Consider the following 57,671-nt stretch of genomic DNA (forward strand, 5'->3'; position numbering starts at 1 on the left):
AGAGCCACCATGGTATTCGCTGCCGAACCACCACCGCTTTGTTTACAAAGATTACCATTTAATTTTTCAATAATCTCCCCTTGACGAATTTCATCAACCAAAGTCATTACCCCTTTATCAATGTTCAATTCTTGGAGTAAGGAGGGGGTAACAGCAAACTCCATGTCAACTAAAGCATTGCCGACACCGTAAACGTGATATTTTCTACTCATGAACCTTCCTGGTTGTGATTCTGTTAACGGTTTTTTGTGCATCAAAGCGAATATATTTTAACCTTTAGTGTCACCTGTTCTAAAGTCTGATAATTATTTGACAAAAGTTGTGGCAGAAGTCCCCATCTCTTCTGCTTGCCATGAGTTGGGGTAGTTCACGCTAAAATATAACAAGGATTACTCAATTTAAACTTCAATGATTTCCCATAGGACGAGAAACAGTTTTCGATGGTTCCGCTTCTTGCCTTACCTTGGGTTAGGGGCATTGGTATTTTCTCTTAACTCTCTGACAGCTTGGAATTATTGGATTAAGGGTTACTTGGTTTTATTAGAAGCCCAAATTGGACTGGTTATTGTTTATTGGATGTTAGCTCATGTTAAGAACAAAAATTAGGATGTGCTACGAGCAACCTTTTGCCAAATTATTTTAGATCTTTTTTTCTTCAATTAACTTAGCTAGGAGAAATCATGAAAAATAGATTAGTAGCCGCCTTACTTGCTTTATTTGTGGGATGTTTTGGGATTCATAAATTTTATTTAGGTGAGAATTTAGCGGGAATATTCTACTTAATTTTTTCTTGGACATTTATCCCCAGTATTATTGCTTTTTTTGAATTTTTAGGATTGGTTTTGATGTCAGATCAAGCTTTTAATGCTAAATTTAATTACCAGTATATTACCTCTAGTCAGACTCGTTTTGAAGAATCTTCCAGAGATAAGGCGGCAACATTAATTGAGCTTAAAAGGCTTTATGATCAAGGAATCATTACGGCGGAAGAATTTGAAGAAAAAAGAAGAAAAATATTAGATTCTATTTAAACTGATAAAAATTAATTGAGACTCTATTGTTTAAACCATGTCAAAACTTCCTACTCATCAAAATAATAATCCTACTTGGTTTTGGTTAGCTTTGGTTCCTGTCTTGGGGGGAGTAGCCATTGCTTATGCTGGACAGAAAATCAAACATAATAATTGGATTTGGGTGGGACTTGGTTGTGTTATATCCAGTTTTTTATTATCTTCTTCTGAGATAATTTTAATAATTTGGTTATCCCAAATAGGATTAGCTTTTTATCTAAAGCAAAATTTTTTCTCCCTTGAGAACCCGACTAAAGAATCCTTTCCTGGTAAAAATATCAAATATTCATCAGGAAGAAACCAAGAAAAAATTGATATTAATACCTGTTCTAAAGATGATTTAGTTTATGGTTTAGGACTGCCGATTGTCTATGCCAATGATATTGAATCAGTTCGTCATCAAGGTTACATTTTTACCTCTGTTGAAGAATTATCAGAGATCGCAGGTTTACCGCAGAATTATGTCAAAAAAATCGCTTCTTTAATCACCTTTACCTATGACTTGAATCAAGAATTAGAGGTATCTTGGAGACGCTTAAATGCCTATTCTCAACATCAATTAATTGAATGTGGACTTGAGCAAAAGGCAGCCCACAAAATCGTGGAAGAACGAGACAAAAATGGATCTTATCAATCGGTTATTGATGTACAACGTCGGACAGGAATTCCTCTAAGTCATTATCAACATCTGATTTAGTCTTTGAGGGGGTTTTGCTTAAAAACTCCCCCTCAAACTACACTAGATCAAGAGACAATGGGTGTTAAGTTCTGTTTAGGACTTAACCCCTTCACCGTGGGAAGGTGTTACAATTCCTTCAACTTGAACCGTTTGCCCTTGGGAATCGACCGCCGTAATCGCCCAACGTAGGGGTTCACCCCGTTTTTGCAGTTCCGCTTCAATGGCTTGTTGCAATTTTAGGGGCGTTTCTTGCAGGTCAATTTCTGCGGTAATAAAGTGGGTAGTCATTGTTAAAGATTCCTGATAATTAGAAAAAAGGGTAGCTATTCTGAATTTTTGGGGTCAAAACATCTTCTATTAGTGTATCAGTTGCCTTGAAAGCTATCTGCCAGGGACAAACTAGACCAGTTTAAACAGTCTATTCAGACTTTATTAGAAAAATGGACAAGTCAAACTTGCTCATGATCTTTTGTTGTTTAAAGATCTTATACAAGAAGTTATACAAAACTAACGTGAAAATATACATGATGGCAAACATCGTCCCGTTATCCTTGGATTAGGTAACTACAACTTTTAGAGATAAGACAATGACTGCACATACCTGTTGGACTCAAAAGTCCTATCCTAAATCCCTAATCCAAACCGAGTCTGAGTTAAAATATCTCCATCCCTCTGTCCATAACAAGCTCAAACGAGCCATAGATATCGTCGGTGCTTTATTGGGCCTAGGAATCACCAGCATTATTGCGATTCCCATTGCCCTCTCCATGGCGATCTCAGATCCTGGCCCTTTACTTTATAGTCAGATTCGTTGCGGGTTACATGGTCGTCCCTTTCGGATTTGGAAATTTCGCTCTATGGTAGTCGGTGCCGATAAGCTCAAACATTTAGTCAAAAATGAAGCGAACGGACATATTTTTAAAAATACTAATGATCCCCGCATTACCCGTTTAGGGGCCTTTCTTCGTCGTACCAGCTTAGATGAGTTTCCCCAATTTTGGAATGTGTTGATGGGAGACATGAGTTTAGTGGGAACCCGTCCACCCACAGTTGACGAAGTAGAAAACTATGAAACTCACCACTGGGAACGCCTCAACGTTAGACCCGGAATTACAGGAGAATGGCAAGTTAATGGCCGTTCCGCCATTAAAGACTTTGATGCCATCGTTGAGATGGATGTGAATTATCAACGGAAATGGTCTTTGGGCTATGACTTGGGGTTAATCCTCAAAACCTTGCAAGTGGTTTTCGACAAAAGTGGTGCTTGCTAAGTCAACAGGGTTTTAGCTTGGAGTTTATCCTGCTCAGGTTATCTCCGTCACGTTTTGTATGACTTAATTTTTCATAAAAGTTATACGTAATTTGTAGACAAAGCTAACAGGAACTTATATATCCGAATCGGATCACAAATAGAGTAGGCAAAAAACTTACATTCACTCAATTCCTATGAAGACAGTTAAAATTCTCGATGTCGCTATCCATAACCTATCGACTCAAGAGCTTCTCGCTAACCTCAACAGTCAAGGGGGGGTCGTTGTAACACCTAATGTTGATCATTTAATGAAATTACGCAAAGATCCTGAGCTTCGTCAAGTTTATCAGCAGTCTGATTATCGGATTTGTGATAGTAAAATTATTCAATTTGCTTCTCGATTTTTAGGCACGCCAATTCGGGAAAAAATTTCTGGTTCAGATTTGTTTCCCGCTTTCTATGAATACAATAAAGACAACGAAGAGATCAAAATATTTTTGTTGGGAGCTAAGCCAGGAATTGCTCAGCAAGCGCAAGAGAAGATTAATGAAAAAGTAGGAAGAAATATTATTGTTGACTGTTATTCCCCTGAATTTGGCTTTGAACAAGATGAGGAAGAATGTCAGAAAATTATTGCCCGGATTCAAGGTTCAGGAGCCACTGTCCTAGCGGTGGGCTTAGGTGCGCCTAAACAGGAAAAATGGATCAACCGCTATAAAAAACAATTGTCAAATATTAAGACATTTTTGGCTATTGGGGCTACTATTGACTTCGAGGCTGGATATAAACCCCGTTCTCCTAAATGGATGAGCGAAGCGGGACTAGAATGGTTATATCGTCTACTCTCTGAACCTCAGCGTCTTTGGAAGCGTTATTTAATTGAAAGTATGCCATTTTTTGGCTTGGTTTTTCAGCAAAAAATCAAGATGATGACGACTACTCGAATGGAGTCACAATCAAAAATCAAAACCGAAAAAAAACCCTCTTTTTAATGTTTGCAGAGTTCAAGTTAACCCTTTATCAATCTGCTGATAGAGATGAGCTAAGGTTGAAGAGTTATCCAAAATAACATCAGCCATCTTCACCTTTTCTTCTAGGGATACTTGACTGTTAATACGGGCGATCGCTTGATCTTGAGTGAGATGATTTCTTTCTATCAATCTTCTTAGTTGTTGCTCAAGTGAACAATAAACAACCCAAATTTCTGTTACTAAGTAAGTCAATTTTGATTCAAATAATAAGGGAATATCTAAAACAATAATGGGCGCATCGGATTGCTCAATTTCGTCTTTAAATCGTTTTCTTACATAGGGATGAATTTGATTTTCTAACCATTGCTTTTCTCCCAAGTCATTAAAAATAATTTCTCCTAACTTTTGACGATTTAATTCCCCATTTTCTAAACAAATTATCTCCCCATATCGCTCAATAATTGCTTTAAGTATTGGAGAATTGAGTTTAACCGCTTCTCTGGCATAAATATCAGCATCAAAAACCGGTAAATGATGACTATCAACTAAATAGCGGGATACGGTTGTTTTTCCTGTCGCAATACCACCCGTTAACCCAATCAGCCTTTTTGAGTTTTTTTCCATATCAGCGAAGTCAAAAAAAATCTGATGACCATTTTAAGCAAAATTGAAGAGACTTGATAAAACTTAGCTACCCTAGAAGAAGTAAGTTAGTGATAAAACAATCCAATGAAGATGTTAATATGTCCCAAATGCGAGGGAGAACTTCAGACAATTATCTATGAAAATATAGAAGTTGATCGCTGTTGTCAATGTGCAGGGATTTGGTTTGACTCATCAGAAGCTGAAGAATTAAAGCGTCGTAAGGGTTCCGAAAGTATTGATATTGGTAAACTTAACTGGGAAAATCATCAAGAAGCGTTAGACGCTCAAATTCCTTGTCCTCGCTGTGAAATTTCTATGATCAAAATGCTTGATCTCGATAAACACCCGATTTGGTATGAAACCTGCGCTCAATGTCGAGGAATATGGTTTGATTCTGGAGAATTTAAGAAATTTAAAGACAATTTCTCGAAGCAAGGGCTACTATCTAAAGCCATAAAAATCTTTCGCCTGAAAAAATAGATCAAAGGCGATACTTAATAATACATTTATCAAGCATCGCCTTAGTTTACCAATAATTAAGTTTTACTCTTGTCACTAAATCCTCTAACTCCCTGACAACACAAACCTTACCACAAACCAGGTACGGGTTCAGGAGTGGGAGCAGGGGTGATTACAGCCGTGCTAGGCCGTAAAGGAGGTAAACTCACGTCAGGACGATCCCAGTCGAGGGCTGTCCGTTCAACTAAGGCAACTTCCCGTAGATCTAGACGAGAAACCCACTGTGGCATAGCATAGGCTTGATAAACTTCTAGGTCTTGCTTCTTATCGCTAATAATGACCCATTTGCCATCTACTTCCTTCATGATGACATCAGCACCAGCCACTAAAGTTGGCCATTGACCAGGCATCCGAGTGCTTACCTTGTAAACATCCCGTTCACCTGTGGTGAAACCAACATCATAGGTCATGGTGATGTGAGAGGGAGAAATGATTTGCACTTGGGCAACATCTCCCGTAACACCACGAATCCGACCAATGGCATAGTCTTCAAATTTGAATTTTAACCAATCTGCCCGATAAACTTCGATGGGATCTTCTACTACGTGGCCCCGTAACTGAGCAACGAGTACCTCACCGTTGGCGGGTTCTGCTTGAGCGGGGGCAATGGCGGACAAGGACAAGCCGAGGGCTAATCCAGCTAATATGTGTGAGTGCTTAATAAACACGATAACCTCACTCCAACCTATTTGGGTAAATTATCCTTTGACACCTTTAAGGATAGTTTAGTTCCCAAGCAGACCCTGGGAAATTTAACCATAGCTTTATAAGTGTTAAGCTGATTGAGAAAAGCAGTTAAATTTACGGATTGAGTTGGTTTTTTAGGCTTTCAAAACCTTTGGTAATGGATTGGCTTAGGTTGTTGAACCATTGAGGGCGTTGTGAAGGGGGAGGGGTTTCCTGTTCAACCCTTGTGGATAAAGGGGTTGACGTTTCCTCTGCAAGTTCAGAAACTTCATTAGAGTTAGAATCTAGGGTGGTTTCTGTCTCTGGTTCAGGGGAAGAAACCGTCTCAGATGCCTCTGTTTCTAAGGTTTCTACTGCTTTAGGGGTCGTCTCTTCTGTTACTGGGGAGGAGGTTTCCTCTAAGACTTCTTCTGTTACAGGTAACGGTGTGGGGTCTGCTTGCGATGGTAAAGAGGCTTCAGCCGCTTCTTGGGGGGTTTCTTCAACCCTAGAACTAACCTCTTCTTCAGGTTGTTCTAGGGTTGATGAGTCTTCCGTTAACTTTTCCTCTATTGTCGGTTCAAGAAGCAGGGTATTACGATAGTTGGGATCGACTAAAGCGCGGGCTACCTCAAGGGAGAGTTCCCCACGAACCAGTTTAGAGAGGGTATCTTGGCCATTGGGTTCATAGCTAATCAGCCGCACGGTATTATTAAAGGCGTTATTGATTTCCTGTCCTTGTTCATCCAAGAATTCTAACTGTATCCAGTTTTTTCCAGTTTTAAACCCCTTGAGATAAATCGGTTGCCAGGTATCCAGGAGAAAACTTTCCCCATTAATAGTGGCTTTAATTCGCCAGTCTACAATGTCATCATCAGGATTATTTTGGGCGACAAAATGCAGGGGGGCATTGGTTAAATAAAAATCTAACATGATCGGTTCTGCCCCATAATTCCCTTGAGGGCGACTATAGGTGAGTAAGGGAAGGGCAGATTTCGGGGCGTTATCTTCTGTCTCCGTGAAAATATGAAAGGTGGTTTGTGCATAAGCCCCTTCATTTTTAAAACTTTCGTGCCAAGGACGAGAGGCAAACACTCGTATTGTATGGGTTCCTGGGGTTAATTCTTTTAAAATAATTGGTTCATCAACGTTATAAACCGCTTGGTAGGGTTCATTATCAATAAAGAGGTGAAGATGGGGCCCCATCCCTAATTCTGCATTTTTAAATAAGGGATAGTCTTTGACTTGTAATTGCACAGAAACTGTCGTTTCTGAGAACATTTGACTGGGTTTTGGGCTAATAATGCTAACCTGGGGATTATATTGGGCGAGGACTTGACCGAGTTCTTGCATAACGGCTGGAGGGGCAACTTCTGAGAGTTGTCCGGTTTTAACAGGGGTCGGGGCCGGTTCTGTCATGGGGGAAGCCCCTTCTAGGCGATCGCTACAACTCATTAACCCCCAACTGAGGCAACATAACAGCAAAGAACCGGAAAGGAATTTTATCAATGGCGAACGCAGCTTAAACCCAAACACTTGTTGTTCTCCTTATCTTCTAGCCTTCAATCTTTGACTATATCAGTTATGGGTTGACATCCTCACACTCCCTAAGACAATAACTTTATTGCCTCCTCCGGGGGTAGAGGTCGATTAAAAAAGTAGCCTTGACCTAAGTCACAGTCAAGCGATCGCAAATAGTCCAGTTGTGCTTGGGTTTCGATGCCTTCAGCGACCACATCCATGTTTAAATTGTGAGCGAGGGTAATAATTGATTGAATAATTTCTAATTTTTCTTCGGGTTTCCCAATACAGTTAACAAAAGATCGGTCAATTTTCAGGGTATCAACGGGGAAGCGATGAAGATAACTCAAAGAAGAATAACCCGTACCAAAATCATCAAGACAAATATCAATACTGCGTTTTTTTAATTCTGTCAGCAAATGGGTGGCAATGGTTGTATTTTCCATTAACAAACTTTCTGTAATTTCTACTTTTAAATTTTTGGGAGTGAGTCTAGTTTTTGCGATGGTTTCATCAATTTGTTGAATAATTTCTGCATTTTTTAATTGTTGACTGGATAAATTCACCCCTACCTTTAGGACGGTTGCTTGAGGAAATTGTGTTTGCCAGTCTTGAATTTGACAACAAACTTGATCAAGAACTATTTGACCAATGGGAATAATTAAGCCTGTTTCTTCGGCCACAGGAATAAACTCAACTGGAGAAATAAAACCTTTGTCGGGGTGTTGCCAACGAATTAAAGCTTCAAAACCTACCAATTTAGGGGGATTTAATGTCATAATAGGTTGATAATAGACCTGAAATTCTTGTCTCTCAATTGCCTGTCGTAAATCCGTTTCTAAGTCTAGTAATTTGAGAGCTTGGAGGTGCATCTCTTGATTAAAAATCTCATAACGTCCTCGTCCCTGTTGTTTAGCGCGGGCCATGGCAATATCAGCATCTCGCACAATTTCTTCCGCTGATTCATAGGTGGGAAGACTCAGGGCGAGGCCAATACTCGGACTGGTAAAGACGGTTCTTTCTTGTAGTTGAAACTCAGATGTTAGGGCTTCTTTAACCTGTTGTGTGATGCGGAGGGCTTCATTAACATCATCAATGGGATCTAGCAAAATAGCGAATTCATCACCCCCTAAACGGGCTACTGTATCAGCAGAGCTTACTAAGGTTTCGAGTTTACGACTAATGGCGATTAAAAGGCGATCGCCAACGGCATGACCATCACTTTCATTAATAACTTTAAAGCGATCAAGATCTAATAATAAAACGGCAAATAAATAATTGTTTTCTTCTTGACCACGTTTCCGGGCCCGTTCTACCCGTTCTAAAAATAAGGAACGATTGGGCAATTTTGTCAATTTATCATGAAGGGCATCATACAATAATTGTTCCTGGGCTTGTTCTAAATCTAAGGTACGTTCTTTAACTCTTTGTTCAAGTTCTAAATTTAACTGTTGGAGTTGATAACGGGCTGTTCTGAGGGCTAAATGCGTAGAAACTCTAGCTAAAACTTCTTCAAATTGAAAGGGTTTGGTAATATAGTCTACGCCGCCGACTTGAAAGGCTTTAATTTTATCGGCAACATCTTGTAAAGCACTTAAAAAAATCACAGGAATCTGACAAGTTTCCGATCTTTTTTTCAGTTGTTGACATACCTCGTAACCATCCAAGTCGGGCATTTTAATATCTAATAAAATTAAGTCTGGGGGCATGGTTTGAGCGGCCATGATAGCCATTCCACCACTCATCACTGCCCGCACTTTATAACCTTGTTTCTCTAACATTGTTGATAAAATACGGAGATTTGCTTGTTTATCATCAACGATCAAAATATTAGCGGGAGAGGGTGAGTCTTGGGGGTTGCTCATGAATTAAAGCTGATGCTTGCTAAGCGGTAAACTGCCGGGAAACTTGCTACAACGGTGATTGGTTAGTTGTTGGTGATTGATGAGTTACTGATCTCCATTATCTGATCAAAATGATAGTTCTGAACGAGATCAGCGATCGCTTGGGATAATATTCCTTGGTTGGGGGGAATTTCCTCCAAGAGTTGCAAAACCAACTCCCTATCGGCTGCCGCGGCCCTTTGATGGAGTTGGTAACGCCAGACGGAAGGCATTGTCAACATTTGAGCTTTTAAGGTTTTAATGTGGTTTGATGGCGGCTTTTCTGGGGGTTTGCTTGATGTTAAGCAATTTTCATAAACGTAACAAATCCCTAAATGTTGAGCAATCTTTTCTAAAATTACTGATTCAGAAAGGGGTTTACTCAGAAAATCATCACAGCCGACAGCGAGAATTTCATCTCGTTCCTCAGCAAAAACACTGGCAGTGAGGGCAATAATTTTGGTGGTTTGTTGTCCGCCTTGTTCCATTTTAGCCTTAATTTGTCGGGTTGCTTCATAACCGTCCATGATGGGCATTTGTAAATCCATGCAAATTAAATGAGGATGCCAACTTTCCCAAAGTTTAACCCCTTCTTCTCCGTTGCTGGCTTCTCGGACTTCAAAACCAAGGGGTTGTAGGAAATTCAATAATACTTGTCGATTGCTGCGAAGATCTTCAATAATTAAAATGCGATAAGGGGTTTGATTGGGGGCTAACCCTTTGACTTTTCCTTTGGAGAGCAAACCGTAACATTCATTCTTCGCAGCTATTTCTACGGGTAAATTAAAATGAAAAATGCTGCCACCTTGGAGGGGACAACTTACCCTTAATTGACTGCCCATTAAATTGACAAAATGATGACTAATGGCTAACCCCAACCCAGTTCCTTCTTGACTTTTACGTCCTAATTCTGTTTGGAAAAATGGGTTAAATAAATTGGGTGCTTCTTCAACATTAATCCCTGGCCCCGTGTCTTCTATTTCAAAAAGAATATGGGAATTTGTTTCTGATTCTAAGGTATTTTCTGCAATTTTTTGGACTCTTAAAATGACTTGCCCTTGGTCAGTGAATTTAATAGCATTGCTGAGTAAATTAATGATAATTTGTCGTAATTTTCCTTGATCGGTAATAATTTGTTGGGGAACAGTTAGTCCAATTTCTACCAATAATTCTAAACCTTTGGCTTGAGCTTTTAATTGAAACAGTTGGACTAAAGTTTGCACCAGATGATGAATATTTACATTATTTACATGGATAGTAATTTTTCCAGCTTCAATCTTTGCCATATCTAATATATCTCGAATTAAGCTTAATAAATGCTCTCCACTTTGGTTAATAATGGCGAGATATTCTTGTTGTTCAGAAGTCAAATTTGAATCATTACTAAGCAGTTGAGTGAACCCTAAAATAGCATTGAGAGGTGTTCGTAATTCATGACTCATGTGGGCTAAAAATTGACTTTTTGCTTGACTAGCCGCTTCAGCCGCATTTTTGGCTTTTTGTAGTTGATTGAGTAATTCTGATTGTTGTATTGCTAGTCCTAATTGATTGCCAATATGTTTTAATAATTTAACGTCTGCAAAATGCCAATGACGGGGGCCAGAATTTTGATAACAGGCTAATAATCCCCATAATTTATTGTGGACAAAAATTGGAACAATAATATAAGCTCTGGCTTGAAATTGTTCAAGTAAATCTAGATGACATTGTTGATTGCCAACGGTATAAATATCATCAACGGCAAATGTTTCATTATTTTGATATCGTCCCCCTTGGTTTTGTTGTAAATAGGTATCTTTCCAGACTTGTTTAATGTTCTCCCCCACTAAGGGAACCCATTGCTCAGCAACAGACTCTGCAATAAATTCCCCACTCCAATCATCATTAAACTGATAAACTGCTACGCGATCACATTGAAAAATATGACGCGCTTCGGCAGTTGAATCATTGAGAATAGTATCAAGTTCAAAACTTTGATGAATTTTTTCTGTAATCTTATTTAGGGTTTGTTCTTCCAATAGGGTTTGACGTAATTCTTCTTCAATTTGTTTCCGTTCAGTAATATCTCTTCCCACGGCTTGTATTTCTTTTAGCTGACCTGTTTCAGCAAAAACTCCTCTATTTGTCCACTGTTGCCAGCAGATTTTTCCTTGAGGGTTGATTACAAAATGTTCATAGATTACCCAAGGCTTTTTCAAACTTAATTGAGCTAAACTATTCATGACAACTTGTTGTTGTTCATCGGGAATAAAAAGCAAAAAATTTTTATTAATAAAATCTTCATATTGTTTTTCAAAATAACGACAGTAAGCTTGATTAACAAAGGTTAAAGTACCATCAGGCAAAAACCGACAGATTAGTTCTGTTTGATCTTCTACAATTCCACGATAACGGGCTTCACTTTCTTTTAAGGCATTTTGTACTTCCTTAAGACGATGAAAAGGACGCAGAGAATAATATCGCCATAAGGTCATGATAATAATGGTTAATAAGAAGATAATTGCCCCATACCAACGTAAACGAGAGACTGTCCAAAAAGGAGGAGTAGGATGATACCAATATTTATAAATATTTTGATAGTCTGGACTATTAATTAAGCTGATCACGGCTGATTCTAAACGTTGATGAAGTCTGGTATTTTTTCCCTGAACAGCTATTCCCCTCGGCACTTCTTTTAAAGGCAACCCCACAGTTTTGAGACGATAATCTACAGAAATAGCCTGAGCTAAATTGATTAAAGGCAGTTCAGGATAAGCTAAGGCTGAGACTTGTCCTGATAATAAATGGAATAAGGCGTGTTCAGGGGAATTAAAAATTTCTAATTCGATGTTTTTATATCTTTTAAGTTGATTAATTGCCTCATTTCCTTGTACCACGGCCACTGTAGACCCCGATAAATCTTCAAGACTGGTAATCTGTTTTTTTTCCCGTAAGACAAACACAGAAATCTTGATGGTTTCAATGGGGGTTGTATAGCTAAATTGTTGCGCTCTCGTGGGGGTAATTCCTAAACTGGGAATGAGATCAACTTCGCCAGTTTCTAAGGCAGTAACGGCTTCTGACCAAGTATCTTTGATCTTATAGATAACTTCCAGGTTAGCCCGTTTAGCTACTGTTTCCATGATATCAATAGCGAAACCTTGGGGGTTGCCCTCTCTATCAACAGAATAAATTGGGGGAAAATAGCGGGGGACAGCAGCAGTTACGGTTAAGGGCTTTTCTGGAGGGGATGAAGTGGCTAAGACGATAAGGTTAGTCGTCAGTATCAAGAACCCGACAAGGATAATTTTCCTCCAATTTAGGCAATGATATAACACTTTGATTGATTCCCTCTGCTTTTGCTCCTTTCTTATTGTTCCACAGAAGAGTTATTATTTATGACATTGTTTAAATGATTGGTATTTTATGTCTGATTACCTATTCCCGTTTTCTGTCCCCTGTGTCCTAAAACGAGGCATTCTCTACTAATCAATAGGATAAATGCTATATTAGCTTAACCAATCTTGAATTTCTTTCGCCAACCAAAGGGCTTCTTCTTTCGTTAATTTATCTCCTAAAACATAAATCATCTTTCTGGTATTAATACTCACTTTATATTGATTGACCAGTTGATGAATAAAAACCCCAACAATATTATTAATTCTTTCTTGGTCTTGATGGTACTCAATTCCTAGGATTTTTTCTTTGATTTTTAAACTTTCTTGATCAAGCTGTAAATAAGTTTTTCCTCCAATTCCCATCATTAAATAGGTGGTAATTAACCCGGTAATTGTCACAAAGCTTAGACCTCCCATAATTTCTAAGGAAGCGATGATAAAATCAGGATTTTTTAGCACAATTCCTGTCATAATCAAAGAACAAGGCACTAAAAATAGACCATAAATAATTATCCCTAAAATCAACTGTTTTTTCGTTAAAATCTGATCTTGCAAAAATTGTTTAGTTCCCCATAATGGCTTTAAACTTCTGAGTCGAGGAGCCGGGATATAAATTTTTAATTCTTGCTCTGATTTATCCAGTTTAATTTTAGTATTAACGGGAGTTTTCCTAATGTTAATACTTAAATAATCGACAGAGTTATCTTCTTGAGAAAACTGACTTTTTTCTAAGTCTTCTAAGGCTTCTCTTGCGGTTTGATAGCGATAAGAAATAGTGATTTCTGTTAATTTTTTTAGCCAGGTTTTTAAGGAAGCTTTCACCCTGACTTTATCTTCAAAGCTAAGTTGATAATCTTGATTATGTAAATCTGCAGGAGAAATTCCGGTTAAAAGATGAATTAAAGTTGCTCCTAACGCATATAAATCTGAAGAGGGAACTGCTTTTCCCCAAAACTGTTCTAAGGGAGTATAACCACTGGTTCCCACGACAGTAAAAGTAATATTTGTCACCGAAGCTTGGGACTGTACTGCCCCAAAATCAATTAAATAAATATTATCATCATCCCCTAAAATTAAGTTACTCGGTTTGATATCTCTATGTAAAACAGGGGGTTTTAATTCGTGTAAATAGCTTAGAATATTTAGCACTTGTTGACCAATTGTGTAGATTCTTTTTTCAGAAAATTGTTCTCCTCTTTCTAGTAATTCTTCTAAGGATTTTCCAGGAATATAATCTTCAACTAATCCAAACCAAGGAATACCGTCCCCCGCTTCTTGGTCAATTTCAAAATAGTTTTGATAACGAGGAATAAAAGGATGAGCTAAAGATTGTAATACTTGGGCTTCTCGCTCAAAAAGTTTAAATTGTTCCCATTCCATTTGGGGACTAAAGGCTAATAATTTAACCGTGACTTTTTGATAAATTTTCGGACTAAACAATTGACTTAAGCGATAAATCCAGTTTAAACTCAGCCAATATTTTCGGTTTTGAGATGATACTTCAATAGGAGAAGCTAAATCATCTGCTAACCAAGTCTGATGTCCCTTTGCGGTATGTCCTAGAGGTTTTAAAAGTTGATACCGCTTAACAAGAATATCCCCGACTTGAAACATGATAAGTCAAATAAAAAGTATAGGAGTGAGTAAGCAACAGTCAAAAATTACAAGGTATGAAGGAAACTTAAGGCAGGAAAAGAGCAACAGGGATTCTGTTCCATACTAACAGCAGACTTGATTGAATTGGGTTTTTCTCTTAACATAATGCAGAAATTTAAGCCCCTTGATGTTTTAGTAGGAAAACTAATATATAATCGATAGAGAAATATTATGACCGAAAATTCATGGATCTTAAAACACTAATTCGTGATATTCCTGACTTTCCTAAACCTGGCATCATGTTTCGGGATATTACCACTTTACTCAGTGATGCGGCAGGATTACGCTACACTATCGATACCTTAACCCAAAAGTGTCAAGCCGCTAACTTATGCCCTGATTATGTGGTAGGAATGGAGTCTCGCGGTTTTTTGTTTGGTGTCCCTCTCGCTTACCAACTCCAAGCAGGGTTTGTTCCCGTGCGTAAACCAGGAAAACTGCCGGCCGCGGTGCATCAAGTAGAATATGAGTTAGAGTATGGCACAGATAAGCTAGAAATTCATCAAGATGCCCTAGAAAATCATCATCGTGTTTTAATTGTCGATGATTTAATGGCAACAGGGGGAACGGCAAAAGCGACAGCAGAACTATTAGAAAAAATTGGCTGTGAAGTGTTAGGATTTGCCTTTATTATTGAGTTGAAAGCTTTAGCAGGTCGGCGAAAATTACCGAATATTCCTATTATTAGCTTAGTAGAATATTGACCATAAATGATTTATTAGCTCATGAAAATATTATTTATAAATCGATGCTCAAGTAGATTGTATATTTAGAAATCATGAATCAAACTCCTCTTCCTCAATTAAATAAACCCTTAAATAGATTACAAAATTTATTTGATAGTGAAACTATTTTCTATATTATTAAACGAGTTTTACAAGGACTTTTAACAATTTTACTCGCATCCTTTCTCAGTTTTATTATTATCCAAATTGCCCCAGGAGATTATTTAGATACCTTAAAACAAAACCCTAAAATTGCGAAAGAAACCATTGAACAATTAACCATTCGTTTTGGCTTAGATCAACCTTGGTATGTTCAATATTGGCGATGGTTAATTCAAGTAGTCACTCGCTTAGATTTTGGTGAAAGTTTTGTTTATAATCGTTCCGTGTCCTCTTTATTAGCAGAAAGAATACCCGCAACTTTACTATTAGCAATTTCTTCCATTATTATCACCTGGTTAATTGCTATACCTTTGGGAATTTTAAGTGCCGTTAAACAGGGTAGTTGGACAGACAGAATTTTACGAGTGATTAGTTATTTTGGCCAAGGATTTCCAAGTTTTATCACGGCCTTAGTTTTACTGATTTTAGCTCAATATTTATCCCCCTTATTTCCGGTGGGTGATATGACCAGTTTAAATCATGCAGAATTATCTCCCCTTGGTAAACTATTAGATATTGGTTGGCACATGATCTTACCGACTATTGCTTTAAGTATTACCAGTTTTGCCGGGTTAATGCGGTTAATGAGAGGGCAAATGTTAGATGTTATGGGACAAGATTATATCCAAACGGCAAGGGCCAAAGGATTACCCGAAGATCAAGTAATTTATGTTCATGCTTTACGAAATGCCATTAACCCCTTGATTACCCTATTGGGATTTGAATTTGCGAGTTTATTGGGGGGGGCATTTATTGCCGAATTTTTCTTTAATTGGCCCGGTTTAGGACGATTAATTTTGCAAGCAGTCACGGCCCAAGATCTTTACTTGGTTATGGGAAGTTTAACGATGGGTGCTACGATGTTAATTGTGGGGAATTTACTAGCTGATTTATTACTAAAAGCAGTTGATCCTCGCATTAAGTTGGAGAACCTAAAATAAGATAAGATGCTTTCACAAATCCACTATTTAGTTCGTTCTAAGGTTGATGGAAAATACTTAGTTGCTCGGATTAATCAAGGAGAAGATCAAGCACCTCTCAGCTATTTATTGGTGTTTCAGGAGCATTTTGAAGCCCTAAGTTATCTGAATACTCATGGCTCAGAGGTTAGCGATCGCTTTGTGGTAGAATCTATTTCGGGAACCCAGTTAAAAGGGGTTTTACAACGCTGGGGATTTCAAGGCATTGGATTAGTTCGAGATCCTTTATTACCAAAAATTGAGTTTTTGTCAATCTAATTTTTCGAGACAAAGATGTAGGGTGGGCAATGCCCACCTGATCATGACTTTATGTCGAACTCAGGTTGAATAAGTTTTGTCATTGAGATTAACTGTACAACTTCTGTTGAATTTTTGCTTAATTACCCATTGTTACCCATTCAAACTTTCAAATACTGGACAATAACCTTCTGGTGTTACTTTAAAACCATAAAGAGGTGATTGAGAATTCCAACATCTTTGACCCCGATAATGACAACAAGTTAAACAACAATCTAAATCATTAATAATTCTTTCAGAATTACTTTGACTTAAAAGTTCTCGTTGAGATACCCCACGTAAAACTAATTCATCTCCTTGCCAACGGGCTTCAATTAGCCCTGTATCCGCAAAATAACGCCAATGGGGGTCTTGAAGAATAGTTTGGGGTAAAGTAATTGTGATCTGGGTTTCTAACTCATTTAATTCTCCCTCATAACTACTCGGAGAAGGGGCCGCCGGTTGAATAAACTTATCTCCAAGGGGAAGTTCAACCAATTTACCCGCAGAAGGAAGATGAAGTTGATAACGATTTTGCAGTTCTTCTAAACTTGTTAAATCCGTTAAATTAAGGGGTGAACCATGAACAAAAAGAATATGTTGAGGGCGTAAATTATGAATTAATTGTGTGGTATTGCGTCCATCACTATGTTCCGCTAAAAGATAAGATTCAACATGAATGGAATGGCCTTGCCTGAAGGTAACAATTTCCGGTGATTCCTCAGTCTGTCCCTCATTCACAGCCGAGGGAACCAGCATTATCCATGACCCTAACATTAAATAGCCTTCATCATAAAGGGCCGTCACATCATCTGTTAAAACAATGCAAGGGGTTTCCCCTAACGTCCCCCGTTGTTGAGGGGTTAAACGACGTAAACGGGGACAAATACGCTCATCCCAAAATAGGGGTTGATGTTTAGCAAAATTCTGGACAGATAAGGGAAATTCTGGTAACAAATCTAAATAGCGATCGCAAGCATTAGCCACTTGGCCATCAACCCAAATATCTAAATCTCGTCCCGTAAATTGATGATGAGAGCGCAATAATTTGAGAATTTCCTGTCCTAACCCTAATCTTGGTACAGGCATAACCACACTATAACCACGGTTTAAACACTCATTCATGCGCTGCATGAGGTGTTTTTCTTGCTGACGACGGTGGGGATGACGGGTGGTGCCATAAGTCCCCTCAATAATTAACACATCAGGGGATAGCCCCCGCAACCCTTCCACCGATAACCCTTCGACTAGCTGAAGATTGGAGAGGGAAAAGTCCCCAGTATAAAACAGTTTATAGACTCGTTGAGGGGTTTGGTAGCTGAGGAGAATGGCCGCTGCCCCTGGTAAATGACCGGCCCGGAATAATTGTACAGTTAAATTTTTAAACAACTCAATGGGTTTTCCCCAAGGCAATGTTTGACAGAAATCCTCTGTTTTGAAAGGCTCTTTTTCTGGCCAGTTGAGGGAAAGCAGTTGTCCTGTCACCTCGCTGGCATAAATAGGTAACTTGGGGAATGCTTGGTGCAGTTCCATTAAACCCCTGGCATGGTCAGGGTGAGCATGGCTACAGAATATAGCATCTGCCGGAGGTTGAGATGGGATAAGTAGGGGTTCTAGATTGTTTAAGCCACAATCTAGGAGGAGACGATAGGGGCCCATCTGTACCTCTAAACAAACCCCTTCTTGATCATGACCAACCCCATAGGGTAAACAGGATAAACGGGTTGGACGATGCTCAGTGCTTGGGGGATGTTGACTCATAGGCTTTTTCTGTCAGCCGTCGAAAGGGTTTACTTAGTATCAAGAATAACAAAGTATAACTAAAAACAAGTATCAGGCCGCAAACATTCGCGCAATTATTCGTATATCTGGCTCAACTTCCACCCAGACTCTGGCACCACATCCCTTCGCTTTATCAGGGGAATACATCACCTTGCAACTGCCAAGAATCTCCGCCTCATGACACCGAATTGTCCGACTGCCCCGATGAATGGTGATTACAGCCTCTGGATGTTCCTTATTAGTATTTTTTTGGAGGAGCTTGCTATTGACATGAATATAGGTGGCAACTCGTTGAGGACGTTTGCGCCATGTTCCTTTGGGCCCTCGCGTCCCAGGAATAATTCTAGGCATATCGTTATACAAGGGAATACGCCAGAATCGTCCTTGTTTAAAGGCTCCTTCGATTCTCCCCTCAGCCAAAAGTTGGCGAACCCGTTGTTGACATATTTCTAGAAGAGATGCTGCTTTTATTGTTCCCACATATTCCATCTCATTACCCTAGCACTATAGTTTTTTTTAGTTTAACCAAGATTTTTTTGTTAAGCAATTTACCTCAACCACCACACCCCGTCAGATTGTAAGTTTAAGAAGTTGAAAAGCGCACAATCCCGTTATAGCTATGAGAAGAGCCATGACGGGAGACGATTGATTCACAGAAGACTTAGGGCAAACTCATCTAAATTTTGCCGCGTTTTAGGGGTATTGTTGCTCAGAAAAGATAAAAAATATTTATTAATGGGCTGAACCGTTGCCGTCATAATTATCTGAGTCATAAAAGCCATTTTTTGTGCCAAAAAAGAGACAAGACACGATAAACAGACCTGTTAGGATTACCAAAATTAATTTAACATCCATGATTAATAAGCTCCTCACTTGAGTATCTTCTAGGTTAGCAGTTCGTGATTGGAGGTACAATTACTATTATTGAACCCGTTCATTGGTTATGGGGCTATTTCAACCTAAATATTTAAGAATTAAAATATTTATTACTATCCTTAATGGTTAATATTCAGCAAGCCCTAATTTTTGTATCTTTTTACCTTAAAACTATCAATTGACGGTTTCAGTAATCGGATTTTGTAAAGGCTCTTGCACAGGAGAAGCAATGGGGACTTCTTCTACTTCTGGTAAAGGTTCAGCCACTAACCCACCGGAAAGCTGAACGCCCCCTGAAAGACGTTTTAGCAGTTTGGGACGGGGATCGTGTAACAGATAGATAATTTCGTCTCCTACTTGCCAATCTTGCGCCGCTTTGACCACTTGTAAGCTACCTTGTCGTTTTACCAAGAGGGGTAACAGTTCTCCCGTCCGAATTAAGGCTTGAAAATGAGCTTGTTGTAAAGAGAGTCCCTGTTCTTTCAAACGGGTTTTACCTAACTTGATTTGTCCTTCCGTGAGATATTGATTCCAGGTTTTAATTAACGGTTGGTCTACAAAGGCTGAATTGACTTTAGTTTTGTTGGTGCTGGTGTTTTGTCCAGCGTTACTCGGAAATACGGCAAAAACCCGTGGGGGTTGAAATTCTTCAACGGCCCTTTGGGCTAACACAAGATTAACTTCCCCATTACTGGTTAGGGCCATGAAGGTTCCCATGGAATCAATGCCGGCCTCTTCTAAAACATCCGTATCCAGTCCACTACTTTGAAATACAGGTAAGCCTTCGGCCTTGGCTTGGCTACAGGCTTCAGGGTCAGTATCAATTAAAACCACTGATTCCCCTTGTTGTTGAAAGAGTCGACCCATTAACCGTCCCAGAGCATTACAGCCAATAATTACTGCCCCTGTGGCTTCTAGGGAGTTAATTTTTAGTCCCTTGGCTACCCACCGGGCCGATAACCCTTGGATAAACACGGTCATCATGATAGTTAAGAAGACTAACGCTTTAATAGAATCTCCCCCATTAATGCCATTTTTAGTGAGTAAGATGGCAAATAAAGAGGCAACAGAAGCCGAGACAATTCCCCTAGGGGCAATCCAAGCTAAAAAGAGTTTTTGTCGCCAATGAAGGTCACTATTAATGGTACAGAAGGCAACACTAATGGGGCGCACCACCCACATTAAAGTGAGGACAGTCCAGATACTACCCCATCCCAAGGCAAAAATACTATCAATGGACAGATCCGCCGCTAAGAGAATAAATAGCACCGAAACACAGAGGACGGTGAGTTGCCCTTTAAACCGTCTTAATAGCCGTTCTTCGGGAATGGATGATGCTCTCACGACAATACCGGCCACCACCGTGGCCATTAACCCTGATTCACTGCGACTCAGTTGCGCTAAACCAAATAAGCCCCAAACCCCCGCTAACACCACCAGGTTCTTGAGATCTTCGGATAAAAAGTTAGTATTTTTGAGAATAAAACCGAGTAAGGCCCCACTAAGGCCTCCAATCACTGCCCCAATGCCAAACCGGAGGAGCAACCCGCTAAAGATTTCTAAGGGACTGGCATTACTATTGAGGATGGTATCTAAGACCACCACCGCTAAAATTGCCCCCACCGGGTCGATTAGCACTCCCTCACTTTCGAGTAAGGTGGCGACTTTGCGATCAACTTGAACTTGTTTGAGGAGGGGGCTGATCACCGTTGGGCCAGTGACCACAACTAAGGCCGCATAGAGAAAGGCAATTGACCAAGGAAATTCCGCTAACCAATGGGCGGCCATTCCCCCGCCGATCAGGGTGATCAGGGTCCCAAAGGTGACTAAATTACGGAGACTGCCGGAAACTCTGCCTAAATCTCGTAATTCTAAGTTTAACCCCCCTTCAAATAGGATAATGGCTACAGACAGAGCAACCAGAACCTCTAATCCGACTCCTAGTTCATGGGGATGGAGCAAATTGAGCATATCCGAACCCAACAAAATACCAAACAGCAGTAAAAAAACAATGCTCGGTACTTTGAAAAATTCAGCAGTCACTTGGGCGCTGATGCCTGCAAGCACAGTCATCACAATTTGCAGCGTGAGTTCAAAGGATACTTCCATAGGCTTATTGAAGGCAGACACTTTCTACCAGTGTACTTGCTTCCCAATAACCTCCCAAATAAGTGAAGAACAGAATCAATTTAGGCAAGAAATTATAAAGTTAAAAGAGCGAGAATTTACCCTTGGGGATTTCTTTTGCTATTTTAACATTTAGATTCTAGAGTAATTTCTCATTTTTCTCTAGTCCCTTCTCTCCTAGTATAAGTTGTTTGTTGATTTAAGCCCCTTTACTGAATCCCCTCCGAAGATGAATCCTTTAACCTTTACTTGGTATCCCCCCAAACATCTTAGCCATCGCCGTCCTTGGCGCAATTTTTTGTCTTGGGGGGGCTTATTTGGCGCAGCTTTAATTCTACTGGTTTGTAACCTAGATGGTACCCCTTTGTTACCTCAAGAGCTTGTCTTGGCTCAGGTGGCTCAAGAAACGACTCAAATGCCTTTTTGGTCAGGGGATTGGCTCTTTCCTACCTTACAGGGTCAAGCTTATCATCAACAGCCTTTTCTTGGCCTACTCTGTTTGGCGATCGCAACTCATTGGGGCGGGGTTGACGGATGGATGATTCGTCTGCCTGGGGCTATTCTCGCGGCGGTTTCTGTGCCCCTATTGTATGGGTTGGCCAGGGAAATTTTTGCCTCTTGGTTAGGGGCTTTATTTTCTGCCTTAATTTATCTAACTTTGTTTCCGGTGATTTACTGGGGAAGGTTGGCGTTGTTGGATGGGTTGGTTTTATTTTGGGTGATTTTAACGGTTTTTTTGGGGTTGCGATCGCGTCGGGATTTTCGTTGGTCTTTGGGGTTAGGCCTAAGTTTGACGGGGTTATCCTTGACCCAAGGACTAATTGGCCTCTTATTAGGGGCAGTATTGTTGATTTTTCTGGCTTGGGATACTCCCCGTCTCTTGAGTTGTGGCTATTTTGTCTTAGGGGTAATTTTGGGGGTTTTTCCTGCCCTAACTTGGTATTGGATGCAATGGTTGGTTTATGGACAGCCGGCCATTCAAGCCCTATTGTGGCCAGAGATGGCCCTAGATGGGGGGAATGTTTGGCCTCGTTTGGGCTTCTATCCCTTGGCGGTGCTAACCTCTGCTTGGCCTTGGCTAATCTTTGCTTTACCTGGGGGAAAATTGGCTTGGCAGTCCCTAACTTGGGGATGGGCTAAGTTAATTTTAGTCTGGGGAGGGGGTTATTTGGGGATGATTTGTTTATTACCTCTTGCTCAGATCAGTTATTTACTGCCTTTTTATCCCCCCTTGGCCTTGGCTGCTGGCATGATGTTAAATGAGCTTTCCCATTGGCCTGATAACCACCCTTATCCTCAATGGTGGAGTTTAATTTTATATAGCTTATCGGGAGGATTCAGTTTACTAGGATTGAGTATTTTTCTCAATTTTTCCCTAGATTTTACTTTGCTTCTGGATCGTTCCTCGTTGCTGCTCACTTTAGGGGCGATCTCTCTCACGTTTGCCGTGACAGCTTTTCTCATCAACCGACGAAATCCCCAATTTATGGCGATTTTATTTTGGGGGATGTATGTATGTTTAGCCTTATTTATTCGTTCTGCGGTTATCTATTGAATTTCTTCCACAGCACGATGCAACATATTTGCTTCAACTGTTGCCTCCTGTTGACGTTCTTCAACGAGTAATTCCCTGGCTTTTTCTGCGATCGCGTCTTCCTGATGAACTTGTTCAACTTCAAGGGCCCGATTAACCATTTTGGCATGGCGTTCTTCATCGGTTAAATGTTGTTGCGCCAGGAGTTCTCTTGCTTGTTCTTCGGTATTCATAATGATTTCCTCTACTCTACATCCAGTATAAGTATCTGATTATTAAGTTTGATTCCTTTGTTAAAAACTGTTACTTAGTTGATAATCTTCCGTAGACTTATCCCTAGTTTTTCCCGATGATGTCTAACCTTAACTTTACAAATCTACGCATTCCTGGCAATTGATGACGATTGAAATATCATAAAGTTTAAGTTATGGTGGGTTCCTTGATAGGCTGACGACCAAAAATTTGAAGGACGTGGGATGTCAGGGAAATTTGAGTTAAATTAGAACGGGAACTTTGTCTAAATATGGCCAATTGTTCCCCAAAGACTGACTACCTTGAGGGCGATCTCATAAAGATATGTTAAGCCGTATCCAGGACACAATCGGAGGTTTATTGGGAGGCAAGTCTCAAGGGGTAGGATTAGAAATTACCCCCGAAAGACTAAACTTAGCTCAATTAACCAAACATGGCCAAGGCTACAAATTAGCCAAATACTGTACTGCAGAAGTTCCAGAAGGCATTTTTGAAGAGGGCAAAATTGTTGACTCTCCAGGATTAGCCGAACTAATTCAGGAAATGTTTACTGAGTACAAAATTAAGACGAAACGCATTGCCACGGCCGTTCCCATGCGAGAAGCCATTATCCGCATTATTCCCATTCCGGCGGAATTAGATGAGGCAGAATTGCGGGAGATGGTACTCAACCATGAAGCGGCCCTATACTTACCCTATCCCAGAGAAGAAGTTGATTTAGACTATCAAAAACTGGGATTTTTTGAAGACGAGGACGGCATTGAAAAAGTACAAGTTCTCTTGGTGGCTACCCGCAGGGAAGTAACTGACTCCTATATGGACACCTTTAACCAAGCGGGATTACAAGTTGATATCTTAGAAATCAATAGCTTTGCCCTTATTCGTACCATTCGGGAGCAACTGCGACAATTTGGCTCAAAAGAAGCGGCCGTTTTAGTGGATGTGGAATTTGACAGTACGGAAATTGCCATTGTGGTTGATGGGGTTCCCCAGTTTTCTCGAACCGTTCCCATTGGGACATTTCAGATGCAAAATGCCCTCTCTCGGGCCATGAACTTACCCCCCTCCCGTAACCCAGAAATTCTACAAGGGATGACCATACCCGTCACCCAGTTTGACAGTTTAAGCACCCAAGGCACGGCTGTTAACCCTGGAATGACAGCTTTAATGCGGGTTTTAGGAGAATTAACCGATGAACTGCGTCGTTCCATCAACTTCTATTTAAACCAAAGTGAAGAATTAGAAGTGGTACAACTATTACTCGCAGGCCCTGGAGGGGGACTGGTACAACTCGATGAATATTTTACCCATCGTTTAAGTTTACCCACGATGCAAGTTGATCCCGTTGCCTCTTTGGCCTTAGAAGTTGATAAAGACATTCCCACAATTCAACGGCCAGGGTTAGGGACAGTGTTGGGATTAGGATTACGGGAGGTTTAATGGGATGTATAGCTTAGACGTTAATTTTCTCAAAGACCGACATTTAGACGGTGGTGCCAAAACAACTACCTTAGTCAAAGGAAAGGGCCCCTCCTTACAACAACAACTCCCCATACTGATTGGTGGGGGGGTGATGTTACTGCTGCCCGCCTTAACCGCAACCTCTTTGTTCGTATTCAATCAGTTGTCATCCCAGACACAAGAAAGTATTCAACAGTTAGAAGGGGAATTAGGACAACTGAACGCCCAAAACAAAAGCATTGAAGAAATTGAGGCCAAAGTTAAGCAAAATGACCAGGAAATCAAATCTCTAGTCCAAGTCTTCGATCAAATTAGACCTTGGTCGGCCATTTTACAGCAGATCAAAACTCAAATACCAGCTAATGTGCAACTTACTTCGATCAAACAAGAAGAAGCAAACCTGACCATTACAGGATTTGCCCTGGATTATGATGATCTCAATGACTTTTTATTGACCTTACAAAGTTCTCCCCTGTTACAAGCCGATCAAACCGTGATTAAGGAAGCCAGTTTGTCTGAGATTCCGGTGCCAGCACAAAATTCCGCCAAAGAGCTTCAGAGTGCTATTCCCCAAGGGGTTAAATACACCCTAACCACAGCCATTACGGATCGGCCTTCATCGGAATTGAAAAGCCAATTTGAGGCAGATGGGGCAGTCGGTTTAGTCAACCGCATTAAAACCCTTGAAAATAAAGGAGTGCTGAAACCATGACATTTTCCGAAGAATTTACCCCGGACGAAGAACAGGATTTTGGGGAAGGGGGTGGTGGCTATCCGACGGCCTTTGGCATTACCTTTACCCCACAAGTCACTGGCCTGGGACTCGGATTATTAGGGGTATGTGCCTCAGTCTATATTTTGCTGAATTTGGTCATGCCAGCCTACGAAAATTACAGCACCCTGAAAATAGATGAAGCCGAAAAGCAAAGTAAAGTTGACGAGCAAAAATCTGGGAAACTTGAAGAAAAAATGCTCGACGCTGACAGAAAACTGCGAGAATCAGAAGCATTAAGAGCGCAAGTTTTGTCCTTGTTTTCCAGTGAAAATAGTCTAAAAACTATGCTCTTAGATGTCAATAATCTGGTAGAAAAACATCCGGGAGCCAAATTAGTTAGCTTTAAACCGGAGGGAACCCTGACAGTAGTCAATGATGGTTCCTTAGGACAAGGAGTCAACAATCGCCTAAAACGTCAACGGTTTACCTTAACCATTGAAGCTGATTTTCAGGCAACCCAAACAATTCTTCAAGATTTAGAGCGACTACAACCCTTATTACTGATTAAAGGATTAAGTTCTCAATTATCTGAAGAAAAATCTAATGTTAAACCAGGAGGAGGAGAAACCATTGCCCAAGGGCAAAATCAGCTTAAAACAAGCTTTAGCCTCGATGCGATCTTGCCCTTAAGTCAAGAAGAATTGGTTGACCTAGCCCCGAAACCAGAAGAAGGGGACGAGAAAAAGGGCGAAACTGACAACAACAAAGAAACCAAGCCGTAAATTGTCGTCTTAGACTGCAATCATCAAAAAACGTCACTAACCCATTAGTTGACCATTGTGTGAAGAGGAGTGAATTGTGAACAATTATCGTTACCCGCTTATTACCAGTGGAGCCTTCTTAATGCTCCTAAGCAGTCAGCCCTTGATGGCACTCAATCCAACCGTAGCCGATAAACAAGCTGTTTCTGAGGAATTGAGGACTGAAATTGCCTTATCATCATCTACAACTGCTGATCCTGAGATTGAAAGAGCCTCAGACATCGCCAGCCAACTTTTTGAATCGCCAGAAGCCCTTGAAGGGTCGAAGAAAGAAGCGATCGCGCCTGATAAGCCTTCCCCTGTGGCCCAATTACCTAGCTATTCTCCGCCCCCCCCTACCTATTCGCCCCCTGGCCAAACCTTCCAAGCTCCTGCTCCCAACAATCCAGGGGTGTTAGTTCCCAACCCAGAAGTGATCATTAAATCTAACGGGGGTTCGATTCCTGATAGCCTACAACCCACCATGCCCGTTGCGCCGACTTTACCACGGGCGATCGCTCCACCGGTGGGAGACATGGCCATTTCTAATATTAATGCCGGGGCCAGCCAAATTGACTTGGGTAGTAACGGTTCCGCTATTTTGCCTCGTTTGGTTTTGCGACAAGCTTCTGCCAGGGAAGTTTTGTCTTTATTAGCCCGTTATGCCGACATGAACTTGGTGTTTACGGATCAACCAGGAGGTGGTAAGGGGCAAGGCCAAGCCGCACAAGGTGCAGAAGTAACAGTTTCCCTTGAGTTAGCCAATGAAACCGTACAGGACGCATTTAACTCGGTGTTGATGGTTTCTGGATTACAAGCCAACCGCCGAGGACGAACAATTTTTGTCGGTTCCCAATTACCCCAAGCGGCCCAAAATTTAGTCAGTCGCAGCTTGCGCCTCAATCAAGTTAAAGCCTCTAATGCCGGGGTCTTTTTAGCCTCCCAAGGAGCAGAATTTCAACGTCTCGTCACCCAAACCGAAGATATTATCGATCCCCTCACTCAACGGGTGATTGGACGGCGAGAACTGCCTGGGGAACTGCAATCCCTTCAGTCTGAATCACCGGAAGGGTCTATTGCTCCGATGCTGCTAACAGGTTTAACTGTCTCATCGGATGACCGTTTAAATACGATCACCTTAGTGGGAGAACCGCGCCATGTCCAAGTGGCCACCTCTTTGTTAACGCAAATGGATGCCCGTCGTCGCCAAGTGGCGGTCAACGTCAAGGTGGTCGATGTTACCTTAACCAATGATCAATCCTTCAGTAGTCAATGGTCTTTTGGCTCTGGGGATGCTTTTATTGTGCAGGATAATGGTGCTGCTGTTCTGCGGTTTGGGGGAACCAGTCCCACCAATAGCTCCGAAATTAATGGTGCGCCCGGACGGGTGACGAATCCTCCCGCTATTATCAACCCCTTTGGAGATCTTGGGGATGGGGCAGCTAATACCTTTATTAATCCCAATAGCTCTATTATCGTGCCAGGAGTAGGGGCGGGATTGCTATTTCTCGATCAGGCCACAGGACAATTGATTTCAGTCCCCTCTGATGCTCAATTTTTTGGCCGAGTGGCGGGGATCTCGATGAACCCTACCATTGCCGGGATTACTGACATTACACCAGGGACACCTGATACCTTTAACTCATCTTTTGACCCCGTCACAGGGGCCAGAACCTTTACCATCTCCCCTGGAACGATTCCGACGGCAACGGGTGCGCTGCCCAGTTATTTTCAATTTCCTAAGCGATTTTTGGCCCAAATTGAAACGACGATTCAAAGTGGCAATGGCAAGGTGTTAACTGACCCCACCTTAGTTGTTCAAGAGGGACAGGAAGCGACAGTAAAATTAACTCAAAAGGTGATTGAAAATATTACCACCCAGGTTGACCCCCTCAGTGGGGTGAGAACCACTACCCCTGTTTTACAGGATGCGGGTCTAACCTTAACCATTAACGTTGATAAAATTGATGATAATGGCTATATCAGTTTAACGGTGAGTCCTACTATTGCTTCTGTTGGAGATGTTCAGCAGTTTGATAGTGGGAGTGATGGGGGTACCAATAACTTATTCCTGTTAAATCGCCGAGAATTGACCTCTGGGTTGATTCGTTTACGGGATGGCCAGACTCTAATCCTATCAGGGATCATTAGTGAAGCAGATCAAACTGTTACTAATAAGGTTCCTTTATTGGGAGATCTTCCGGTTGTTGGGGCCCTATTCAGAAGTCAAACGGATACCAGCCAACGGACTGAGGTGATTGTCTTATTAACCCCTCAAATTCTTCATGACAATGGTCAGTGGGGTTACAATTATCAACCGGGTCGGGGAACAGCGGAAGTGCTGCGAGATCAAGGATTCCCCGTTCAGTTAATTCCTTAATAGATTTAGTAGGGTGGGCAATGCCCACCTTAATAATTTCATCTTCATTACAATACTGCAAAAAAAAACGCCACCTTTAGGGTGGCAATTTTCAAAAATGAATGATAATTTAAACTCTAAACATCATAGTAAAGAGCAAATTCATAAGGATGAGGACGTAACCGCATGGGGTTAACTTCATTATCCAGTTTGTACTCAATCCAATTTTCGATGAAATCTTCGGTAAAGACTCCGGTATCAGTTAAGAAACCATGATCCTTTTCTAAGCATTCTAAAGCTTGTTCCAAGGAACCAGGAGTCGAAGGAATCTTACTGAGTTCTTCAGGGCTGAGATCGTAGATATCTACGTCTAAAGACTCTCCGGGATCAATTTCGTTCTTAATGCCGTCAATACCCGCACACAACATTGCTGCAAAGGCTAAATAGGGGTTACAGGTTGCATCAGGACAACGGAACTCTAAGCGTTTTGCTTTGGGGTTAGGGCCCGATAAAGGAATACGAACAGAAGCTGAACGGTTTCCTTGGGAATAAGCAAGGTTAACAGGGGCTTCAAAACCAGGTACGAGACGCTTATAGGAGTTGGTGGTGGGGTTGGTTAACCCTAACAAAGCGGGGGCGTGTTTTAAAATGCCACCGATGTAATTTAAAGCCATTTTACTTAAATCGGCGTAATTACCCTTCTCCCAGAATAGGGGTTGTCCACCCTTCCAGATAGACTGGTGAACGTGCATTCCTGAGCCATTATCGTTAAACAGGGGTTTGGGCATAAAGGTGATGGTTTTGCCATACTTCTTAGCCACGTTTTTGATGACATATTTGTAAGTCATCAAATAATCAGCCGCTTCCACTAGAGTCGCAAAGCGGAACCCTAATTCATTTTGTCCCCCGGTGGCAACTTCGTGGTGGTGTTTCTCAATGGGAACCCCACATTTAGCCATGGTTAGCAGCATTTCTGTCCGCATATCCTGGCTGGTGTCAGTCGGGGCCACAGGGAAATAACCTTGCTTATAACCAGGTTTATAGCCCAAGTTGCCGCCTTCTTCTTGCCGTCCCGTATTCCAGCGTCCCTCTACACTATCGACGTAATAGTAGCCTGTGTTTTCGGTTTGGTCAAAACGTACGTCATCAAAGATGAAAAATTCTGCTTCTGGACCAATAAAAGCAGTATCACCCAGACCAGTGCTTCTCAGGTATTCAACGGCTTTACTGGCAATGGTACGGGGGTCACGACTATACCATTCTCCCGTGCGGGGTTCTTTGATCCCACAAATCAGACTGAGGGTGGGTTCTTCATAAAAGGGGTCGATCCACGCGGTTTTGGGATCGGGAACCATCATCATATCAGATTCATTAATGGCTTTCCAACCCCGAATACTCGAACCGTCGAAGGCAACACCATCAACAAAAGAATTTTCGTCAATTTGATCGTAATAGAAAGAGCAATGTTGCCAGGTTCCTGGCATATCAATGAATTTCAGGTCAATGATCTTAATGTCTTGGTCTTGAACCATTTTCAAGACTTCTTGGGGCGTTTCAGCCATGGAAGACTCCTTCGAGTGTCAATATATATTTAGCCTCAAATCACTGATGGTAAAGATAGCTAACCAGATGTTTTGTATAACAGGATACGGATTTTATGGATCAAATCTGTAAACAATACTAAGTTTTGGATCTGCCTCGATAAAAAGGTCAGAAATTAGGCTTTTCTGTAAAGAAGTGTATCAAAAAGTTAACGATTGCGAAAGAAAGGACGACTTTGTTAGACAATTTCGCTTGGGGTTCATCCCTGTGGGATTATAAATAAAAAGGAACATTCGGCTTCCTGGTAAGCCATAAAAAAATTGCCGTTGGGAGAAAACTTTAATGCGAGATGCCGTTACTAGCCTAATTAGAAACTACGATCAGACAGGCCGTTATTTAGATCGGGATGCGATCGCTAATCTCAAATCCTATTTTGAGTCAGGAAACGCCCGAATTCAAGTTGCTGCCCTCATTAATGGGAATTCTGCTGATATTGTCAAAGGGGCTGGCCTTCAACTCTTTGAAGAAGTTCCAGAGTTAATTCGTGCAGGGGGTAATGCTTATACTACCCGTCGTTATTCGGCTTGTTTACGGGATATGGACTATTATCTACGCTATGCAAGTTATGCTTTAGTCGCAGGGGATCCCGGTGTCCTCGATGAACGGGTATTACAAGGGTTACGGGAAACCTATAATTCTTTGGGGGTTCCCATTGGACCAACGGTTCGGGGTATTCAGATCATGAAGGACATGATTAAAACCATGGCCGCTGATGCGGGAATTGAAGACACTTCCTTTATTGATCAACCTTTCGATCACATGACCCGTGAATTTAGCGAAATCTCTCTCTAAGTTCAGTTTTTGAACGGTTCAGGGCGATCGCCTTTCTACATTAGGCGATCGCTTGTTCATTTAAGGGATAGGGAAATTTGGAAAAAATTGTTAAACTAGAAGACGAATTATAATGCCAACACCATCCAAACTATTTCCGTTCCCCTTGAGACTAATGAGTAAGAGACTATCCACAACAACTAAAGGGATGGCCACTTCTACCTCGACTACCCCCAAAGGCTCTACTGTTGTTGATCGTAAGACCTATCCTAATTATAAAGTCATTGTCCTCAACGATGATTTTAATACCTTTGAACACGTGGCTAACTGCCTAATGAAGTATATCCCGTCCATGACGAAAGAACGCGCTTGGGAACTCACTGAGCAAGTTCACTATCAAGGTTTAGCAACGGTGTGGGTGGGGCCCCAAGAACAAGCGGAACTCTATCACCAACAACTGCGACGGGAAGGGTTAACGATGGCACCTTTGGAGGAAGCTTAAATCATGACCCAACCAGATAAAGGTCGGTTAGTTTGGAACCATTCTACTCATGTTGATGGGTTGATTCCGATTCTTGAAAAGTTGATTAAATATACTGGCATTCGTACAGTTACCCCTGGTGTGATTAGTCGTTCTAGGGGCCATTCTCCTCATTTAAAATTGCGGGTATCCGTTCCCATTCGAGGAGGTTATAAGGCGATCGCTAGGCAGGGAAAAACGGTACAAGAAGTCTTTATTGTCACAGATTTAAGTCAAACAGAACTGGAATCAGCGATTAATACGGTACTTAATTAAGTGATTTAAAAAGGTTTGTGTTTTTTTTGCGCTATTGTTTTTTTATACTTATTTTATGGTTATTTTTATTAATTTTTGCTTCTCCAAGTTTTGCCGATGCTGAACGCATTCCCCTGACCCTAGATTTACTTCAAGAACGCCTTAATTCACCCCAAATTCAAGAAGGAATATCGACCATCGATCTCAGTTATTTTGTGATTGATTTAACGCCAGAAAATAGAGAATTTCGAGAGCAATTTTATCAACAATTACAAAGTCGTCTCAATCGTTCAGATAAGGTTATTGGCTTAGATTTTAGTCATGGGTTGATTCAAGGGGATTTTATGACCAGTCGTCTGGGATTAACGACGGTTCTTTCCTCAGAAGCTCTACCTCAAATTTTAACAGAAATTGAAACCAAAATAGTAACAGAAGATGAACAGTTTTCCTCAAATCCTGGGGACATACTAACCTCAGTAATTGTGTTAAGAAGTCCGGTCAAACTTAATGATACTTTAATTACAGGTAAAGCTGATTTTAGGAGAACATTTTTTTTACAAAAGTTAGAAGCTAAACAAGCAAAGTTTACTCAAGAAATTGATTTTAGTCAAGTTTGCTTTGCCAGGAAAGCTAATTTTAGTCAGGCAATTTTTGGCAGAGATGTTAATTTTGATTCTGCTAAGTTTCGGAAGCAGGTTAAATTTATTCAGGCAAAATTTCAAGGTGAGTCTCAATTTATTCGCAGTCAGTTTCAGGAAGAAGTAGATTTTAGTCAAGCAGAATTCATTAAATTGGCTAATTTCCAGCATAGTTTATGGTCGGAATCTGTAAACTTTAGTAATGTTAATTGGCAAGATCGAGTAATTTTTTCTAATAGTGTTTTTTCTCAATCTGTTAGCTTTTTGAATTCGACATTTGAAAAAAGTATTTCTTTTAGAAAGACTTATTTTAGGGGTACATTAAGTTTAAAAGATGTTAAACTATTAGGAACAATGGATTTTAGTAATGCTGAATTTTTTCGAGATCGAGGGGTTAATATTGCTGGATTAGCATTTGAGTCTGATGGAGCTAAAATTTTCGGCGATACAGGTAGTATTGGGAGGGTAATGTATTTGAATGATTTGGAGGGAAATGAAACTGTTTTACGAAATTTAATCCAAAATTTTCGTAAATTAGAACAAATACCCGATGGGAATCAATTAGAATATAAAACTCAGAAGTTAAAACAAAAACAGTTAATCACTAAAATCCTTAAAACCCCTTATTTTCAAGTGTTTAGGTTAATTTATATCAAGATAATTATTCATTTTTTATTTTTAAGTCTTTTATTGTTATTGAGTGATTATGGAACAAATTTTAATTTAATTTTTGGGGTGGGACTCATTACTATTGGATATTTTGGGGTATTATTTTGGTTGATAGATCGTTGTAGACGTAAAGTTCCCAGTCCTATTCTTCCTAATCATAATGAAATTATTTATATGTTAATTAGTGGTTTATTACTATTAGGAATGGGAATGGTGGAGATTGTTAATTCTGCTGAAAACTATTTCCTTACTTTAAGCTGTTTGGGATTAATTTTATTCCCGATTCCTGTTGCCTTAGTTGCTTGGATTTATCAAGGAGGAAGATATCATGATTTAATGGAAACTTCCTATTTTGTTCTCGATGGAGGATTGAGACAATTACAATTATTAATTGTACGTTTACCCATTATTCCTGAATTCCCCTTTTTCCGAGATCGCTATACCCCGTTAGTCTGGGAAAGAAGCTGGAATTGGCTAAATTATTATGATTTTAGCTTAAATAATTTTCTGAAATTAGGATTTAATGATATTCGATTAAGAGATCAACATATTCCCGGTTTAATTACTACTTTAGTGTGGTATCAATGGAGTTTAGGAATCCTCTATGTTGTCTTATTATTGTGGACTTTATCTCGAACAATTCCTGGATTGAATGTATTAATTTATTTAAAGTAATACATTATTCCTCATTACTTATTCCTTATCTTCCAAATCCTCATCCGTTGGGTTATTAATTTCTTCTTTAAAACCCCGTAAGGTTTTTCCCAGGGAAGATCCCAATTCAGGAATTTTCTTAGGGCCAAAGATCAACAAGGCAGCCAAGAGAATTATACCAACTTCAGGCCATCCTAATCCAAACATATTGTCTCCAAAGGTTAAGTTATTTTTGAAGTGATTCACATCAGGTTCAATCTCAGTATATCCTGAAACATAGGATCTTTTATTGATTGTGTCTCAGGGACGCTGATTACTATTCAACCATGACTATTTTAGAAATTTCCCCCACCACCTTACAATTACATCCCTTAATTCGTGAGTTAGCTGATGTTATTTTATCCCATTGGCAGCAATATCTTGACTTGAGTCCCTATGAGTTACCCGATGGATTAGGGTATGTTGAGGGGAAATTGGAAGGGGAAAAACTCGTCATTGAAAATCGTTGCTATCAAACCCCTCAATTTCGGAAAATGCACCTAGAGTTAGCTAAAGTAGGGCAGGGGTTAGATATTCTCCATTGTGTCATGTTTCCTCGTCCTGACTATTCCCTTCCCATGTTTGGGTGTGATATTGTAGCAGGACGGGGTGCAGTCAGTGCGGCGATCGCCGATTTATCTCCTGCTAACCCTCAGTTAACCTTGTCTGATGCCTATCGTCAAGCTTTATCCCAACTTCCCACCCCAAGCTTTTCTGATACCCGTGATTTACCAGAATGGGGCGATATTTTCTCAGATTATTGTTTATTTATTCGTCCGAATAATGAAGTAGAGGAAACCCAGTTTGTTAACCGAGTTGGAGATTTTTTAAAGATACATTGTCAACAGGCGTTAGTCTCCCAAACTGTTTCTGAGCAACAACGTATATTAAACTTAGAGGGACAAGAATATTATTGTAGAAAGCAACAACAAAATGATAAAACCCGTCGGGTTCTAGAAAAAGCCTTTGGGGAAGAATGGTCTCATAAATATATGACTCAAGTATTATTTGATTTACCTCCCCATTAATAGATTAGAAACAATTTCAAGGATATTGACTAATGAATGAAAAAGCAAAGTTATTAGAAACAATCGCTGGTAAAAATCGCGGTTTACTAGCGACAGAAATGGATAAAGTTCGGGTACTTTCTGCCATCGAACAACTCGAAGATCATAACCCAAATCCTCAACCATTAAAAACCTTAGAATTATTAGAAGGTAACTGGAGATTACTTTACACCACCAGTCGAGGTATTTTAGGATTGGATCGTTTTCCCCTTTTACAGTTAGGTCAAATCTATCAATGTATTCGTGCTGAAGATGCTAAATTGTACAACATTGCTGAAATAATTGGCGTTCCTTTTTTAGAGGGAATTGTCAGTGTTGCCGCCAGATTTGAAGGGGTATCTGAACGACGGGTTCAGGTAAAATTTGAACGATATATTTTAGGACTTCAGAAGTTTTTAGGATATACTTCACCCAATCAATTGATCAAAGAAATTGAAGCAGGTAAAAAGTTTTTACCCTTGGATTTGAGTATTGAAAATCGAGAACAACAAGGATGGTTAGAAATTACCTATTTAGATGAAGATCTTCGTATTGGACGAGGTAATGAAGGTAGTGTTTTTGTTCTAGCGAAAGAGAAAACTATGGTATAATTAATGTGTATTTCTATAAGCCATACTATAGCGATCCTATTTTGGTTATAATACAATAACCATAGTAAAAGATAACCGATATTTTCCCTGAATTATTTAGGATTGCTATAGGTTTTAACACTGAGCTAAAAACGCACTTTACGGATTAAAAAGTTAGTAATTAACTCAGGGGAATTTTTCTTAACCCAATAAATAGCAACCGTCCGAAAGCCTGATTTAGAAAGCCTAGCGACTAATTTCATCATTTTATTAAGAGGACGAAAGCGAATTTTTTTATTAATTAAATTGACTGACCCCACATCATAAAGACAATCAATAATCATTTTAAACGTCGCTTCCTCTCGTTCGACTAAATTTTCGACTAAAAGTAAAACATTTTTCTTTTGCTCAGCTTCTAGTTGTTTTGCTTCTGAGAGTTTGGGAACGTATTTAGCCACCTTGACTGAGTTTTTTTGAGCTTTAGGAGAAACTAACATAAGAAATTTAACGCCAAACTTCCCTATGGAATAAAAGATAGTCCCATAATAAACCCCTTGCTCCCTTAAGTCTAGGTAAAATGCTAGGGTTTTGTAAATCAGGAAGGTAAAGTTAGGGAATTATGGATTTGGGTTAAGTTTGTTCCTTCTCTCTCAATACTGCTTACGTGAGTTCGATAGAAGAAATTAGTTAATTTTGACTCGGAGACTCCTGACTTGGAGACTCCTCAATGTCACCATAACCTAGTTTCGTCGAACTCACGTTGATGATCAAGTTTTTGCATAAAACCTACATAGTATTGCCTTCTCTCCTCTCACAATCTCAGAGATCAAGAAGTAGAATTAAATCGAAAAAAGTAGAAATATTTAGCCAAAATCAATTAAATCATAGACAATTACTAATCTGGAACAAGCAGAGATTTAAACGTTAATAACAGTTGTTAGAATTAATCAATAAACCGAAAATAATAAAATTAAACTGTATCAGTGATCTCGTTGAGTTCAGAGCTTTCCGTCCTTATGATGAAACTTCCTCGCTTCTATCGTCGCTCCCTAGCTTATAGTTTATTAACTGTTGTTTTTAGTAGCCTGATCATTATCAGTACCCCTCAACCCGGTTATAGTCAATCGTGGTTAAACTGGATTTTTCAAGGGGTGCAAGTTATTCAATTATCTACTCTGTCCGATTCTCAAGAAGTCAAATATGGGCAACAAATTAACCAAGAATTATTAAAAAGTGGGCAATTCACCCCATCACGAAATCGAGAATTAACCCAACGAATTGAGCGTATTGGCTATCGGTTAGCCAAAAATAGCAGTCGTTCTAATCTTCCCTTTACCTTTCAAGTGGTGAATGATAACGCCATTAATGCCTTTGCTACGATGGGAGGCTTCGTTTATATTAATACTGGAACAATTGCGGCTGCGGACAATGAAGCGGAATTAGCCAGTGTCATAGCCCATGAAATCGGCCACATTACTGAACGCCACTCTATTAAACAAATGCGGAATGTTGCTGTTTCTCAAGGGTTGATGTCTGCCGCAGGACTCAATGAGAATGATATTGTTAACTTAGGAGTTCAACTGGCCGTTAATTTGCCAAATAGCCGAGAAGCTGAATTAGAAGCAGACCAAGCGGGACTAAAAAATTTAGAACGCGCTGGCTATGCGCCGATTGGTATGATTACTTTTATGAAAAAACTGACCCAAAACGGAGGCGCAACCCCTGAGTTTTTAAGCACTCATCCTGCCACCCCACAACGGGTTAGTGCCTTAACAAAAGCGGTTAATCCTCAAACCGCTTCTCAAGGAGATGGGTTAAATAATCAAGCCTATCAGCAACAATTCCGGGCCTTACTTTAGCCATTGAAGTTGATTTTACTACATCCCGATGAATTTCTGTAAAGGTAACATTGTTGGGATTATTTTTTCGATGTTGAAGTAGCCTGTCTCTTTTAGCCATTCAAAAAATCAACATTTTAGGGGTTGAAACTGCTGAACATAGGTTATAACAAACCATCCATTAACATCATCACTTTAATACTTTCTTCATCCAAGTCTTGTGTTGATTCTTTGCTTAAATGATGTTCTAAAATACCTTTAAGGGAAATTAATTTTAAGCTATTTTCTGCTAAGGTATTAGCGATCGCTTCAGCCCCTTTTAAATAACCAATAGCCCCTAAATCCATTAAAGCAGAACGACGCACCTGCAAATCTTTTTCTCCTAATGCTGTGACCAGTCTTTCCCCATAAATAGAACTTTCTGTCAACTGATACAATGCTCTGGCAGCAGCATATTGAACTTTTTGCACAAAATGCTCTAAAAAGGGTTCAATTAAGGAAATAGCTTCCCTTGCTTTGAGGGTTCCTAACGCTTCTAGAATGGCTTCATAAGGTTGTCTGAGATGGGGTTTACCTTCTACCTGTTGTGCTGCTTCTATTCCTCCTGCTAACAACTGAATCAGTGCTGGAATAGCTTGAGCATCTGCCAACATTTCCAAAGATTGCGCCGCCGACTCTCTGACATAATAATCCTCACAGTCCAAGGCCTTAATTAAGGCGGGAACCACAGAGCGATCGCCTAATTTACCTAAAGCTTTAGCCGCATTTCGTCGTAAAGGATAACCCCCATCAGGAGAGCGATCGCTTTCATCTTCTAAAGCCGTCAAAAGAGCATCAATGGCCACCGGATCACTGACGCGAAACCGTCCGATCCACCAAGCCGCATAATAACGCGCACTGGGATCTTCCGTCTGTTGTAGGTTATATAACGCCTGTTCAACCGTATAAGCAGGATCATCGGCAGATCCTTGACCTGCCGATAGTCCCATGACATTATTATCCTGGGAATTGTCCACCATGACAACGTTAGCCTTCAGTGGAAGGTGTAATGTTGATGATAGTGCCACCCATGCGGGTAATGCGCTGCATTTCCTCGTTCATCCGAGCATAGGGGACTTTGATAAAAACGCTACCGCTGCGACGCACAGGATAACTATTCTTATCGTTTGTCTCATTTTGACGAAGTCCAGTCACTTCATAGACGAAGACACGACTGGCTGAGGGGTTATTAGCCGCTCCAACTAATGCTGATTGACCTAACATGACCAAGAATTTCCTAAACGATGATTGACTTATTGTGGATCAATTTGTAGCAGAATAAGCTTTTTCGGGCTTCTCTTTAGCCAGCAGGGGTAATACTAGCTACTTTACCACCGGAACGATTAATCCGTTGTAAGGTAGCAGATAATTCTTCGTAAGGAACAATCAATGCTCGGCTGCTACGACGAACACTGGGATAGTTTGTCGCACCTTTGGCCCCGATACCGGAAATTTCTACCCGATAGGTTTTGCCTGGGGTACTACCAAAAGCAACAGTTCCACCTAAAGACTTACTGGGAGTAACATTGGCTTTGGAGGCACGATAAGCCCAACCATCGTTAGCACCAGAGGGGCCAACTACCGCAGAAGCTGAATTTTGTCCCAATTCTGTGGCTAAGCGTACGGTGCTACCTTCTAGTTGAGAGCGATCGCTATTGGCATAACCGCGATAAAGGCGGAACATCCGTGTAAAGCCAACAGTTTTTTGTCCCACTTGGGTATTAAATCCGCGATAGTAGGGAACAATATTTTCCCCAAAGTTTTCTTGATATTCTACGGAATCAATGTAGGAATCGATATCAGCATCAAATCCTTTATTTTCATAGAGATCAAGATGATAAGCGAACTCAGCTTCATCGTAGGGCGCACGTCCCAAGAGATGTTTATAGTTGAGTTCAACGACTCTGGTTTGGAAATTGCTGTAGAAGAACTTCGATTTATAAAGTTCTGATTTAGCTACGGCACGAACAAACTCTCTGACGCTGATAGAGCCATTGCAGAGTAAGGACTCGGCACCCTTGAGGCGTTCAGATTCCATAATGTAGTCATTGCCTAAAACTTGGCGATAGACTGCACGAATAACCCCTTGAGCATCTTCGTTCCGCCAGTCGGGGCGAAGTTCTACGGGAGATGCGTCACTAAAGGCAGAGGTACCGAGACGAGAGGCTGCTGTTGTAATCGCCACTGAAAAGTTCTCCTTTGTATGATTACCATTGATATTGAGAATTGCAGATCAGGGCTAAACCTGATGAGTTTAACCCTAGTCGTTAAAAATCAGCAGACTTAAGCGGGGGTAATGGTTGTTACCTTGCCACCTTGACGGTTGATTTGTTGTAATTTGTTGGATAGCTGTTCGTAGGGAATGAGATATTCCATACTACTACGGCGTATTTGGGTTCCTCGTCCTGGGGCTGCTCCTTGGACGACTCTCACCCGGTACACTTGGTCACGACTTCCCCCAGCTACACCGGACAAGACTTCGGCAGTCTCCCCAATGTAGACGGGTGAAGCAGTGTTGCGAGCCACTTCTTGCATCAACTTACTCTGCTTGCCTTGGGCGCGATCGCTATTGGCATAGCCACGATACAGTTGAAACATACGACTAAACCCAACGGTTTTTTGATTCCGTTGCGTGGCAAATCCCCGACAGTAGGGAACGATCAAGTCACCAAAGTTTTCTTGATATTCAACAGAGTCGATATAAGAATTAATTTCTGCTTCGTATCCCTGTTGATGATACAGATCACTATGGTAAGCAATTTCTGATTGATCGTAGGGGGCCCTACCTAATAGGTGTTTATAATTGAGTTCGATAAAGCGATTTTGGGGATTGCTCTGGAAAAATTTATTACGGTATAACTCTGACAGGGCGATCGTTCTGACAAAATCCTTAATGGAAATATTGCCATTTCGCAACAAAGACTCGGCACTCTTCAGCCGTTCGCAAGACATCAGGTGATCATTCCCTAATACCTGACGATAGGCTGCCCGAATCGCCACTTCTGCCTCTTCTTCTGTCCAATTTTTCCGTAATTCCACAGGGGACGAATCCACAAAAGGCTCAAAACCTAACCGTTGGGCTGCTGTTAAACTGGTCATGATTTAACCTCCTAACAATGCTTAATGCGGTATTTTAGATATGGCAAGACCTGGAGAAACAGATGATTGCTAACTGCTTAGCCAACAACCTCCTGCCTTTCCAGGTCATTAGCACCTTCTAGATGACTAGCTCAGTGCATTAATGGCATAATCGATGTAGGAGTTAGCTTCATCACGAGCATCTCCACTTAAACCGTGGTTAGCTTTGATGTACTTGAGAGCTTCAACGTACCAGCTAGGAGACAAATCAAAGGTGCGGTTGATTTCGGCAACACCAGCAACTAGATATTCGTCCATGGGGCCGGTTCCACCAGCAATTAAGCAGTAGGTAACCATGCGGAGGTAGTAACCGATGTCACGAGCACATTTGTCTTTACCACGTTGATCAGCGGCGAAGTTGGGCCCTTGCATTTGGGTGGTGTAAGGGAATTTGGCGTAAACTGCATTAGCAGCACCAGTAACCAATTGAGCAGATTTTTCGCTGAGAGCTTTAGCTGCGGCTAAACCAGAAGCAGCTTGACGATAACGTCCAAAAGCAACTTGAAGTTCAGTGCTGCTTAAGAAGCGGCCTTGAGAATCTGCGGTAGAAATGGCTTCAGTCAAGGGGGTTTTCATTGTTTTAGTATCTCCCGATTGTTTTGCTAAGTTTTCCTAGAAATGGTTTTGAAATCATGCTTGATTGCTGGTTAACAACTAAAGCTTAAAATTAAGCAACAGCAGCAGCAGCACGATCAAAGTAGCCAGCGATTTCAGCAGCGATCTCACTGCAATTTCCAGGGGTGATTCCAGTAGGATCGTTAACGATGGCTAAAGCGGCATCCTTCATTTTTTGAACGCCAGCAGCAACGGAAGCACCAGGAACACCTAGAGCCACGTAGGTTTCACGAAGGCCATTTAAGCAACGATCTTCGAGCACACTGCCGTCTCCAGCGAAGGTAGCGTAGGTAACATAGCGCAGGATGATATCCATGTCGCGTAAGCAAGCAGCCATACGACGGTGGGTATAAGCGTTTCCACCAGGCGCGATTAACTGGGGTTGCTCAGCAAATAAAGAACGAGCAGCGTTAGCAACGATAGTTGAAGCGTTGCCAGTGATGCGGTTAACAGCATCGATACGCTTGTTGCTCTCGGCCACCATAGCACTCAGAGCATCTACCTGAGAGGCAGATAAGAACTCACCGCGAGTATCAGCTTGAGAAACTACTCTGGTAAATGCGTCAAACATTGAATTAATCTCCTACTTGACTTGACTTAATAAGTTGAGTTGGAACGGAACACGGAATCCCCATATTGGGTTGATTAGGCTGCTTGGACAGACATTAATCTCCGCGATTTCCCAAGTCCCTTTCAAAAGTTTTTTTAAGAAACCTGAGACAACTTTAGTGGTGATCTCAGAAATCGTGAAAGGTTCTCCAAGAACTATCCAAGATGATCTCGGTCTGTCTTGTGTACCCTTCAAGTTAATTTTATACAATGCTCTTGAACCATTATTTATTACATATTATTAAAAAAACTGCTGTCTTTATGTAAAGAAGTGTTAAGAAACTGGCTGAAAGGCTTAACATTAGTGCAATTCAACCTAATTTGTCGAAGTTGAACCCATCCTTAACTGTTCTGGAACTTCCTGGCTAACAGATCGGGGCAAAAGCGAGTATTCACATGGTTTTGAGTGATTAATTATTTTTTTTAATGCTTCTAGGCTTTGGGAACTCAGTTTGTAATGTTTCTTAATAAACTGATTTTATTTTGAATTCCACGAAGTAGTCAAGGTCTTTTTGTGTCTGAGACAGGATTTTCGTTTAAGATTGACTATGGGGTAAATTGCACTAGATCACCTTGAAGTCATTCAATTTTGTCTAGATTGAAATCATCACCCCTGATAGTCAACCATGAATGTTGGCTATCTCTCTCGGTAAAAAAGACTGGGAGTGTCCCCGACAGGAGAATGGGAAAAAATGAGTATTGTCTTGCAAATTGGCGATCAAGAGATCTCAGACCATAATTTATATCGTTTATTGGCACAGTATCGACTATTACCCCAATTAGCCAAAGAAATTATCATTGATCAAGCGATCGCCGATATTACCTGTACTCCAGAAGAAACCGCCCAAGCTAAACAGCAGTTTTATCAAAAAAATCAACTGACCAACGAAGCGCAGTTAAAAGCCTGGTTAGACCATCATGGCATGACCCCTCAACAATTAGAGGTGATCAGTGTCAGGGACTTGAAAATTGAAAAATTTAAACAACTCACCTGGAGCGACAAATTAGATCCCTACTTCGTCAAATGTAAAGGACAACTGGATCGAGTAGTATATTCCCTAATTCGCACCAAAGATGCAGGTATTGCCCAAGAACTCTATTTTCGGATTCAAGAAGGAGAAAATACCTTTACCGAACTAGCCAGACAATATTCCGAAGGTTCAGAAGCCCAAACCGGGGGATTAATTGGCCCCGTGGAACTCAACGTTCCTCACCCCAGAATCTCGCAAATTCTCTCTGCTAGCCGCCCTGGACAATTATCACCCCCAACACGAGTCGGAGACTGGTGGATTATTCTGCGCTTAGAAAAATATATGTCAGCCCAACTCGATGAAGCCACTAGACAACGCCTCATCAATGAACTATTTCAAGCATGGTTGTTGGCCCAAATTCAGCAAAATGTTGCTTTCTCCTCCATAATAGAAGCCGTTGAGATAAAACAAGGTTAAACATTTGACTTAACCATGACCCATACAACCACAGAGATACAAGACTTTCTTCGACATTTAGCCCCCTTAGAGCAACTCCCTGACTCAGTGATTGCGGACTTAGCGCAAAAATGTCAGATTTGGCGTTATCGCATGGGTCAAGTGATTCTCATGCGAGGGAAGGTGTCTTCTCACCTGACCATTCTTTTTGAGGGACAAGCGCGACTTTTAGGGTATGATCCTCGTACTCAAATGCCCAGTACCCTAGAATTACTCAAACCAGGGGCGATCATGGGTGGAGTTAATTTAGTGCGAGGAGTTCCCTGTGAAACCGCGATCGCCTCCACAGAATCCGTCGGGTTAACCCTCTCTCAAGAAGAGTTTTGGCAATTACTACAACAATACCCCGCCCTAAAAGCGACCTTTAAAGACCAATGTAGTTTAGTAGAAATCTTTGACTTATTAGGGGTTTACCTGGAACAACAGGCCCAAGGAGACGGAGATCTGAAATCCTTAGCCCAAGAAGTCCTAGAAGACACAGAGGTTTATTATCTCCCCCCAGACCAACCCTTATCAAATCAAAATCTACCCCCACAAGATGGCAAAATTTGGTTAGTCAGTGGTGGGGAAATGGAAAACTTTCCCCCAGGCAGTCTTTTAACCAACTTAACTAACATTAAGACCAAAATAATAGGGAATCAACCCGTTCGTCTCATTGGGTTTCCTCCCCTAACAGACTCAACCCCCTCTCCCCAGACAACTCATCAGCAACCCCAACTTGCTGATGAGTCGGGTTTAGTTTCCTCCTCAATGGCAGAAGATATCCCCTATGCAGATGCTGAACTGGTGGGAACGGCAAAGTTACCCCAGTCACCCCAAGAACGACGACAACGGAAAAATTATCCTTTTATTAAGGGAAAAACCCCTTTAGGCATTGGCTCAGCTTGTTTTCAAATGCTCAGTCAATATTTTGGGATGCCCTACCGTCGGGATGTGATTCGTCGCATTTTGGCTGAACAACTGCAACGAACAGGTAATTTATCGTTGCCCCTTTGTGGTGCCATTACGGAATTAATGGGACTCAATGCTCAATTAATTAATATTCCCGCTTCCTCTTTTACTCAATTAAAAACCCCGGCCTTAATTAACTGGCAAAATAGTTTAGCCGTTTTGTATGATGTCAGTGAGAAAGAAGTGATCGTGGCGGTGCCGGAAATTGGCATCGTTCGTCGTCGTCCCCGTGACTTTTTAGATACCTGGGGAGAAAGTGGAGAAGTTTTGTTACTCCAACTGACGAAAGAAACACCCCAAGAAAGATTTGGCTTACATTGGTTTGTTCCGGCATTAAAACAATATCGTCGGGTATTAATAGAAGTTTTTATCGCCTCTTTCTTTGTGCAACTATTCGGGTTAGCTAACCCCTTAATGATTCAGGTGATCATTGATAAGGTGATTGTACAGAATAGTGCCGATACCTTACAAGTTTTAGGCTTATTTTTACTAATTATTGCAATTTTTGAGGCGGTTTTAACCACCTTACGGACTTATTTATTTGTAGATACCACCAACCGCATTGACATGAGTTTGGGATCGGAAATTATCGATCACTTATTACGTTTGCCCTTACGGTATTTTGAAAAACGGCCCGTGGGGGAAATTTCGACTAGGGTTAATGAATTAGAAAATATTCGTCAATTTCTCACGGGAACCGCCTTAACAGTAGTTTTAGATGCGGTTTTTTCCGTAGTTTATATTGCGGTGATGATTGTGTACAGTCCCATTCTCACCTTGGTGGCCTTGGGTATTGTGCCAATTTTTGTGGCCATGACATTGGTCTTTTCTCCCACCATTCGCCGTCAACTCAGGACAAAAGCGGAACGCAACGCCCAAACTCAGTCCTATTTAGTAGAAGTAATGTCAGGGATACAAACTGTTAAAGCCCAGAATATTGAACTGCGGGCGCGGTGGCAATGGCAAGATAAATATTCCCGTTATGTCTCGGCCGGTTTTAATACCGTAATTACCTCTACCTTAGCCAGTTCTACCAGTAGCTTCCTCAATAAACTTTCTGGGTTATTAGTGTTATGGGTGGGAGCCTATTTAGTGTTAGAAGGAGAACTCAGTTTAGGGCAATTAATCGCCTTTCGGATTATTTCTAGTTATGTCACCTCTCCCATTTTACGACTAACTCAACTCTGGCAAAATTTCCAAGAAACTGCCCTATCTTTAGAACGATTAGCGGATATTGTCGATACTCCCCAAGAAGCGGAACGCGATCGCCAAAATATTCCTATGCCTGCGGTTCGGGGAGATGTTAAATACGAAAATGTCTGTTTCCGCTTTAAACAACATGGCCCCCTACAACTGTATAACATTAACATTGATTTTCCGGCCGGAACCTTTATCGCTGTTGTGGGAGGAAGTGGGGCCGGAAAAAGTACCCTAACTAAATTAATATCGCGGTTATATGAACCAGAATCCGGGCGAATTTTAATTGATGGTTATGATATTGCCAAAGTGGAACTCTATTCCCTGCGTCGTCAGGTGGGTGTGGTTCCCCAAGAAACCCTACTATTTGATGGCACAGTCCAGGAGAACATTGCCCTAACCAACCCTGATGCCACCACCGAAGAAATTATTGAAGCGGCCCAAGTAGCTGCGGCTCATGAGTTTATCATGGGTCTACCTCAAGGGTACAATACAAGAGTAGGGGAAAGAGGATCAGCCCTGTCTGGGGGACAGAAACAACGGATTGCGATCGCCCGTTCCGTTCTCCAAAATCCTCGGATTCTCGTCTTAGATGAAGCCACCAGTGCTTTAGATTATGCCACGGAACAACAAGTTTGTTTAAATCTCTTAAGTTCCTTTAACGATCGCACGGTTTTCTTCATTACTCACCGTTTGGGTTCCATTAGAAGTGCTGATGTTATCGTCATGATGGATTCAGGGTCAGTGGTTGAACAGGGAACCCATGAAGAATTAATGGCCATGAAAGGTCGATATTACTACCTCTATCAACAACAAGAAGCAAATCAGTAATTTAAGATTCCCCAAAATATTATGAGTCAAGCCAATGGAAATCAAAATAAAGAGGATAATCTCACTCAAGCTGACCAAAACGGGGCAAAATCTGCCCTGACGACTACCGAGAAATCGGATGATCCCCTCGCTCAAAACTTATTAGCCTCCATCAATTCTGAACAAGCGGTAATCCTGCGTCAATCTCCCAGTTGGTCACGGGGAATCGTTTGGACGATTATTGGGGTAACAACGGCAAGTCTTCTTTGGGCGGCGATCGCCAGAATTGAACAAGTGGTTGCCGCGAAAGGACAACTCAAACCCCAAGCAACCGTTAAAGAAATTCAGGCCCCTGTGAATGGAGTCGTTGAAGAAGTCTTGATCAAAGATGGAGATCATGTCAAGGCAGGAGAAATTATTGTTACTTTAGATTCAGAAGCCAGCACGGCGGACTTAGTTTCCCTACAAAAAGTCAAACAATCCCTCGAACAAGAAAACAGATTTTATCGCACCCTCATGGATCAATCTCTAGATCCCCTACAAGTAGAACAAGAGATTATCAAACTTAAATTACCCGTAGAAGTGGCCGCTTTGGCCCGTAACCGCGCAGCTTTGATAGCAGAAAATCAACTTTATCAAATTCAATTAGGTAACAACGTGCCAGGGGCCAACTTAACCTCAGATCAAGTGGCCAGACTGCAAGCGGCCCAAGGAGAAGCCTCTTCCCGTGCATCTGCGGCCCAATTAGAGATGGAACAATTAGAAAAACAACTCAGACAAACTCAAGTGCAGTTAGCTGATGCCAAAAAACAATTAAATGATGACATTAAAGTTCTCGACGCAATTGGACAAAGAAATAAAGAAGCATTAGAAGATGCCCAAAAAGCTTTAGCCATTGACGAAAAAATTCTTAGAGATATTGAACCCTTACAAGAAGAAGGGGGAGTGGCCCGACTCCAAGTCGAAAGACAACGACAAACCATTACAGAACGGAAACAAAAACTAACAGAACAAATTGCTAACGGCACCATTGAATATGATAAACAACGGCAACAAGTCCAAGATCGGACTAAAGAGATTGAGCGTTTTACAGAAGAAGAAAAACGCTTAGGATTAGCCATTGATCAAGCCAATGCCAGATTAACTAATACGGTGAAACTGAGTGAAAAAGATGTCCGAGATAAGATGTCAGATAACCAAAAGAGAATTGCTGAAATTGACAGTCAACTCAATAAAGTGGTGGTAGAAAATGATAAACGCATCGCCGAATTAGGCAGTCAAATTAGTCGAGCCAAAGTAACATTAAAATATCAAGCGATTAAAGCCCCGGTGAGTGGAATTGTATTTGATTTAAAAGCAGCACCTGGTTATGTTCCTCCCCCAAACCAAACAGAACCCTTACTAAAAATTGTCCCCGATGATAGCCTCGTGGCTGAGGTCGATATTACCAACGAAGATATTGGTTTTGTGCGGGTCGGCCAGAAAGCCGATATACGGATTGATTCTTTTCCTTTTAGCGAATTTGGGGATATTAAAGGGGAAGTTCTTTCTATTGGTTCAGATGCCTTAGAACCCGATGAAATTCATAAGTTTTATCGATTCCCTGCTAAAATTAAACTCAATCAACAAGTTCTCATAACCGACGATCGAGAGATTCTTCTCCAATCAGGAATGTCCGTCAGTGTTAACATTAAAATTCGGGAAGATCGCACGGTACTGAGTCTTTTCACAGAACTCTTTACGGATAAAGTAGAAAGCCTCAAAAAAGTTCGTTAACTTCCGCCAAGGACAGAACATCAAATATGGATTTACTGGAATATCAGGCCAAAGAACTGTTTCATCAGGTGGGCATTCCTATTTTGCCCTCTCAACCCATTGCCAATCTTAGTGAACTCAAACACCTCCATATTCCCTATCCTGTGGTGTTAAAATCTCAAGTCCATTCAGGGGGAAGGGGAAGGGCCGGCGGAATTCGCTTTGTCCAAAATACCATTGATGCAGTGGCTGCGGCTCAAGCTATTTTTAGTTTGCCCATTCTTGGGGAATATCCAGAAGTAATCCTGGCAGAAGCGCGTTATGATGCTCAAGAAGAATTTTTTCTCTCAATTCTCTTAGATTATCAGCTACAGCGTCCGGTTTTATTAGGATCGTCTAGGGGGGGCATTGATGTGGAAACCCTGCTCAAACATATGCACAAAGTCGTGCTAGATCAGGACTTTTCTCCCTTTTATGCCCGTCGGTTAGCGACGCAAATGGGCTTAAAAGGTCGGCTAATTCATGGTGTTAGTGCGATCGTTGAAAAGATGTATCAACTATTCGTCGAAAAAGACCTGGATTTAGTAGAAATTAATCCCCTGGCCGTAAGTGCGGCCGGAGAGGTGATGGCCCTTGATGGGAAAATTACGGTCAATGATACCGCCTTATCCCGTCATCTCGATTTGCTCAGTTTGGCGACTCCTAACGGCGAAAATAAGTCTAACTTGTCCCCGGTTCAAATGATGGTGCAAACCCCCTCCCAAAAACCTCGATGGGTGGGAACTTCTCAGGGTGAGGGCAATGTGGGAATCATCTGTAATAGTTGGGGACTAACCTTAACGACTTGGGATCTTTTAGTGCATCAAAAAAGTAAACCTGCTTGTGCCTTTGTTATTGAAGAAAAGGGCAGCACCAAGTCTTTGGTGAAACAACTCGGCATTGCTTTAGAAAAGATGCTGAAAATGCCGGAGTTACAGGTGGTTTTGATTAATATTTTGGGGAATGGTTCAACCTCTGAAATGGCAGCCCAAGTTATCGCTGATTATTGTCAACCCTTTGTGAATCAACAAAATAGTGAAGATCGTTTACCTCGGCCCACTGGCACAAATGTGCCTCGGAAGCGGGGAAAACCGACACCAACCAAAGCAGAACCCTTTCAATTAGTGATAAGGTTGATTGGAGGAAATTTGGACAAAATACAAGAGACAGTGACGTTTTTACCGATTTATTGGCTAGAAGATCTCAAAAGTGCGGTTGAAAAAACCGCTACTTTGGCAGGTTCTAAGGGATGATTGAACCATTAAACCAGACGCAAACACCTTATGAAATGGCAAGCAGATAGTAAAATTTTAATTCAAGGCATTACGGACGTTTTAGGTGCCGATTATGCTAGTCGTATGAAGGGCCAGGGGACAAATATAGTAGCAGGGATTAGTTTAGAAGGGGAAACCCCAGAAATTGACGGTATTCCCGTTTTTACTTTGGTGGAAGAAGCGGTGAAACAGTTAGGGGAAATTGGGATCAGCTTGATTTTTACCCCTCCCTATCAAGTCTTGGATGCGGGGTTAGAGGCGATCGCTGCTGGTATTGAACAGCTAGTGATTGTCACGGCCGGGGTTCCACCTCTCGATATGGTTAAGTTATTAGATCAAGCCCAAGCTACTAATACGTTTGTTTTGGGATCGGGCAGTGGCGGGTTATTAGTTCCCAATCAGTTTTGGTTGGGGATCATGGAACCAGATTTTTATTCTCCTGGCCCTGTTGGGTTAATTAGTCGCTGCGATCGCGTTATTGATGAGGTGGCCAGGGAATTAACTCAGGCTGGTTGTGGTCAATCTTTAGCCATTAGTTTGGGGAGTGATGGGATTATTGGCTCAGATTTTGAGCAATGGTTACAGGTGATGGAGGAAGACGAAACAACGGAGGTGATCGTGTTGTTGGGACAACCTAATAGTAGTGGGGAAGTTTTGGCCGCAGAATATATCGAGTCAGCCATTGAAAAACCTGTTATTGCCTATATTCCTGGCATTTATACCCCCTTTGAACGGAATTTCGGCGATGCTACCAGTATTATTGCCAGTCAATTGTCCTATAAAATGAAAGCAGAAACAACGGAAAATAAAACCATTGCAGCGTTAAAAAAGGCTAAGGTCAAAATTGTTCAAAGTCCTGGGGAAATTCCTAAGTTAGTTAAAGCAATTCTTGCTAGTAAAAAGAGTAAAGTGAAAACATCCGAAGCTTAATCAGCTAAAGAAACAAACTCATCAAAGGTAATAAAACCATCATGATTACGATCACATTTATTAAAGGTTGATTGAACTGCTGATGTAATATCGATATCCGTTTCTTTTTCCCAAATAGTTTCCAATAATTCCCTTAATTCTTGTGGGTCAATTTTACCATTATTATCTTTATCAACTTCTTGAAAGAATTTTCTTAAATCTTCTATTTGATGGTTATTTAGGGAAATTTTCATGTTTTTTCTCCTCCTTAAGTATCTAATTAATGGAATAAGTTCCGCATTGCTCCTAGAAATCTTGATTTGTTCATATCAGTATTCAGCGATTATTGTCCCTAAACCCATTATAACCAAATTTATGGGCAATTTATAAATTATTTGATAACGAAAGGAACAAAAAAGCCTCAATTATGATCAAACCTTTTAAGTAAGTAGTGAGGGCTTGAGCATTTTATTGTACAAAGCTTTCAGCCCTAAAAGGCTTACGACAAACCACCTATTTACAACCCCACTCAAGGGCATTTTAGTGATAATCGGTTGACAAAACGAAACCCGATCACCGATAACTAATAACTAATCATCTTTGGTAATGGTTCATGAATTCAACTTGGGATCAAATTACCCTCTCTTACTTTTCCGCGAAAACCTGGCTAAATGCTAGTTATGTCTATCGTATCGTTGGGTTATTCAGTCAATGGCGACAAGGCAGCTTTCTCCTACAATGGGGAGAAGCTCTCGGTGCGCTATTGTTAAGTATTGTCTTTCTTTTTAGCCCCTTTGTCACCACAGGGTTAATCGGTGTCTGGTTAGTCGCTATTACCGCTTATTGGGGACTGTTAACCCTCTCTGATACCGAAAAACCAGGACTAACCCCTATTCATCTCTTAGTGTTCGTCTATTGGGGAATTTCTGCGGTAGCTGTGGCTTTTTCTCCGGTTAAAGCAGCAGCTTTTGCCGGGTTTATTAAATTGACATTGTATTTGATATTTTTTGCTTTCTCGGCCCGAATTTTGAGATCACCTCGTCTCACTAATTGGTTAATTAGCGTGATTTTAGGCATAGGTTTATTGGTCAGTTCCTATGGGGTGAGACAGCAAATTTTTGGAGTAGAACAATTAGCAACTTGGAATGATCCTACCTCTGAATTTGCTAATGCAACCAGGGTTTATAGTTATTTAGAAAACCCTAATTTACTATCCTCCTATATTTTACCAGCCATTGCCTTTAGTATTTCTGCTTTTTTTGTCTGGAAAGGATTATTTCCTAAAGTATTAGCTGCTACGATGGTGATGGTGAATATTGCTTGTCTTTATTTTACAGGTAGTCGGGGCGGTTGGATTGCCATAATGGCATTATTTTTCACCTTTTTATTGTTGTTGTTTGTCTGGTTTAACAATCATCTTTCTCCCTTTTGGCGTAAGTGGTTATTACCCGTGGTATTTGGGAGTTTAGGCGGCTTACTTTTCGTCGCAATTATATCAGTTGATCCCTTAAGGGCAAGGGTAATGAGTATTTTTGCCGGACGACAAGATAGTAGTAATAATTTCCGCATGAATGTCTGGATGGCCGTAATAGAAATGATCCGCGATCGCCCCATAATTGGAATTGGGCCAGGAAACAGTGCTTTTAATAAGATTTATCCCCTCTATATGAGTCCTAAATATAGTGCCTTAAGTTCTTATTCTGTCCTCTTAGAAACTGCTGTTGAAACTGGGTTAATTGGGTTAAGTATCTTTGTTTGGTTAATTGTTGTTACTGTTAACCAAGGAGTGCAACAAATCCAACGATTAAGGGATACAAATAATCTTCATGGTCTTTGGATAATTGCGGCAATCTCTGCCATGGCCGGATTATTGGCCCAAGGGATGTTTGATACGGTTTGGTATCGTCCCCAAGTTAATACATTATGGTGGTTTTTGATGGCTTTAATTGCTAGTCAATATCAACCAAAATCTAAAGATAATGTTGTTGATAGTGTTGATGAAACTGAGGTTTTAACGGTAAATAGTTAGAGGTTAGGGGTCAACGGCCGTTGACCCCTACAACCTATATTATCTAGTATTTTTGGGGTACGAATTAATTATTTTATATCTTAATATTGTCATAGATATCAGAAATTTTTACATCAATATTTACCGAATTTAAGTTAATTATTCCCTCTTTATCTTGATAGTCTGTTAATAACCATTGATGGTCATTTGTTTTAGTATAATGTTCAATTAAACAATCAGATTGACTGATTAAAATATATTCTTTAAATTGAGGAATTGAGCGATAATATAAAAACTTATCTCCCCTATCATAACTAGAAGTTGATGGAGATAATACCTCAAAAATTAGACAAGGATTGATAATTTCATCAGTACGATTTTCATTGAAAATAGGTTGTCCTGAAATAATCATAATATCAGGATAAACCCCTCGACTATATTGAGGAATCCATAATCTTAGATCGCTAGAATAAATGTAATTATCTGTTTTACCCAAAGCTAATTTTAAGCAAAAAATCAGGTTTATAATGATTGTATTATGATTAAGTGTGCCACCAGTCATTGCGATAATTTCTCCATTATGATATTCATGTTTAAATTCAGAGGTTTCTTGTAATTTTCGATAATCTTCAAGGGAATCAATTTTAGTCGTTTGGGGTGATTGGATTAGCATAATAATTCAATTTTAGACTTCTTTTTCTATTCTAATCTAAATATCTGAATCTGTCGGGGTAATTCATGAATTATCCCTAGCAAAAACAAAATCACTCTCCTCTTGTTATACTGAAGATAGATTAAAAATTTTACAGTTAAAATCATGGCTACATTACAAAAACGTCGTTCAGAAAACATGAACGGTAACTTTTATGTTGATAGTACCTGTATCGACTGTGATACCTGTCGTTGGATGGCCCCAGAAGTATTTCATCGAGATAATAATCAATCGGCAGTTTATCATCAACCCACCAATAAAAACGAAGAATTAGAAGCATTTCAAGCCCTTCTTTCTTGTCCCACTGCTTCTATTGGAACCGTAGAAAAACCAAATAATATTAAACAAATTCAGCAAAATTTCCCCTTATTAGTTGATGAAAATATTTATCATTGTGGCTATCATTCAGAGAAATCTTTTGGTGCTGCTAGTTACTTTATTCAACGACAAGAAGGCAATATTTTAATTGATTCTCCTCGGTTTTCTCCTCCTTTAGTCAAACAAATTGAAGCCATGGGAGGCATTCATTATCTCTATTTAACCCACAAAGATGATGTAGCAGATCATGAAAAATTCGCTCAACATTTTGGTTGTCAGAGAATTCTTCATGTTGATGATATTAACGAAAAAACTCAAGGGGTAGAAATTCAATTATCAGGGAATGAACCCATAGAATTATCCCCTGATTTTCTGATTATTCCTGTTCCTGGCCATACCAAAGGTCATACTGTTCTACTTTACCAACAAAAATATCTTTTTACTGGCGATCATTTAGCTTGGTCATCTTCCTTAAATCATCTCTGTGGTTTCCATCATGTTTGTTGGTATAATTGGTCAGAACAGATTATTTCCATGAAAAATTTAGCCCATTATTCCTTTGAATGGATCTTACCTGGCCATGGTCGTCGTTATCACAGTGATCAAGAAACCATGAAACAACAAATGCAACAATGTATTAGTTGGATGATGGAACAAACTTAAGCAACTTGTTCTAAATATTGTCCTAAATCTTCAATCAAACGGGTTAATTCTGCTTCTGTAGTTAAGCGAATTCGTTCATCTCTAACCGTTAACAAAACTTTAGCGGCAAACGGACTAGGATAGATATTAGGATTACAAAAAACCTCTAAAAATACCTCTCCTGTATGTCGATATTCCATCGGTTTTTCAGGTTTTGGCCGTCCTCCACTGGCCGCATTCGCTGCCACAGTTTTCAAGCTTTGCATTAACTGATCAATTTCTAGTTTAAGGGCTTTTGCCGAGTCGGTCGAAAAATTAAACGTAACCGATCCTTGTACTAAATTAAGGGTAAGTTGAGCCATGATTGAATTAAATTTAAGCACTACAATAAGACTAAGAGATCTTTATTATCGCAATCATTGGCCTCAACATTTCATCCAGTTTAAATATTGTGCCACAAGATAATCGTTCCCAAGTCCGCCAAGTTTTGCTAATTACCCTATTTCTCAATCTTGTTGTTATGGGGTTAAAAGCGGTTGTGGGCGTGATGACAGGTTCTTTAAGTTTACAAGCAGACGCACTCCATAGCGTCACCGATAGTGCGAATAATGTGTTAGGGTTGGTGGCCAGTCATTTTTCCTCCCCCATTCCCGATCGCCATCATCCCTATGGACACCAAAAATATGAGGGGATAGCAGCGTTAGGTATTGCGGCCTTTTTAGTCATTGCTTGCTTTGAAATTATACAGGGGGCCGTGGAAAAAATTTGGCATGGAGGCGATCCCGTTAAAATATCGGGGGGACAATTATGGATTTTGTTAATTGTATTAGGAATTAATATTTTTGTTGCTTTTTATGAACGTCGGGTGGGTTTAGCTGTGAATAGTCCCATTTTAATCGCTGATGCCTATCATACCATGAGTGATATTTGGGTGACAATTATGGTATTAGCTGGATTAATTGGTATTTGGCAATCTGAAAATTTAAACTTGCCACAACTGCAACAATTAGATGTGATTTTAGCTTTTCCTGTGGCTATTTTAGTCTTTACCAGTGGTTGGGAAGTAGTGCGCTCTAATTTACCTTGGTTAGTAGATGAAATGGCCGTTCCTCCAGAAACAATTTATGACATAGTAATGGCGGTTCCTGGGGTGGTTAACTGTCATGATATTGCTTCACGGGGTGTTGTAGGACGACAAGTTTTTATTGAAATGCACTTAATTGTAGAAGCTGATGATGTAGAAACTGCTCATAAAATTACAGAAACAGTAGAAATGCTATTAGAAGAACGATTTGATCCAGTGCGGGTTATTATTCATGTAGAACCCCCTAGTTATCAGTCTCCTGAGATTAGTTTTGGTCCTGATATTCATCTAAAAAAATAGATTTATTATGATCCATTAGACATTTTTACCTCCGTTGCAATGTTAACATTAGATTAAAATATTAGTAGAAGATAGTAGACAATAAAGAACATGAATACTGCATCATTTCAAGAGATTATTGATTCAATGTTTTTTAGTTTGTAGTAAGCCCTTTAGGGCTGATTAAGAGAAATTCTATCATGAGTGAAACATTTCTGAGATGATAAGGCTAAAGCCTTGACTACGAGCTTTGAAATACCACGAGAAAGCCATTTTGTCAAGATAAAGTCTGGTTAAGATTAAAAGGATACAATTCGTAACAAACGCCCTCAGAAAGCACGAAACAGTTTAATCTAGATGCTGATTAACTTTTTAACAAACATCTGGTTTTAATCAAGATGTTGCGGACATCTGCACTCCTATTATGGAGTAGATTAGCAATTTTTTCATGGGAGATAGTTGAAATCCAATGAGTGTAAAGGCAAGTGGTGGAAGCTCGTTAGCAAGGCCCCAACTGTATCAGACCGTTCCTGTATCGGCTATTAGTCAAGCAGAGCAACAGGATCGCTTTTTAGGCAAGACTGAACTCAGTGAGTTAGTTGCATATTTCCAATCAGGGAGTAAGCGTTTAGAGATCGCCCAAACTCTTACTAGCAATTCCGATTTAATCGTCTCGCGGGCAGCTAACCGCATCTTCACAGGGGGATCGCCCATGGCGTATCTGGAAAAACCTCCGGTGGAAAAAGAAATGGTCATGGCCGCTGCGGCCCCAACAGTCCAACCCGGAGCCGTAACCTATGTGGAAAGTGGTGGCGGTGGCGGTGGCTTTTTCGGAGGTTTACGCTCCATTTTCGCATCCACTGGCCCCATTCCCCCAGGGTTTCGCCCGATTAACATTTCCCGCTACGGCCCTAGCAATATGCAAAAGTCCTTGCGGGATTTATCTTGGTTCTTACGCTATGTCACCTACGCCATCGTAGCGGGTGATCCGAGTATCATTATCGTCAATACTCGTGGTTTGCGGGAAATCATTGAAAGAGCTTGTTCTACGGATGCCACCTTAGTAGCCCTCCAAGAGATGCGGGCAGCAGCAAAAGACTATTTCCGGCAAGATGCAGAAGCACAAGCCATTGTTACAGAATATTTTGATGTATTAATCACCGAATTTAAGGCCCCGACTCCTGCTACTAAGCAGCGTCAGCGTCCTTCCGGCGATCAACAAGGGTTAGAGCTACCCCAAAGTTACTTTAATGCTGCGACAACCCGCCAAAAATTCGTGATGAAGCCTAGCTTATCCGAATCAGAAAAAGGCGAAATCATCAGAGCAGCTTATCGTCAACTGTTTGAACGGGATATTACCAAAGCTTACAGTCAGTCCCTTTCTTATCTAGAATCTCAGGTAAGAAATGGGGACATCTCCATGAAAGAGTTTGTCCGTCGCGCCTGTCAGTCTCCTTTATACCGCAAACAGTTCTTTGAACCCTTCATCAATAGTCGGGCCCTAGAATTAGCCTTCCGTCATATTTTGGGTCGTGGCCCGAGTTCCCGTGAAGAAGTCCAAACCTACTTCTCCATCGTCTCTAAGGGTGGTTTAGCTGCCTTAGTAGACGCACTGGTTGACTCTCAAGAATATGCGGATTACTTTGGAGAAGAAACGGTTCCTTACATTCGCGGCTTAGGTCAAGAAGCCCAAGAATGTCGTAACTGGGGAATGCAGCAAGATCTGTTTAACTACAGTGCGCCCTTCCGTAAAGTTCCTCAATTTATTACTACCTTTGCTAACTATGATCGTCCCTTACCCGATCAGCACGTTTACGGTTCAGGTAATGATCCCCTAGAAATTCAATTTGGGGCAATTTTCCCGAAAGAAACCCGTAATCCCAGTAATAGTCCTGCTCCCTTTAGTAAGGATACTAAACGGATTCTCATTCACCGCGGCCCTGGTATTAATAACCAAAACAGCAATCCTGCGGCCCGGGGCGAATTTCCTGGCTCTTTAGGACCCAAGGTTTTCCGCTTAAATAATGAACTCCCTGGTAGCAGTAATGGGGCCAGCATTAAATATGGGGAAAGTTCTACCCAGGCAGTGATTCGCGCAGCTTACCGTCAAGTCTTTGGACGGGATGTCTACGAAGGACAACGGTTAAAAGTCGCTGAAATTAAGCTAGAAAATGGCGATATTACCCTACGAGAGTTCATCAAAAATCTGGCCAAGTCTGAAGTATTCCTCAAGACCTATTGGACTCCTTTCTATGTAGTTAAGGCCATCGAATACATTCACCGTCGTCTCTTAGGTCGTCCTACCTATGGTCGTCAGGAAATGAATCCTTACTTTGATTTGGCTTCTAAGAAGGGTTTCTATGCTCTGGTAGATGCCATGATCGACTCTCAGGAGTACACAGAAGCCTTTGGGGAAGATACGGTTCCTTATGAACGGTATGTGACTCCGGCGGGAATGCAGGCACGGATGACTCGTCCTGGCACATTACGAGAAGATATCGGTAAGCGGGTTGATAAGGAAGTTACCCCTCGCTTTATCGAGTTGGGTCAAGTTTCCTCAAATCGTACGGAACCAGATATTGAATTCCGTGTTAATCAAGGGGTGACTGTACAACGTCAGCAAACCAAGATCTTTAAACTGTTGACCACAACAGATAAAGTGGCTCTGCAAAATACGATTCGTGCTGCTTACCGTCAGATTTTTGAACGGGATCTCGATCCTTATATTATCCAAGCGGAATTTACGGCCCTAGAAAGTAAGCTTGGCAATGGGGAAATTACCGTTAAGGAGTTTATTGAAGGGTTAGGTCGCTCTGATCTCTATATCAAGGAGTTCTATGCCCCCTATCCCAACACTAAAGTTATTGAACTGGGAACGAAGCACTTCTTAGGCCG

The 57,671-nt window shown here is 40.8% G+C and carries 55 protein-coding genes (2 of these 55 cut by a window edge); 30 read left to right on the forward strand and 25 right to left on the reverse strand.

Translation table 11 applies throughout. The features are described from left to right. Positions 1-212: the 5' end (the start) of an adenosine kinase gene (locus VB715_RS13090; protein ID WP_323301659.1), read on the reverse strand. It extends 778 nt beyond the left edge of the window; only the first 212 of its 990 coding nucleotides appear in the window; its start codon is at positions 210-212; its stop codon lies off the left edge, out of view. A 196-nt stretch (positions 213-408) separates the two neighbouring features. On the opposite strand from VB715_RS13090, the gene VB715_RS13095 reads away from it, so the two are divergent. The 3 genes from VB715_RS13095 to VB715_RS13105 all read left to right on the forward strand — a co-directional run bounded on the left by VB715_RS13095 (position 409) and on the right by VB715_RS13105 (position 1,767). Then, positions 409-606 (forward strand): hypothetical protein, encoded by a 198-nt coding sequence (locus VB715_RS13095; RefSeq protein WP_323301660.1) that lies wholly within the window; start codon positions 409-411, stop codon positions 604-606. A gap of 74 nt (positions 607-680) precedes the next feature. Beyond that, positions 681-1,031, forward strand: coding sequence for an NINE protein (locus VB715_RS13100; protein ID WP_323301661.1), 351 nt, complete (start codon positions 681-683; stop codon positions 1,029-1,031). 37 nt (positions 1,032-1,068) lie between these two features. Beyond that, positions 1,069-1,767 (forward strand): helix-hairpin-helix domain-containing protein, encoded by a 699-nt coding sequence (locus VB715_RS13105; RefSeq protein WP_323301662.1) that lies wholly within the window; start codon positions 1,069-1,071, stop codon positions 1,765-1,767. Positions 1,768-1,842: 75 nt separating this feature from the next. On the opposite strand, the gene VB715_RS13110 is transcribed toward VB715_RS13105, so the two are convergent. Continuing rightward, positions 1,843-2,037, reverse strand: a complete 195-nt coding sequence (locus VB715_RS13110; RefSeq protein ID WP_323301663.1) for a hypothetical protein — start codon at positions 2,035-2,037, stop codon at positions 1,843-1,845. A gap of 299 nt (positions 2,038-2,336) precedes the next feature. On the opposite strand from VB715_RS13110, the gene VB715_RS13115 reads away from it, so the two are divergent. Next, positions 2,337-3,020 (forward strand): sugar transferase, encoded by a 684-nt coding sequence (locus VB715_RS13115; protein WP_323301664.1) that lies wholly within the window; start codon positions 2,337-2,339, stop codon positions 3,018-3,020. 175 nt (positions 3,021-3,195) lie between these two features. Next, on the forward strand, positions 3,196-3,993 hold the full coding sequence (locus VB715_RS13120) for a WecB/TagA/CpsF family glycosyltransferase (protein WP_323301665.1): 798 nt from the start codon (positions 3,196-3,198) through the stop codon (positions 3,991-3,993). Between the two features lie 12 nt (positions 3,994-4,005). Here VB715_RS13120 and coaE read toward each other — a convergent pair whose 3' ends face one another. Further along, the gene (coaE, locus tag VB715_RS13125) at positions 4,006-4,596 is read right to left on the reverse strand and encodes a dephospho-CoA kinase (protein WP_323301666.1); all 591 of its coding nucleotides are present in this window, start codon (positions 4,594-4,596) and stop codon (positions 4,006-4,008) included. Between the two features lie 105 nt (positions 4,597-4,701). Between coaE and VB715_RS13130 the strand changes: the two genes are divergently transcribed. Then, positions 4,702-5,097 carry a zf-TFIIB domain-containing protein gene (locus VB715_RS13130; protein ID WP_323301667.1) on the forward strand — a complete coding sequence of 132 codons (396 nt, stop codon included), beginning with the start codon at positions 4,702-4,704 and terminating at the stop codon, positions 5,095-5,097. A 107-nt stretch (positions 5,098-5,204) separates the two neighbouring features. Here VB715_RS13130 and VB715_RS13135 read toward each other — a convergent pair whose 3' ends face one another. The 5 genes from VB715_RS13135 to VB715_RS13155 all read right to left on the reverse strand — a co-directional run bounded on the left by VB715_RS13135 (position 5,205) and on the right by VB715_RS13155 (position 14,197). Next, positions 5,205-5,798 carry a hypothetical protein gene (locus tag VB715_RS13135; protein ID WP_323301729.1) on the reverse strand — a complete coding sequence of 198 codons (594 nt, stop codon included), beginning with the start codon at positions 5,796-5,798 and terminating at the stop codon, positions 5,205-5,207. 139 nt (positions 5,799-5,937) lie between these two features. Continuing rightward, entirely contained in the window at positions 5,938-7,257 is a 1,320-nt protein-coding gene (locus VB715_RS13140) for a hypothetical protein (RefSeq protein WP_323301668.1), read from the reverse strand. A 152-nt stretch (positions 7,258-7,409) separates the two neighbouring features. After that, positions 7,410-9,188, reverse strand: a complete 1,779-nt coding sequence (locus tag VB715_RS13145) for an EAL domain-containing protein (protein WP_323301669.1) — start codon at positions 9,186-9,188, stop codon at positions 7,410-7,412. A 62-nt stretch (positions 9,189-9,250) separates the two neighbouring features. After that, a complete protein-coding gene (locus VB715_RS13150) occupies positions 9,251-12,475 on the reverse strand; it encodes an ATP-binding protein (RefSeq protein ID WP_323301670.1) in 3,225 nt (1,074 codons plus the stop codon). Between the two features lie 219 nt (positions 12,476-12,694). After that, complete coding sequence (locus tag VB715_RS13155) at positions 12,695-14,197, reverse strand: serine/threonine-protein kinase (RefSeq protein ID WP_323301671.1); 1,503 nt, start codon at positions 14,195-14,197, stop codon at positions 12,695-12,697. Positions 14,198-14,424: 227 nt separating this feature from the next. Between VB715_RS13155 and VB715_RS13160 the strand changes: the two genes are divergently transcribed. The 3 genes from VB715_RS13160 (at position 14,425) to VB715_RS13170 (ending at position 16,364) form a co-directional block, all read left to right on the forward strand. Further along, entirely contained in the window at positions 14,425-14,943 is a 519-nt protein-coding gene (locus VB715_RS13160; RefSeq protein ID WP_323301672.1) for an adenine phosphoribosyltransferase, read from the forward strand. Positions 14,944-15,017: 74 nt separating this feature from the next. After that, the gene (locus tag VB715_RS13165; protein WP_323301673.1) at positions 15,018-16,067 is read left to right on the forward strand and encodes an ABC transporter permease; all 1,050 of its coding nucleotides are present in this window, start codon (positions 15,018-15,020) and stop codon (positions 16,065-16,067) included. 6 nt (positions 16,068-16,073) lie between these two features. Beyond that, entirely contained in the window at positions 16,074-16,364 is a 291-nt protein-coding gene (locus VB715_RS13170; RefSeq protein WP_323301674.1) for a hypothetical protein, read from the forward strand. A gap of 132 nt (positions 16,365-16,496) precedes the next feature. Here the strand turns inward: VB715_RS13170 and VB715_RS13175 are convergent, their stop codons facing one another. The 4 genes from VB715_RS13175 to VB715_RS13190 form a co-directional block, all read right to left on the reverse strand. Beyond that, positions 16,497-18,143: an MBL fold metallo-hydrolase gene (locus tag VB715_RS13175; RefSeq protein ID WP_323301675.1), complete on the reverse strand. Its 1,647-nt coding sequence runs from the start codon at positions 18,141-18,143 to the stop codon at positions 16,497-16,499. 72 nt (positions 18,144-18,215) lie between these two features. Then, entirely contained in the window at positions 18,216-18,653 is a 438-nt protein-coding gene (locus tag VB715_RS13180; protein WP_323301676.1) for a DNA-binding protein, read from the reverse strand. Positions 18,654-18,896: 243 nt separating this feature from the next. Then, entirely contained in the window at positions 18,897-19,019 is a 123-nt protein-coding gene (locus VB715_RS13185; protein WP_323293505.1) for a hypothetical protein, read from the reverse strand. 195 nt (positions 19,020-19,214) lie between these two features. Continuing rightward, entirely contained in the window at positions 19,215-21,149 is a 1,935-nt protein-coding gene (locus VB715_RS13190) for a cation:proton antiporter (protein ID WP_323301677.1), read from the reverse strand. A 247-nt stretch (positions 21,150-21,396) separates the two neighbouring features. On the opposite strand from VB715_RS13190, the gene VB715_RS13195 reads away from it, so the two are divergent. After that, complete coding sequence (locus tag VB715_RS13195; RefSeq protein ID WP_323301678.1) at positions 21,397-22,722, forward strand: ArnT family glycosyltransferase; 1,326 nt, start codon at positions 21,397-21,399, stop codon at positions 22,720-22,722. Here VB715_RS13195 and VB715_RS13200 read toward each other — a convergent pair. Next, on the reverse strand, positions 22,716-22,934 hold the full coding sequence (locus VB715_RS13200) for a hypothetical protein (RefSeq protein ID WP_323301679.1): 219 nt from the start codon (positions 22,932-22,934) through the stop codon (positions 22,716-22,718). The two genes, VB715_RS13195 and VB715_RS13200, sit on opposite strands and share 7 nt — an antisense overlap. Before the next feature lie 343 nt (positions 22,935-23,277). On the opposite strand from VB715_RS13200, the gene pilM reads away from it, so the two are divergent. The 4 genes from pilM (at position 23,278) to VB715_RS13220 (ending at position 28,309) form a co-directional block, all read left to right on the forward strand. Then, the gene (gene pilM, locus VB715_RS13205) at positions 23,278-24,393 is read left to right on the forward strand and encodes a type IV pilus assembly protein PilM (protein ID WP_323301680.1); all 1,116 of its coding nucleotides are present in this window, start codon (positions 23,278-23,280) and stop codon (positions 24,391-24,393) included. Positions 24,394-24,397: 4 nt separating this feature from the next. Further along, positions 24,398-25,126 carry a PilN domain-containing protein gene (locus tag VB715_RS13210; protein WP_323301681.1) on the forward strand — a complete coding sequence of 243 codons (729 nt, stop codon included), beginning with the start codon at positions 24,398-24,400 and terminating at the stop codon, positions 25,124-25,126. Next, the gene (locus VB715_RS13215; protein ID WP_323301682.1) at positions 25,123-25,911 is read left to right on the forward strand and encodes a pilus assembly protein; all 789 of its coding nucleotides are present in this window, start codon (positions 25,123-25,125) and stop codon (positions 25,909-25,911) included. The genes VB715_RS13210 and VB715_RS13215 overlap by 4 nt, the downstream gene beginning before the upstream one ends. A 76-nt stretch (positions 25,912-25,987) precedes the next feature. Beyond that, positions 25,988-28,309: a hypothetical protein gene (locus tag VB715_RS13220; protein ID WP_323301683.1), complete on the forward strand. Its 2,322-nt coding sequence runs from the start codon at positions 25,988-25,990 to the stop codon at positions 28,307-28,309. 116 nt (positions 28,310-28,425) lie between these two features. Here VB715_RS13220 and glnA read toward each other — a convergent pair whose 3' ends face one another. Further along, positions 28,426-29,850: a type I glutamate--ammonia ligase gene (gene glnA, locus VB715_RS13225; RefSeq protein WP_323301684.1), complete on the reverse strand. Its 1,425-nt coding sequence runs from the start codon at positions 29,848-29,850 to the stop codon at positions 28,426-28,428. 322 nt (positions 29,851-30,172) lie between these two features. Between glnA and apcB the strand changes: the two genes are divergently transcribed. From apcB to VB715_RS13245, 4 genes are all read left to right on the forward strand, one after another. Continuing rightward, a complete protein-coding gene (gene apcB, locus VB715_RS13230; protein ID WP_323301685.1) occupies positions 30,173-30,682 on the forward strand; it encodes an allophycocyanin subunit beta in 510 nt (169 codons plus the stop codon). A 187-nt stretch (positions 30,683-30,869) separates the two neighbouring features. Beyond that, positions 30,870-31,163, forward strand: coding sequence for an ATP-dependent Clp protease adapter ClpS (gene clpS / locus VB715_RS13235; RefSeq protein WP_323294150.1), 294 nt, complete (start codon positions 30,870-30,872; stop codon positions 31,161-31,163). A gap of 3 nt (positions 31,164-31,166) precedes the next feature. Then, positions 31,167-31,457: a DUF2103 domain-containing protein gene (locus VB715_RS13240; protein WP_323301686.1), complete on the forward strand. Its 291-nt coding sequence runs from the start codon at positions 31,167-31,169 to the stop codon at positions 31,455-31,457. 17 nt (positions 31,458-31,474) lie between these two features. Then, positions 31,475-33,418 carry a pentapeptide repeat-containing protein gene (locus VB715_RS13245; RefSeq protein WP_323301687.1) on the forward strand — a complete coding sequence of 648 codons (1,944 nt, stop codon included), beginning with the start codon at positions 31,475-31,477 and terminating at the stop codon, positions 33,416-33,418. 18 nt (positions 33,419-33,436) lie between these two features. On the opposite strand, the gene tatA is transcribed toward VB715_RS13245, so the two are convergent. Further along, on the reverse strand, positions 33,437-33,604 hold the full coding sequence (tatA, locus tag VB715_RS13250; protein ID WP_323301730.1) for a twin-arginine translocase TatA/TatE family subunit: 168 nt from the start codon (positions 33,602-33,604) through the stop codon (positions 33,437-33,439). A 119-nt stretch (positions 33,605-33,723) separates the two neighbouring features. Here tatA and VB715_RS13255 point away from each other — a divergent pair, with 119 nt between their 5' ends. Together VB715_RS13255 and VB715_RS13260 are read left to right on the forward strand one after the other, a co-directional pair. Then, positions 33,724-34,464, forward strand: coding sequence for a phycocyanobilin:ferredoxin oxidoreductase (locus VB715_RS13255; RefSeq protein ID WP_323301688.1), 741 nt, complete (start codon positions 33,724-33,726; stop codon positions 34,462-34,464). A 32-nt stretch (positions 34,465-34,496) separates the two neighbouring features. Next, a complete protein-coding gene (locus VB715_RS13260; protein WP_323301689.1) occupies positions 34,497-35,093 on the forward strand; it encodes a PAP/fibrillin family protein in 597 nt (198 codons plus the stop codon). Positions 35,094-35,218: 125 nt separating this feature from the next. On the opposite strand, the gene VB715_RS13265 is transcribed toward VB715_RS13260, so the two are convergent. Beyond that, a complete protein-coding gene (locus tag VB715_RS13265; RefSeq protein ID WP_323301690.1) occupies positions 35,219-35,569 on the reverse strand; it encodes a hypothetical protein in 351 nt (116 codons plus the stop codon). Between the two features lie 519 nt (positions 35,570-36,088). Between VB715_RS13265 and VB715_RS13270 the strand changes: the two genes are divergently transcribed. After that, the gene (locus VB715_RS13270; RefSeq protein ID WP_323301691.1) at positions 36,089-36,931 is read left to right on the forward strand and encodes a M48 family metallopeptidase; all 843 of its coding nucleotides are present in this window, start codon (positions 36,089-36,091) and stop codon (positions 36,929-36,931) included. A gap of 143 nt (positions 36,932-37,074) precedes the next feature. Here the strand turns inward: VB715_RS13270 and VB715_RS13275 are convergent, their stop codons facing one another. The 6 genes from VB715_RS13275 to VB715_RS13300 form a co-directional block, all read right to left on the reverse strand. Beyond that, positions 37,075-37,929 carry a HEAT repeat domain-containing protein gene (locus VB715_RS13275; protein ID WP_323301692.1) on the reverse strand — a complete coding sequence of 285 codons (855 nt, stop codon included), beginning with the start codon at positions 37,927-37,929 and terminating at the stop codon, positions 37,075-37,077. 7 nt (positions 37,930-37,936) lie between these two features. After that, positions 37,937-38,173 carry a phycobilisome linker polypeptide gene (locus VB715_RS13280; protein ID WP_323301693.1) on the reverse strand — a complete coding sequence of 79 codons (237 nt, stop codon included), beginning with the start codon at positions 38,171-38,173 and terminating at the stop codon, positions 37,937-37,939. A gap of 76 nt (positions 38,174-38,249) precedes the next feature. Then, entirely contained in the window at positions 38,250-39,134 is an 885-nt protein-coding gene (locus tag VB715_RS13285; RefSeq protein ID WP_323301694.1) for a phycobilisome linker polypeptide, read from the reverse strand. A 98-nt stretch (positions 39,135-39,232) separates the two neighbouring features. Then, positions 39,233-40,048 (reverse strand): phycobilisome linker polypeptide, encoded by an 816-nt coding sequence (locus VB715_RS13290; RefSeq protein WP_323301695.1) that lies wholly within the window; start codon positions 40,046-40,048, stop codon positions 39,233-39,235. A gap of 126 nt (positions 40,049-40,174) precedes the next feature. Continuing rightward, positions 40,175-40,663 carry a phycocyanin subunit alpha gene (gene cpcA / locus VB715_RS13295; RefSeq protein WP_323301696.1) on the reverse strand — a complete coding sequence of 163 codons (489 nt, stop codon included), beginning with the start codon at positions 40,661-40,663 and terminating at the stop codon, positions 40,175-40,177. 91 nt (positions 40,664-40,754) lie between these two features. Beyond that, on the reverse strand, positions 40,755-41,273 hold the full coding sequence (locus VB715_RS13300; RefSeq protein WP_323301697.1) for a phycocyanin subunit beta: 519 nt from the start codon (positions 41,271-41,273) through the stop codon (positions 40,755-40,757). A gap of 730 nt (positions 41,274-42,003) precedes the next feature. Between VB715_RS13300 and VB715_RS13305 the strand changes: the two genes are divergently transcribed. The 5 genes from VB715_RS13305 to VB715_RS13325 are packed head-to-tail and all read left to right on the forward strand — an operon-like array spanning position 42,004 to position 49,754. Then, entirely contained in the window at positions 42,004-42,759 is a 756-nt protein-coding gene (locus VB715_RS13305; RefSeq protein WP_323301698.1) for a peptidylprolyl isomerase, read from the forward strand. Positions 42,760-42,774: 15 nt separating this feature from the next. After that, positions 42,775-45,777, forward strand: coding sequence for a peptidase domain-containing ABC transporter (locus VB715_RS13310; protein ID WP_323301699.1), 3,003 nt, complete (start codon positions 42,775-42,777; stop codon positions 45,775-45,777). Between the two features lie 21 nt (positions 45,778-45,798). Further along, positions 45,799-47,532: an HlyD family efflux transporter periplasmic adaptor subunit gene (locus tag VB715_RS13315; protein ID WP_323301700.1), complete on the forward strand. Its 1,734-nt coding sequence runs from the start codon at positions 45,799-45,801 to the stop codon at positions 47,530-47,532. Positions 47,533-47,558: 26 nt separating this feature from the next. After that, the gene (locus VB715_RS13320; RefSeq protein WP_323301701.1) at positions 47,559-48,803 is read left to right on the forward strand and encodes an ATP-grasp domain-containing protein; all 1,245 of its coding nucleotides are present in this window, start codon (positions 47,559-47,561) and stop codon (positions 48,801-48,803) included. Between the two features lie 30 nt (positions 48,804-48,833). Continuing rightward, positions 48,834-49,754 (forward strand): CoA-binding protein, encoded by a 921-nt coding sequence (locus tag VB715_RS13325; RefSeq protein ID WP_323301702.1) that lies wholly within the window; start codon positions 48,834-48,836, stop codon positions 49,752-49,754. Here VB715_RS13325 and VB715_RS13330 read toward each other — a convergent pair. Then, the gene (locus VB715_RS13330; RefSeq protein WP_323301703.1) at positions 49,751-49,987 is read right to left on the reverse strand and encodes an EF-hand domain-containing protein; all 237 of its coding nucleotides are present in this window, start codon (positions 49,985-49,987) and stop codon (positions 49,751-49,753) included. The two genes, VB715_RS13325 and VB715_RS13330, sit on opposite strands and share 4 nt — an antisense overlap. Positions 49,988-50,346: 359 nt before the next feature. Here VB715_RS13330 and VB715_RS13335 point away from each other — a divergent pair, with 359 nt between their 5' ends. Continuing rightward, the gene (locus VB715_RS13335; protein ID WP_323301704.1) at positions 50,347-51,762 is read left to right on the forward strand and encodes an IctB family putative bicarbonate transporter; all 1,416 of its coding nucleotides are present in this window, start codon (positions 50,347-50,349) and stop codon (positions 51,760-51,762) included. A 73-nt stretch (positions 51,763-51,835) separates the two neighbouring features. Here VB715_RS13335 and VB715_RS13340 read toward each other — a convergent pair whose 3' ends face one another. Next, entirely contained in the window at positions 51,836-52,414 is a 579-nt protein-coding gene (locus tag VB715_RS13340; protein WP_323301705.1) for a Uma2 family endonuclease, read from the reverse strand. 144 nt (positions 52,415-52,558) lie between these two features. Between VB715_RS13340 and VB715_RS13345 the strand changes: the two genes are divergently transcribed. After that, positions 52,559-53,434 carry an MBL fold metallo-hydrolase gene (locus tag VB715_RS13345; RefSeq protein WP_323301706.1) on the forward strand — a complete coding sequence of 292 codons (876 nt, stop codon included), beginning with the start codon at positions 52,559-52,561 and terminating at the stop codon, positions 53,432-53,434. On the opposite strand, the gene VB715_RS13350 is transcribed toward VB715_RS13345, so the two are convergent. After that, positions 53,431-53,775 carry a hypothetical protein gene (locus VB715_RS13350; protein WP_323301707.1) on the reverse strand — a complete coding sequence of 115 codons (345 nt, stop codon included), beginning with the start codon at positions 53,773-53,775 and terminating at the stop codon, positions 53,431-53,433. The two genes, VB715_RS13345 and VB715_RS13350, sit on opposite strands and share 4 nt — an antisense overlap. 89 nt (positions 53,776-53,864) lie before the next feature. On the opposite strand from VB715_RS13350, the gene VB715_RS13355 reads away from it, so the two are divergent. Further along, on the forward strand, positions 53,865-54,797 hold the full coding sequence (locus VB715_RS13355) for a cation diffusion facilitator family transporter (protein ID WP_323301708.1): 933 nt from the start codon (positions 53,865-53,867) through the stop codon (positions 54,795-54,797). A gap of 448 nt (positions 54,798-55,245) precedes the next feature. Continuing rightward, positions 55,246-57,671, forward strand: partial view of a phycobilisome rod-core linker polypeptide gene (locus VB715_RS13360; protein ID WP_323301709.1) — the 5' portion only. It continues 259 nt past the right edge of the window; only the first 2,426 of its 2,685 coding nucleotides appear in the window; it begins with the start codon at positions 55,246-55,248; the stop codon falls past the right edge of the window.

Origin of the sequence: Crocosphaera sp. UHCC 0190, assembly GCF_034932065.1 — a bacterium.
GTDB lineage: Bacteria > Cyanobacteriota > Cyanobacteriia > Cyanobacteriales > Microcystaceae > UHCC-0190.

Excerpts from the sequence above, each read along its gene's own strand:
- VB715_RS13180 (WP_323301676.1), bottom strand. The coding sequence starts at position 18,653 with ATGGAATATGTGGGAACAATAAAAGCAGCATCTCTTCTAGAAATATGT.
- VB715_RS13140 (WP_323301668.1), bottom strand. The coding sequence starts at position 7,257 with ATGAGTTGTAGCGATCGCCTAGAAGGGGCTTCCCCCATGACAGAACCG.
- VB715_RS13310 (WP_323301699.1), top strand. The coding sequence starts at position 42,775 with ATGACCCATACAACCACAGAGATACAAGACTTTCTTCGACATTTAGCC.
- VB715_RS13345 (WP_323301706.1), top strand. The coding sequence starts at position 52,559 with ATGGCTACATTACAAAAACGTCGTTCAGAAAACATGAACGGTAACTTT.
- VB715_RS13320 (WP_323301701.1), top strand. The coding sequence starts at position 47,559 with ATGGATTTACTGGAATATCAGGCCAAAGAACTGTTTCATCAGGTGGGC.
- VB715_RS13175 (WP_323301675.1), bottom strand. The coding sequence starts at position 18,143 with ATGAGTCAACATCCCCCAAGCACTGAGCATCGTCCAACCCGTTTATCC.
- coaE (WP_323301666.1), bottom strand. The coding sequence starts at position 4,596 with ATGGAAAAAAACTCAAAAAGGCTGATTGGGTTAACGGGTGGTATTGCG.
- VB715_RS13185 (WP_323293505.1), bottom strand. The coding sequence starts at position 19,019 with ATGGATGTTAAATTAATTTTGGTAATCCTAACAGGTCTGTTTATCGTG.
- VB715_RS13240 (WP_323301686.1), top strand. The coding sequence starts at position 31,167 with ATGACCCAACCAGATAAAGGTCGGTTAGTTTGGAACCATTCTACTCAT.
- VB715_RS13115 (WP_323301664.1), top strand. The coding sequence starts at position 2,337 with ATGACTGCACATACCTGTTGGACTCAAAAGTCCTATCCTAAATCCCTA.
- tatA (WP_323301730.1), bottom strand. The coding sequence starts at position 33,604 with ATGTTTGGATTAGGATGGCCTGAAGTTGGTATAATTCTCTTGGCTGCC.
- VB715_RS13255 (WP_323301688.1), top strand. The coding sequence starts at position 33,724 with ATGACTATTTTAGAAATTTCCCCCACCACCTTACAATTACATCCCTTA.
- VB715_RS13155 (WP_323301671.1), bottom strand. The coding sequence starts at position 14,197 with ATGTTTCAAGTCGGGGATATTCTTGTTAAGCGGTATCAACTTTTAAAA.
- VB715_RS13315 (WP_323301700.1), top strand. The coding sequence starts at position 45,799 with ATGAGTCAAGCCAATGGAAATCAAAATAAAGAGGATAATCTCACTCAA.
- VB715_RS13160 (WP_323301672.1), top strand. The coding sequence starts at position 14,425 with ATGGATCTTAAAACACTAATTCGTGATATTCCTGACTTTCCTAAACCT.
- VB715_RS13200 (WP_323301679.1), bottom strand. The coding sequence starts at position 22,934 with ATGAATACCGAAGAACAAGCAAGAGAACTCCTGGCGCAACAACATTTA.
- clpS (WP_323294150.1), top strand. The coding sequence starts at position 30,870 with ATGGCCACTTCTACCTCGACTACCCCCAAAGGCTCTACTGTTGTTGAT.
- VB715_RS13330 (WP_323301703.1), bottom strand. The coding sequence starts at position 49,987 with ATGAAAATTTCCCTAAATAACCATCAAATAGAAGATTTAAGAAAATTC.
- apcB (WP_323301685.1), top strand. The coding sequence starts at position 30,173 with ATGCGAGATGCCGTTACTAGCCTAATTAGAAACTACGATCAGACAGGC.
- VB715_RS13340 (WP_323301705.1), bottom strand. The coding sequence starts at position 52,414 with ATGCTAATCCAATCACCCCAAACGACTAAAATTGATTCCCTTGAAGAT.
- VB715_RS13105 (WP_323301662.1), top strand. The coding sequence starts at position 1,069 with ATGTCAAAACTTCCTACTCATCAAAATAATAATCCTACTTGGTTTTGG.
- VB715_RS13120 (WP_323301665.1), top strand. The coding sequence starts at position 3,196 with ATGAAGACAGTTAAAATTCTCGATGTCGCTATCCATAACCTATCGACT.
- VB715_RS13350 (WP_323301707.1), bottom strand. The coding sequence starts at position 53,775 with ATGGCTCAACTTACCCTTAATTTAGTACAAGGATCGGTTACGTTTAAT.
- VB715_RS13110 (WP_323301663.1), bottom strand. The coding sequence starts at position 2,037 with ATGACTACCCACTTTATTACCGCAGAAATTGACCTGCAAGAAACGCCC.
- VB715_RS13165 (WP_323301673.1), top strand. The coding sequence starts at position 15,018 with ATGAATCAAACTCCTCTTCCTCAATTAAATAAACCCTTAAATAGATTA.
- VB715_RS13210 (WP_323301681.1), top strand. The coding sequence starts at position 24,398 with ATGTATAGCTTAGACGTTAATTTTCTCAAAGACCGACATTTAGACGGT.
- cpcA (WP_323301696.1), bottom strand. The coding sequence starts at position 40,663 with ATGAAAACCCCCTTGACTGAAGCCATTTCTACCGCAGATTCTCAAGGC.
- VB715_RS13325 (WP_323301702.1), top strand. The coding sequence starts at position 48,834 with ATGAAATGGCAAGCAGATAGTAAAATTTTAATTCAAGGCATTACGGAC.
- VB715_RS13170 (WP_323301674.1), top strand. The coding sequence starts at position 16,074 with ATGCTTTCACAAATCCACTATTTAGTTCGTTCTAAGGTTGATGGAAAA.
- VB715_RS13275 (WP_323301692.1), bottom strand. The coding sequence starts at position 37,929 with ATGGTGGACAATTCCCAGGATAATAATGTCATGGGACTATCGGCAGGT.
- VB715_RS13280 (WP_323301693.1), bottom strand. The coding sequence starts at position 38,173 with ATGTTAGGTCAATCAGCATTAGTTGGAGCGGCTAATAACCCCTCAGCC.
- VB715_RS13130 (WP_323301667.1), top strand. The coding sequence starts at position 4,702 with ATGAAGATGTTAATATGTCCCAAATGCGAGGGAGAACTTCAGACAATT.
- VB715_RS13195 (WP_323301678.1), top strand. The coding sequence starts at position 21,397 with ATGAATCCTTTAACCTTTACTTGGTATCCCCCCAAACATCTTAGCCAT.
- VB715_RS13215 (WP_323301682.1), top strand. The coding sequence starts at position 25,123 with ATGACATTTTCCGAAGAATTTACCCCGGACGAAGAACAGGATTTTGGG.
- VB715_RS13095 (WP_323301660.1), top strand. The coding sequence starts at position 409 with ATGATTTCCCATAGGACGAGAAACAGTTTTCGATGGTTCCGCTTCTTG.
- VB715_RS13335 (WP_323301704.1), top strand. The coding sequence starts at position 50,347 with ATGAATTCAACTTGGGATCAAATTACCCTCTCTTACTTTTCCGCGAAA.
- VB715_RS13300 (WP_323301697.1), bottom strand. The coding sequence starts at position 41,273 with ATGTTTGACGCATTTACCAGAGTAGTTTCTCAAGCTGATACTCGCGGT.
- VB715_RS13290 (WP_323301695.1), bottom strand. The coding sequence starts at position 40,048 with ATGACCAGTTTAACAGCAGCCCAACGGTTAGGTTTTGAGCCTTTTGTG.
- glnA (WP_323301684.1), bottom strand. The coding sequence starts at position 29,850 with ATGGCTGAAACGCCCCAAGAAGTCTTGAAAATGGTTCAAGACCAAGAC.
- pilM (WP_323301680.1), top strand. The coding sequence starts at position 23,278 with ATGTTAAGCCGTATCCAGGACACAATCGGAGGTTTATTGGGAGGCAAG.
- VB715_RS13305 (WP_323301698.1), top strand. The coding sequence starts at position 42,004 with ATGAGTATTGTCTTGCAAATTGGCGATCAAGAGATCTCAGACCATAAT.
- VB715_RS13260 (WP_323301689.1), top strand. The coding sequence starts at position 34,497 with ATGAATGAAAAAGCAAAGTTATTAGAAACAATCGCTGGTAAAAATCGC.
- VB715_RS13265 (WP_323301690.1), bottom strand. The coding sequence starts at position 35,569 with ATGTTAGTTTCTCCTAAAGCTCAAAAAAACTCAGTCAAGGTGGCTAAA.
- VB715_RS13270 (WP_323301691.1), top strand. The coding sequence starts at position 36,089 with ATGATGAAACTTCCTCGCTTCTATCGTCGCTCCCTAGCTTATAGTTTA.
- VB715_RS13145 (WP_323301669.1), bottom strand. The coding sequence starts at position 9,188 with ATGAGCAACCCCCAAGACTCACCCTCTCCCGCTAATATTTTGATCGTT.
- VB715_RS13190 (WP_323301677.1), bottom strand. The coding sequence starts at position 21,149 with ATGGAAGTATCCTTTGAACTCACGCTGCAAATTGTGATGACTGTGCTT.
- VB715_RS13100 (WP_323301661.1), top strand. The coding sequence starts at position 681 with ATGAAAAATAGATTAGTAGCCGCCTTACTTGCTTTATTTGTGGGATGT.